This window comes from Burkholderia sp. BCC0097 (genome assembly GCF_902832985.1).
GTDB classification, from domain to species: domain Bacteria; phylum Pseudomonadota; class Gammaproteobacteria; order Burkholderiales; family Burkholderiaceae; genus Burkholderia; species Burkholderia orbicola.
Window position 1 is genome coordinate 682,732 of sequence record NZ_CADFDM010000002.1, and the last position, 56,334, is coordinate 739,065.

Sequence of the window (56,334 nt, forward strand, 5' to 3'; positions counted from 1 at the left end):
GTCGTCCGGCAGTTGATCCGCGAATATCTCGACCGGCACGGCGTCACGTACAAGACCCGCAGCGCGATCGGCAAGCGTGTGAAGTAAGCGCGGCCGTCAAGGCCGCGTGGCGCCGGCCGGGCACCCCGGCACCTCGGCACTGTTACGCGCCGATCTCCCAACGTTCGTGCGATTGCGCACGCCACACCAGCCGCCGCGGATCGATGCCCTCGCCGTGCTTCATGCGCCGCGCGGTGGCAGCGAGCTTCAGTTCGCCGGCCTGCGGGCAGGCGAGCGCCCGCTCCAGCAGGATACGCAACGACGGCAGCCGGCTGCCGTCCTTCCACGCGAAGGCAACGAAGTTGTTGTCGTCGCCACACGGCACCAGCGCATACGACGAACCGAATACCGATCGCAGTTGCTCGAGGTGCTCCGGCAAGGCCGGATCGTCGTCCATGAAGTTGATCGCGAGCACGCCGGATTCGCTCAGGCGCGCGCGGCACATATCGAGGAATGTGCCGCCCGTACAGCGCCCGCGCCTCCCGTCGGCGACGAACGCGTCGTGCAGGATCACGTCCGTCCGGACGTCCGCCCGCTCGAGATGATCCGCGCCGTCCGCGCATATCACGCGAAAGCGCGCATCATCGGCAGGAATCCTGAACACGTCGCGCAGCGCGATCACGTCCGGATTGATTTCGACCGCGTCGAGCGTCGTGCCGGGCAGGTGGCGGTGGCAGTACTTCGCGAGCGACCCGCCGCCGAGCCCAAGCATGCAGATATGTGCAGGCTCGGCCTGCAACAGCAGAAAACCCATCATCACGCGCGTATAACCGAGCGCGAGCCGCACCGGATCGCGCAGCGACATGAAGCTCTGGGTGCCGAAATGATCGAAGTGCAGCGAGACCGCGTGCTGCGTCTCCAGCACGAACGGCCGGCCGTCGTTCAGCGGCGTCGCCAGGAACCTGACGAACGCGTCGTAGGAAGTTCGATCCTCGGCCATGTGCGGGTAACCGGTTGAAGAGGCGGCGGATGAAAACGCGGATGCAGCGGCTGCCTGAACCGTGCGCTCAGACCTTCTTCAGATAGCACGCCTTCAGCATGAAGCCGCCCATGTCGGTCTTGCAGTCGACTTCATGATCGCCGCCGACGAGCCGGATGCTCTTGACCTTGGTGCCCATTTTCAGCGTGATCGACGAACCCTTTACGCGCAGGTCCTTGATCAGCACGACCGAATCGCCGTCCGACAGCACGTTGCCGTTGGCGTCCTTGACGACGTCGCCGGCCGGTTCGTCGCCAGCCTCGGCGCCGGCGTCGACCGACCATTCATGACCGCAGTCCGCGCACACGGTCAGCGCGCCATCCGGGTAAGTGTTTTCCATCGCGCATTGCGGGCAGGCGGGGGCATTCATTGCAGCTTCCATTGGGGAGAGGTTCGGGTCGATCGACGATGCCGGGCGAGCAGGTCGCATGCCCGGATGCGCCGCCACGCGGCCGCCGGCAGTGCCGAGGCCGCCATCGGCGCACACGGCATTATAATGCAATTCACATGATCTGCCCGATGCATTATAATCACCCACTTTCCGACAATCCGCGCACTTGAAGGCGCCTTCGCAGCGGATGTCGGCATGTTCGCGCCGAATGGCGCGCGCACTCCGCCCGGCCGGCGCCCCGCGACCCTGCGGGAAATCGCGCCATGCCGGCCGCCCGATGTCCGCAACCCGCGCGCAACCGTGCAGGTCGCACGCCGCTCCGCCCACCTGTCCGGAGGCTTTCCAGCATCGTGGCAACTGTTGTGTACGTTCAAATCGGCCCCGCATGGAACCGTAATCGGGGCCGCGCCGCGCGCGACGCGACCGTCGACGCGGCACGCCGTTTCGACAGCGATATCCAGCTGATCGCGAACGGGCACGGCAGCAACGCGAAAGACAGCGGCGCGATCGCGTCGCTGCAGGTTCACGGCGGCACGTCGGCCCAGGTGCTCGCCACCGGCCCCGACGAGGAGGCGGCGCTGCAGGCGCTGTTGCCGTTGCTGCAAGCAGGCTGACGCGTGCGCCGCCGATCCAGCGGCCACGCGCCGTCCATCCCGAAACGCCATTTCCCGAGGAAGCGATGAACGACAATCTCACGTCCAACACCCCCAACCTGTCGGCCTCCGCGATCTGGGCGCTCGAACGCCTCGCCGATGTTCGCTACGGCCGCGATGCGCCGGCGCTCGGCTGGTCGATCGCGCGGGAGCTCGTCAGCGCCGGGTTCGTCAGCCATCCCCCGCACGGCCGCTCCGGCGCGTCGATCACGGCCGAAGGGCGTTCCTTCCTGAAAAGCCGCAAGTAACGCCCCTCCGGGACGGGCACGATCGAACGTCATGCGCCGACGCGGGCGGGGCATTGTGCCCCGCTCGCCGTTTACGCGGTATCGTACGGAGCCCAAGCGCGGCAGCCGTGCCGCCTTCCCTCATGGAACGCCCGATGACATTCAGCGCCGTGCCACCCGTCTCGTCCCCGCCCGTTCTCGACACGCCACGCCTGATTCTCGAAGGCCATCCGCTCGGCGACTTCGACGCACTCGCCGCGATGTGGGCGGAGCCCGGCGTCGTCGCGCACATCTTCAACGGCACGCCCTCCACACCGCGCGACTCGTGGATGCGCATGCTCGCGTATCGCGGGCTGTGGCCGCTGCTCGGCTATGGCTACTGGGCGATTCGCGAAAAGGCGTCGGGCCGTTATGTCGGCGATCTCGGCTTCGCGGATTTTCATCGGAACATCGAGCCGCCGATTCGCGGCGTGCCGGAAGCCGGCTGGGCGCTGGCGACATGGTCGCAGGGAAATGGCTACGCGACCGAGGCGCTCGCGGCCGCGCTCGCATGGCTCGATGCACAGCAGCGGTTCGAGCGCAGTGTGTGCCTGATCGCGCCGACCAACGTCGCCTCGATCCGGGTCGCTGAGAAAGCCGGTTACGGCGAGCCGCGGCGCATCCGCTTCAACGACGCCGATTCGCTTTTGTTTTCGCGCAAGTGCCGGTAAGCGCGGCGAACCGGCAGCCGGGTCAGTCGGCGACCGGTTCGTAGCAATGCATGAAGAGGCCGTCTTCCATCGGCCAGCAGTTGCCGCACTCATCGCGCAGAATCCAGTCGCCCGGCTTCACCGACCGCCAGCCTTCCGGCGTCGCGACCGCCCACCTGCCGTGACGGCGCTCTACCCGTTCATGGTCGCCCTCGGCGAACCATCGTGTTGCATCGACCTGACTCGCGCGTTTTCTGAATCTCATACCACCACCGAAGGAAACGAATCTCAATGTCGCGTTGCCGGGGCGCCGGCCTCGAGCGACCGCTGCCGCACTCTCAGCGCGTTCGTTGCCGCGCGGGTTGCGTGCAACGCCGTCCAGCCCTCCGCGACGAGCGCCTCCAGCGTTTCGCGCGCGGCGGTGGAAATCCGGACATCGATTTCCTGCACTTTCATCAGCGCCGACATGACCTCGTCCGGTTGATCGGGTGCAAGCGCAACGATGAATGCCGAACGCATCTCGGCAGCGCGGACGGCCTCGCTCCAGTCGGCGCGCGCCACCGCGGCTTCGATCGCGTGCGTGAGTGCATCGAGACTCAGGACGACTTGCAACGGCGTCATTTCGCTCCCCCGTGAATCCCGTGAATCATTCGTCTTGTCCGCTTGCCGGCCCGTCGCGAGCCGCTGCAGCATCGATCCGACCCGCGCGCATCCCGGTTCCGCACGCGAGCAGCCTGACTCGACGTGTCGTCGAAACCGACGGTCGACGTAACCGGAGAGCAGATGCCATCGCAGTATGCGAGGCGCGTAAGTCAGGTTCGGGAATTGTAGGGACCGAGACGCGCCAACGTCGGTAATATTTTGTAATGATATGTCGACTAACCTTGCCTCGCCTGGGTTCGGCCGGTGCAAGCGAGGTTCGCCGACGCCGGATTGGCGCAAACGTTTTCGTCTGAAGGATGCCCGCTCGCGCATCATCGCGCGCGCCGCGCCGGACCTCGCCTCGACCTGTTTCAACCTCACAAACGGCCTGACGCTACCCACGCCGCGCTTTCCACCCGCCGGCAGCGATTGGCCCACAGCTAAGCTGACCGAACGATCCAGATTTCGTCACATTCCGTCGGAATGTTGCGCAGTATCATCCACGTCGCTTCGGCTACGACGCGTTCGGACTGGGCCTGACCGCTCGCCACCTTCCCGTTTTGCCCCTTCGTTTACCGATGCCCATTCGAATCCTGCTCGTCGAAGACGACGTCCCGCTGTCCGCGCTGATCGCCGACTATCTGCGCAAGCATCATTACCTGGTGGACACGTTGTGCGACGGCGCCGGCGCGGTACCGGCGATCGTCGCGAGCCGCCCCGATCTCGTGCTGCTCGACGTCAACCTGCCGGGCAAGGACGGCTTCGAGATCTGCCGCGAGGCGCGCATGCGTTACGACGGCATCGTCATCATGGTGACGGGCCGCGACGAACCGTTCGACGAATTGCTCGGCCTGGAACTCGGTGCGGACGACTTTCTCCGCAAGCCGGTCGAGCCGCGCCTGCTGCTCGCGCGGATCAAGGCGCAGTTGCGGCGCACGCGCGTGCCGGCCGGCGAGCCCGTGCCGGATTCGCCGCAGCGATACGTGTTCGGCAAGTTCTCGATCGACCGGGCCGACCGTCGCGTGCATCTTCCCGACGGCAGCATGCCGCGCCTGACGTCGACCGAATTCGACCTGCTGTGGGCGCTCGTATGCCGCGCGGGCGAAGTGGTCAGCCGGGAAGACCTGACGCTGCTGCTGCGCGGCATCGCGTTCGACGGCCTCGATCGTTCGATCGACGGCCGCATCTCGAAGCTGCGCCGCAAGCTGCGCGACGATGCGAACGAACCGAAACGGATCAAGACCATCCGCTCCAAGGGCTATCAGTTCAGCAAGCACGCGTGGGATTGACGCCGCGCAGGGGCCGGCGAACGGCGTTGCGCGAGCGCGGCCCGCGAAATTCGGCGCGCGCTTGCGGCTACTGCGTGCGCGTCGCATCGGCATCCGCATTCGAATTCGTGCCCGGGCCGGCCTGCCATCCGCCGCCGAGCGCCTTGTACAGCGCGACGAGATCGGTGGTCGTCTGCAACGCGCCCTGCTCGGCCTGCTGCCGGCCCTCCGACCATTGCCGCTCGGCATCCAGCACGTCGAGGAACGGCGACAACCCTTTCCGGTAGCGATCGCGCGCGAGATCCAGCGCGCCCTGTTCGGCCTTCACCGCGTCGTCGAGCGCGGCCGCGCGCGCCTGGTCGGTGCGGTACACGGCCAGCGCATTGTCGACGTCGCGCAGCGCCAGGAGCACGGCTTGCCGGTAGGCGAGCGCCGCTTCCGCCTGGCGCGCCTGCGACAGCCGCAGGTTCGACACGAGCTGCCCGCCGGAGAAGATCGGCAGCGAGATGGCCGGCCCGAACGAATAGAACAGGTGCGACCAGTGCGCGAGTTCGCGCACGTGCGACGCACGCAGCCCGACTTGCCCCGTCAACGAGATGTCCGGATAGAACTGCGCGACCGCGACGCCGACGTCGGCGGTAGCCGCATGCAATTCGGCCTCCGCGCGGCGGATGTCGGGCCGCCGGCGCGCGAGCGTCGACGGCAGGCCGACGGGCACGGTCGGCGGCACGTCCGGCAATGCGCGCGGCGCGTCGAGCCAGTCGTCGAGCGCGCCTGGCGCACCGCCCACCAGATACGCGAGGCCGTTGCGCAGCAGCACGATCTGCTGGTCGAACTGCGGCAGTTGCGCATGGATCTGCGCGAGCCGGGCTTCGGCGCTGCGCACGTCGAGATCGCTCGCGAGGCCGTGCGCGGCCTGCTCGCGCGTCAGATCGAGCAGTTCCCGCTGCGCGCGTTGCAGATCGTCGGCCAGCGCGCGCTGCGCTTGCGCGCCGCGCAGTTGCAGATAGGTCTGCGCGACTTCGGCCTCCAGCGACAGCAACGCATCGTCGCGGCTGGCGATCGCCGCGCTCGTCTGCGCGCCGGCCGCTTCGACCGAGCGGCGCACCCGGCCGAACAGGTCCAGCTCCCACGATGCGTCGAACCCGGCCTGCCACAGGTTGACCGGCGCTTCGAGCGCATCGAGCGCGCCACGCGCGCCTTGCTGCACGCTCGCGCCGGTACCCGGCCCGAACCGGTCGAGCGGCGAGCCCGGCGCGCCGAGGCGATCGATTCGCTGGTCGATGCCCTGCTCCTCGACAATACCTTTCAGGCCGAGCTGCTCGCGCTGGTAGCTCGCGGTCGCCCGCACGTCCGGCAAACCCTGCGCGGCAGCCGCGCGGACCTGCGCGCGCGCCTCGGCGATGCGCAGCACGGCGGCCTGCACGTCGAGGTTGTCATGCGCGGCACGCTCGACGAGCTGGTCGAGCAGCGGATCGCCGAACGCGCGCCACCAGCGCGGATCGGGATCGGCGCTCGTCACCGGCGACGACGGCGCATGCGCGCCGGGGGCCGATGCAGCCGATGCAGCCGATGCCGCGGATGCGCCCGATGCCGGCGATGCCGCGCCCGCGGCCTGCAAGTCATGCCAGTTGGCCGGCGCGTCCGCCTGCGGCGGCTTGAAATCCGGCCCGACGGTACAGCCCGCGAGCACCGCGCAGGCGGCGAGCATCGCGGCGATCCCGCGTGCGGGTAGCGAATGTCGGCGACGGCCGCGTCGATGCATCGTCATCGTCAATGTCCTCCCGCGCCGCCCGCGGCCTTCGCCGGCGAGAACAGGAACGTCAGCGGAATGCTGAACGCGCAGAACACCGCGAGGATCGCGAACACGTCGATATACGCGAGGATCGTCGCCTGTTCGATGAAGGTCTGGTACAGCCGCCCGCTCGCCGTCTGCAGCGCGGCCGACGGCTGCGCGCCCGTCAGCGCGCCGATCGCGCGCGCATTCTCCTGCAACGCGTCCTGGAAGTTCTGCGACAGCGTCGACATGTGCGTGGACAGATGTGCCATGCGCGCCTGCGTGCGCTCGCGGATCAGCGCGGTCGACACCGAGATGCCGATCGAGCCCGCGACGTTGCGGAACATCGTGAACAGCGCGGACGCGTCGTCGTTGAGCCGCTGCGGCACGGTCAGGTACGCAAGCGTCGTGATCGGCACGAACATGAAGCCGATCGCGAGCGACTGCGCGCACCGGATCATCATCAGGTGCGTGTAGTCGATGTCGGGCACCAGCGTGCGCGAATAGATCAGCGAGCCGCACAGCAGCACGAAGCCGAATCCGACCAGATAGCGCGTCTGCACGTGCGGCATCAGCCGGCTCACGAGCGGAATCTCGAGCGTGATCAGCAGCGCGCCGGGCGACAGCACGAGCCCCGCGAGCGTCGCCGTGTAGCCGAGACGCTGCTGCGCGAGCTGCGGCACGATCACCGCGCTGCCGTACAGCACGGCCGCGAACGTCGCGATCGTCACGCAGCCGAGCGCGAAATTGCGGTCGCGCAGGCACGACAGGTCGACCACCGGTTTCTTCGTACGCAGCAGCCACAGCGTCGCGCCGACCAGCCCGAGCACGGACAGCACGGCAAAGACGCGGATGAAGTTCGAGCCGAACCAGTCCTCGTCCTCGCCGCGATCGAGCATCACCTGCAGGCAGCCGAGCCCGATCGCGATCAGCCCGATGCCGATGTAGTCGATCGAGATCCCGCGCTCGGCGTCGCGCCGCCACGGCGGATCCTCGACGAGCTGCATCACCGCGAGCACGGTCAGCGCGCCGATCGGCACGTTGAGCAGGAACACCCAGCGCCACGAGAAATGGTCGGTGATCCAGCCGCCGAGCGTCGGCCCGAGCACCGGCGCGACGACGATCGCGATCGCCGAAATCGAGAACGCGCGATTGCGCTGCTCGGGCGGAAACGTATCGAGGATGATCGACTGCTGGTTCGGCTGCAGCCCGCCGCCGAACAGCCCTTGCAGCACGCGGAACACGATCAGTTCGCCGAGGTTGGTCGCGACGCCGCACAGGAACGAGCACACGGTAAACGCGGCGATGCACAGCAGGAAGTAGCGCTTGCGGCCGAGCAGGCGCCCGAGGAACCCCGAAATCGGCAGCACGATGCCGTTCGCGACGAGGTACGAGGTGAGCGTCCAGGTCGCCTCGTCGTAGCTCGCCGACATCGTGCCGGCGATGTGCGGCAGCGCGACGTTGACGATCGTCGTGTCGAGCACTTCCATGAATGCGGCGAGCGTGACGACGATCGCGATGAGCCACAGGTTCGCGGCGGGTCGCCAGGTGCCGCCGGACGCGCCGCTGCGCTCAGGCGGCCGGTTCATCGGCGGGCCTCGCGAAACGGGAACGGCATGCGGGTATCGGGCATCGGATCGCTCCGGTCGACACCGGCCGCGGCGCGGCGGCCGGTCATTTCAGGTGGACGGTCGGCACGGCCGACAGGCCGAGACCGAGCGGTGGACGGGTCGGCAGCGGGCCGTCGAGCACGATCTTCACCGGCACGCGCTGCACGATCTTCACGAAGTTGCCGGTCGCGTTCTCGGTCGGAAATGCGGAGAAGCGCGAGCCGCTGCCGAGCTGGATGCTGTCGACGTGACCGTGCAGGTCGAGATCGGGATACGCGTCGACCGACACGTCGACACGGTCGCCGATGCGCATCCGCTCGAGCTGCGACTCCTTGAAATTCGCGGTGACCCACACGCGCGGCGTGACGATCGAGAAGATCGACGTGCCCGGTTGCAGGAACGAGCCCAGTTGCACGTTGCGCCGCGTGACCCAGCCGTCGGACGGCGCGCGCATCTCGCAGTACGACAGGTTCAGGTTGGCCGTCTCGAGCTGCGCGCGCGCCTGCAGCACCTGCTGGCGGCGTTCCTCGACGGCCGTCTCGGCCTGCCGGATCTGCTGCGGCACGAGGCTCGCGGTGCGCGCCTGCGCCTGGGCCATCGCGACGTTCGCGTCGGCGGTCGCGCGCTGCGCATCGGCCGCGTCGATCGCCTGCTGCGAGGTTGCGCGCGCATCGACCGCCCGCTGGCGGGACTGCGCGGCGAGCGCCTGCCGGTACGCGGCTTCCGCCGATTCGATCTGCGCGCGCGCCTGCCGGTACTGGGCCGGATACTGCACGCGCGCGATATCGAGCTGCACGCGCGCCGCATCGAGCTGCGCCTGCGCGAGACCGAGCTGGGCCTGCGCCGCGTCGACCTGCGCGCGGTAGTCGCGCGGATCGATCTCGACGAGCACGTCGCCGCGCCGCACGAAGGTGTTGTCGTCGACCGCCAGGCGCGTCACGTAGCCGGACACGTGCGGCGCGACCGCGATCGCGTTGCCGTCGGTATACGCATCGTCGGTGCTTTCCTGGTTGCGCGTCGCGAACCACCACACGAGCCCGCCGATGAGCAGCACGAACACCACCGCGCCGAGGATGATCAGCGGTTTCTTGCCGGGCCGCTTGCGTTCGCCGTCGCCGTCGTTGCCATTCCCGTCGCCGCCGGTGCGGCCGCCGCGATCGTCGTGCGGATGGTCGTCGCCGCCACCGCCGCCCGGCGCATCGGTCGGGTGCTCGCCGTTGCGGCCTGGCGCTGCGCCCGAGCCGCCGCCGGAGTGGCCGTCGCCTGCACGGGCGATGGCGGTGGACCCGCGCTCGAACGCAGGCGCTAACGCCGGCCAAGGCGCGCGCATCGGTGTTATCGGCCTCATCGGCCTCATCGGCGTCGACCGGGCGACACCGGCCACCGCCGGCGCGTACGCGTCCGGCGCGCCGGTGCCGCGCCGTCCGGGCGTCAACGCGCGCCGGACCGCGACGCACCATCGCTCACGAACGGACAACGGGCACAGGATCGCATCGGGCATGAAACGGGGCTCCAGGCGGCGGCGCGGGCGACATTGCTCGCGCCGACCTCAAGCGCGCGATCAAGCAAACGGCGGGCCCGGCCACCTGCTTCGTCCGATCACGGCATGCGCGATGCGCGACGCGTGCATTACGACCGCCCCGACAGGACTCGCGAACCATGACACGCTCGACCTCACTGGACACCGACACACGCGGCGAAGATCGCGGCGACAGCACGCCCGGCCCCGAAGGCAAGCGCCGGGGCACGGGCACGCCGCCGCCGCGCAGCGCCCACGACCCCGCCGAAGGCAAGCCGACCGGGCCGGGAAGCGGGACGCCGCCGCATCGGCCCGACGAAACGGACGGCTCGCGATAGTCCACGCGTCGCGCCGCACCGCCCATCCGCCCTCGATGGCCGGCGGCAGAAATGACAAGCCGTTGAAAAATCGCGGCCCGCGATCAGGCAGCGGCCCTGAAACGTTCGCATGCCGGCCGGTGCGGCGGCGAAGCGGGCATGCACGTTGCTGCACAAGGCCCCGGATCTTTCAATCACCCGTTGCCTGCCTTGCATGATGCTACCCGACCCGGCCGATTTCCCTGTTCGCGCGGTGCCGCTGGCGCCACTGGCGAAGGAACGCGCGACGATCATCTGCCATCGCAACCAGCGCGTGCTGCTGGTCGCGCGCGGGCGGGCGTCGCGCTGGACGTTGCCGGGCGGCGTGATTCGGCGCGGCGAATCGGCGCTCGACGCCGCGCATCGCGAACTTCGGGAGGAAACGGGGCTCGCCGATCTCGAACTCGCTTATTTCTTCCACGTGGACGGCAGCGTGAAACGCCATCACGTCTTCGTCGCGAGCCTGCCGCGCGGCGCGCACGCGTGCCCGGGCCGGGAAATCGCGCTGTGCCGCTGGGTCGGTATCGACGCGGTATCACACTGGCCGGCAAGCGCGCCGACGCAGCGCATCATCCGTCAGTTCGCGGGCCTGTGCGTGGCGAGCGACCTGCAACCGCGCGTGCTCACGCGTCTTTCGTCGTCTCGTTGAGCCCTGCGACCGGCGGCCGCGGATCGCGAGCGAGCCCTTGCGCGAAGACCTTCAGCCCGTCGAGCAGCGGCGCCAACGCGTCCCACAGCGCCTCGTCGTGCAGCAGCCGGTAGACACCGCGCACGCCGGGCGCGACATGCTCGTGCTGCGACGGCTGCCACGAGCCGACGTGATGCAGCGCGTCGGCCGCCGCGAATGCGGCACGGCTGAACTGCTCCGGCGGAATGCGCGACAGCGCCGTCACGAGCACCGCGAGATTCTCCATGCCGCTCTGCATGCCGGGCTTGTCGAGCGCGTCGACAAACGTATCGGCCAGCCGCGCGTTGGCGCTGACGACCTCGTTCGCGAAGCGCAGGAAGCCGTGCCGATGCAGGCTGCCGAGCAGGTGTTCGAGCGCGTCGTGCGCGCCGGGCTCCGGATGCGGAGGCGTCGTGTCGGGGGGCTGGCGTTCGTTCATGGGCTTGCTCCGGTTGGGGCGCCAGGCTGCCGTCGTGCCGGCAGCCGTGCGTGCGCCGAATGCGTGTCGTACTCGTTCGCCGGCCCCCGCCGGTGCGGGCAGCCGCGGCCGCGTCAGTGCGAATGCCCGTCGGGCGACGCCTTGTATTCGCTGCGCGCGCCCATCGCGTCCTCGACGTGATGCACGCCATGCAGCGCGGCAACGCCGTCGATCAGCGCCTGACGTTCGGCTTCCTCGACCTGTCCGGTCAGGCACACGTTGCCGCGCTCGACGCTCACGTCGATGTCGCGCGGGCGTGCGACGAGCCGGCCGAGCGCCGCACGCACGCGCTCGGCCACCTGCACGTCGCTCGCATCGCCCGCGAGCCAGTCCGCCCGCAGGCCGGCGATCGCGCCGCGCGCATGGTCGGCCGCCCGCTTCACCTGCGTATTCGCATAATCGGCCACGTCGTGCCGGCCCGCAACCGCCTTGTCGCGCAGATAAGCGCGTCGGCGCCGGCCGGACGCCGGATCGAGGAAGTACATCGCGGCCGCCCCGCAAGCGACGGCCACCGCAAGATTCAACAACGGATTCGAAGGAGTTCTGGAGTTCATGGAGGCACCGTGGGCAATACCCGGAACGACCGGGCTTCGTTTCGGCATGCAGCACGTGCCGTTCCCCCGCTGCGAGCGGCGCATGCAAGCCATCGCGCCACGGCGTGCCGACAGAAACGACAAGCGTTTGAAAAATCATCGGGCCGCGCATCGCTCGATCGGAAGATCCGACGATCACGATTCGGGGGGCGTGTCGGCCGTTTCCGCGCGCCTCCCGCCCGGCTCGTCCTCGCCGCGCTCGGCCGCGCGCTGCGCCATTTCGACATAGGTCTGCGCCAACGCGCGCAACTCCTCCTCCGACGCATCCTCGATCCCGATCAGCCGGTCGCTCGCCGCGCGCGTGACCGCGAGCAGCTCGTCGAGCTTCAGGTGCAACGCCACGCTGTCGCGGTTCTGGTTGCGCTGCAGCAGGAACACCATCAGGAACGTGATGATCGTGGTGCCGGTATTGATGACGAGTTGCCACGCGTCGGAGTAATGAAACAGCGGCCCGCTCACGAGCCACAGCACGGTGATCGCGACCGCGCTGCCGAACGCCACCGGCGAGCCGGCCCACGTGGTCACGCTCGACGCAAAACGTTCGAACGTGCGGGTGACGGCGTTCCCGGCCGGCCGGGAACCGGCGCCGGGCCCGCACGCCGTGTCGCGCCGGTCGCTCGGTGGTACGTTGGGTTCGCGCATGAAAGCCTCCGGATTCGATGTTCTGTTTGAATCGCGCGCAGGAGCCGCCGCGTCGCCTGCCGCGAACCGGTCGCAAGCCGGGCGTTTGGGGTTCGGTCCCGTGTACGCGCCGTCGAGACAAGCATCGCGCGTGCCCGGCCCGCAGCCCGTGTGGGCTTTACCGCGGCGCGTGCGTGTCCTCGTCGTCCGGGAAATAGCGCGCGTCGGTCAATTGCGCGATGCCGTCGAGATCCGGGAAGATCGTCGCGATACTCACGCCGACACCGGCCAGCTCCCGCCGGATCGTCGCGAACCGGGCACCCGGCACGACGATACGCATCAGGCGGCCGGCGAGGTCCGCATGCTCGTCGAGCGGCACGAAGCGCTCGGCGCCGGCGTCGTAGCAGTGAATCGTGAACCAGCCGTCCTGCGCGGTGATCCTCGGCATCACGTGGCGCGGCCGGAATACCTTGGTGCGCGTGACCCGCAGCGGCGCGCGCCGTTCGGCGGCGGTCGCGATGTCGTCGGCGTCGTGCGACAGGCACCACACCACGCCGTCTCCGCCCGCTTCGCCCGCGCGCCGGACCGCGAACCACAGCGCGGCGAGCGCGTTGCCCGACCAGTCGAGCAGGCGCGTGCGCATCCCGTGCTGCTGCGCGAGCGCGAGCCAGTCGCATGCATCGAGGTTCTGCCCGGGCTCCAGATGCGGCAGCGCGCGCCGCGTGAATTCGTCGAGCATCCGCGCTTCCACGTCGGGCGACGCGCGCTGCCGCGCGATGCCGGGCACGAGCGGCCAGCCGGCGTTGCACTGGCCGCGAAAGAGCCGCAGCGCCATCGTCTGCCGCTGCGCGCCGATCGCGGCCATGTAGTCGGCCACGCTGTCGACCGAGCGGCCCGCCGCCTCGTGCTTACCGTCCATGCATCGCGCCTCCTTTCGCGGCCGACAGGACGCACGGCCACCGCATCGGCACGTGTCCGGTATCGCCGCTTGTCGGATGCAGAACCATCGATACAGCCGGCTGCCTGTCGCCGTCTCGCATCGCGGTTCACGGCGTCTTGCCGTGCTCCTTCTGCCAGCGCTCCATCAGCGCGATCTCGTCGCGCTGCGCGGCGACGATCCGGCTCGCGAGCTGCCGCAGCGTCGGGTCCTTGCCGTATTTGAGCTCGACCTGCGCCATGTCGATCGCGCCCTGGTGATGCGGCGCCATGTGTGAGACGAAATCGCGATCGGCATCGCCGGTGTACGGCGCGCTCTCCATCGCTTCCATCATTTTTCGGTCCGCTCGCTTGAACGCCTGCGTGGACGTGTCGGGCACGCTGGCGGGATTGGACGGGCGCAACTGCCCGGCCGCGGGCAGCGCCGACGCGCACGCGGCCAGCAGTGCGCAGGCGGCGGAACGGCGTATGAATGAACGGTTGAATCCAGGCATGAGACGACTCCTCGACAAGAGATTGAACGGTTCGCGTACGGCGCCCTCTCTCGCACGCACACGTCGTACCGGCCGTTGGCGGGGCCGCGCCGCGCGATTCACCGCCATCGCGCACGCGCATGCGCGTCGCCGCGTGCCGCCAGCGCGCGGATGCGGTCGGCGGTACGGCACGCGATCGCCTGGATCGTCAGCGACGGATTCACGCCGCCCACCGTCGGAAACACCGAGCCGTCGCACACCCACAGGTTCGGGATGTCCCAGCTGCGGCAGTCCGCATCGACGACGCTCGTCGCCGGGTCGTCGCCCATCCGCGCGGTGCCGGCGAGATGGCACGTGTCGTCTTCCTCGTGCCAGATGTCGCGCGCGCCGGCCGCTTCCAGCGAACGCGCCATCTGCGCGAGCGCATGGCGGATCATCCGGCGGTCGTTGTCGTCGTACGAATAGGTGACGCGCGCGACCGGTAGCCCGAACGCGTCGCGCTCGTCGGCGAGCGTCACGCGGTTGTCCGCGCACGGCAGCGTCTCGCCGACGATCTTCAGGCCGGCCTGGAAGTTGTAGCGCGCCATCTCGCGCTTGAGCGCATCCCCCCACAGCCCGCGCGCGGCGACCTTGCGCGCCCATTCGATCGGCAGCGGCCCCTGGCTCATCCAGCAATAGCCGCCGAAGAAATCCTTGCCTTCGTCCGCGTAGTTCCAGTGCTCGGTGATCGACAGCGACGGCGGCCCCTTGTACCAGCGCACTTCGTCGTCCATCGTCCCCCACGATGCCTGGTTGAGCTGCGCCATCAGGTAGCGGCCGACGAGGCCCGAGCTGTTCGCGAGCCCCTGCGGATGCCGCCCGTTCGCGGACAGCAGCAACAGGCGCGGCGTCTCGATCGCATAACCGGCGACGACGACGTTGCGCGCGCGCTGGAACCGGGTGCGGCCATCGCGCCGGTAGTGCACGCCGGTCACGCGATCGCCTTCGGCGTCGATCCGCAGCGCCATCGCGAGATCGCGCACTTCGGCGCCGGCCGCGACCGCGCGCGGTATCCACGTGACGAGCGCGCTCTGCTTCGCGTTGGTCGCGCAGCCGGCGATGCAGAAGCCGCGATACACGCACGGATGCGCGCGGCCGCGCGGCGCGGACAGCGTCGCGAGCGGCGTCGGCGTCCAGTCGATGCCCATGGCCTCCGCGCCGCGCGCGAGCACGAGCGCGGCCGCATTCAGTTCGTGTGCGCGATACGGGTAGCGCGGCCGCGGCGGGCCCCACGGATAGTTCACCGGCCCGCTGATCTTCAACGCCTGTTCGACCTCGCGGTAGTAGCGCCACATCTCGCGCCAGTCGAGCGGCCAGTCGACGCCGTAGCCGAGCGCGCTACGCGAGCGAAACCACTCGGGCCGGAAGCGCAGCGACACCATCGCGAAATGCACGGTGCTGCCGCCGATCGCCCGGCCGCTGTTGTTGGTGCCGAGCGTGAGCGGATCAGCGCCGTCGCAGATCCGCTCGTCGGTCCAGAACAGCTTGTGCTGATGCGTCTCGTCCGACGCGAATTCCTCGAGCGGCCGCCACCAGGCGCCCGCATCGAGCGCGACGACCGAGAAACCGTATTCGGCGAGCTTGCACGCGAGCGTGCCGCCGCCGGCGCCGGTGCCGACAATCACGAAGTCGACCGCGTCGTCGTCGCGGAACATCCGCATCGGCGACCAGCCGCCGACGCGCAACGGATCGGGCGCACGGCCGTCGCGGCCGCGCGGCGTCGGGGCGGACAGCGGTTCATCGGCGGCCATCGCGATCGCCCTCCTCCACGCGCATTTCCGCTTCCCACGGGTCGCGGCGGTTGAAGTCCATCCGCACGTAGCCGCGCGGGCTCGCGGGGCCGCCGAAGCCGATCTCGTTCCATGCGAACGGATGGCCGTAATACGCGCCGCAGATATCCATCAGCACGCGCTTCATGAAGAACGTCTGCGGGTCCATGCCGGCCCAGGCCGGCGCTACCCGCGGATCGACGTCGCCTTTCTGGACCGCCTGCAGCAACGCATCGGCATCGCGTGCACCGAGCGTCGCGAACGAGCAGCCATACGCGTGCCGCGCCATTGCGTCGAGCGCGGCGAGCCCCGTCTGCCAGGCAGCTCGCAGCGGCGGCAGGCGTGCATCGCGATAGCCGTCGCCGCCGTCGGCCGCGAGCCGCGCGTCGACCAATGCCGCGGTTGGAATCGCGCCAGCGCCGCCCGGCTGCTGCGGGACGATGCGCGCGCACAACGCGCCGAGCGTCGCGAATCGTTCGGGATCCAGATAGCGCGGCGCATTGGCCGCGACGCGCAGCCGCGCATCGATCGCGCGCCGTGTTGCATCGTTCCACGACGGCGTATCGCGCTTGGCGAGCACGTCGTAGCCCGGGTAGCGCGGCAGCGCGACGGGCTTGCGGTTCACGTCGCTCATGGCGCCTCCCGTTCGGCGAGCGCGGTCGCGGCGAGCCCCGCGATCGCGAGCGCGGTGAAGCTCGGCGGCGCCGGCAGCGGCGGCCCCGAAAGCAGGTTCTGCGACCAGTTGCGCCAGCCGCCCATCTGCCGCGCGACGCCGCGCGCATGGAAGGCAACGCCGACGCACCCGAGCACGGCCGTCGCGCGCAGCCATCCGCGACAGAAGCGTCGGTCGGCGCGCGGGCGCGACAGCGCGAGCTGCGCGGTCGCCAGCGCGGCGAGCGGCGGCACGACGACCGGCGCGAACATCGCGCGATGCTGGAATGCGCCGCGAAAATGCAGCAGCCCGACTTCGCCGAGCGTGCCGACTAGGCCCGCCGTGACCAGTGCGGCCAGCGCGCGCCCCGCCGGCAGTCCGGCGAGCCGCGGCGCGTCGGCCGGGCTCTCGCGCAGCCGCTCGCCCGCCGCGCCCAGCGCGCCCGACAGCAGCAGCGCGAACGGCGCGCCGAGCGGTGCGCCGTAGAACAGGTTGTGCCAACTGAATCCACCGGGCCGCTTCGTCACGTTGTACAGGTGGAACGCCGAGCCGGCGACGCCCACCGCGGCCGACGCGACGTGCACCGCGTCGCGCAGCCGATGGCGCGCGGGCGTGTCGTCCGCGTGACCGTGCACGCTCGCGATCACCGACAGCGTCGACATCGCGAGCGGCGCGAGCATCGCGCGATTGTGAAAGGTGCCGCGATAGTGCTCGACGCCGCTGTCGGCGAGCACCGAGCCGGCCAGCAGCAACGCGCTGCGGTTCAACAGTCGCGCGGCGTCGGCCAGCAACCTGTCACGCTCGGCGGCGCGATGTCGGGGGTGTCGCATCGTTCCTCCTTGTCGGGATTCAGCGCGCGAAATCCAGCAGGTCGGCGGCGCGCAATTCGAGGCCGAGCCCGGCGCGCGTCGCGTCGATTTCCAGTGCGCCGTCGACGAGCGTCGGCGCACCGTCGAACAGCATCCGCTCGATGCGGACATGATCGTGAAACCATTCGACGTGACGCAGGCGCGGCGCCGCGCATCCAACGTGCCGGTGCAGCGCGGGCGCGCAATGGGCGGACAGGTCGACGTGATACGCATCGGCCAGCGCCGCGGCCGCGAGAAAGCCGCTCACGCCGCCGCAGCGCGTCGCGTCGGCCTGCAGCACGTCGACTGCGTGGCCTTCCAGCAAGCGCCGGAAATCGTCGGGGGTATACGCGTATTCGCCGGCGGCGATGTCGACTTCCGCACCGACGTGCTCGCGCACGAATCGCAGCCCGGCGACGTCGTCGCTGCTGACGGGCTCCTCGAACCAGCGGATGTCGCAATCGGCGGCGGCCTGCGCGAAGGCGAGCGCGGTGCGCGGCGCATACGCGCCGTTCGCATCGACGAACAGATCGACGCCGGGCCCGAGTGCATCGCGCGCCGCGCGCACGCGCGACAGATCGTGCACATCCTCCGCGCCGATCTTGATCTTGCATGCGCGTACGTGTTCGTCCCGCCAGCCGTCGAGCTGCGCGGCGAGCGTCGGCACATCGTAAGTCGTGAAGCCGCCGCTGCCGTACACCGGCACGCGGTCACGCAGACGGCCCAGCAACAGCGCGAGCGGCACGTCGGCGAGTTTCGCCTTCGCGTCCCACAACGCGACATCGAGCGCCGAAATCGCGGTCGCCGCGACCCCGCTGCGGCCGACGTTGCGCACCGCGCGCCACAGTGCATCGACCGCGGCCGGGATATCCACCACCGGCCGGTTGCGCAACACGCCGGCCAGCAGCGACGCCATGAGCGGCACGGCGCTCGCGTCGGTGTACGTATAGCCGAGCCCCGTCACGGGCCCCGCGTCGATCTCGACGACGACGACCGTCGTCGCGGTCCATGCGTAGGTCCCGTCGGCTTCGGGCCGGTCGGTCGGCACGCGGTACGCGCGGGCGCGCACGTCGTCGATCGCCGGCGCGGCGGAAAGTGCCATCGTTGCGCTCCGGTCAGCTTGCTTTTGCGTGCGGATGCCGCGTGCAACCGCTGTGCCCGACGCACGCGGCGCGGCACGTGCCTTGCGCGGCAACCTCGCATCGGCTCATCCCGAACCAAGGAGAAACGGCATGGCGACAGTGGCGGATTTCATCGTCGAGCGGCTGTACGACTGGGGCGTGCGCCGCATCTACGGCTACCCGGGCGACGGCATCAACGGCTTTTTTGGCGCGCTGAACCGCGCGGACGGCAAGATCGAATTCATCCAGGCGCGCCACGAGGAGATGGCGGCCTTCATGGCGTCCGCGCATGCAAAATTTACAGGCGAGCTGGGCGTATGCGTCGCGACGTCGGGCCCCGGCGCCGCGCACCTCGTGACGGGCCTTTACGACGCGCGGCTCGACCACATGCCGGTGCTCGCGATCGTCGGCCAGCAGGCGCGCGCGGCGCTCGGCGGCCACTATCAGCAGGAAGTGGATCTTCCGGCGCTTTTCAAAGACGTTGCAGGCGCATTCGTTCAGCTTGCAACGGTGCCCGGCCAGGTGCGCCATCTGGTGGACCGCGCGGTGCGCACCGCGCTCGGTGCGCGCGCGGTCACCGCGCTCGTGCTGCCGAACGACCTGCAGGAGCTCGATTACGCGCCGCCCAAGCGCGCGCACGGCACCGTGCATTCGGGCGTCGGCTATACCGCGCCGAAAGTCGTGCCGTATGCGGACGACCTGCGGCGCGCGGCCGACGTGCTCAACGCGGGGTCGAAAGTCGCGATGCTGGTGGGCGCCGGCGCGCTGAAGGCGACCGACGAAGTCATCGCGGTGGCCGACCGGCTCGGTGCCGGCGCCGCGAAAGCGCTGCTCGGCAAGGCCGCGCTGCCGGACGACCTGCCGTGGGTCACCGGCTCGATCGGGTTGCTCGGCACCCAGCCGAGCTACGAACTGATGACCGAATGCGACACGCTGCTGGTCGTCGGCTCAGGCTTTCCGTATTCGGAATTCCTGCCGAAGGAAGGTCAGGCGCGCGGCGTGCAGATCGACCTGAAGGCCGACATGCTGAGCCTGCGCTACCCGATGGAGGTCAACCTCGTCGGTGACAGCGCCGAGACGCTGCGCGCGCTGCTGCCGCTGCTGAACGAGCGGCGCGATACCGCGTGGCGCGACCGGATCGCGAAATGGAACCATGACTGGCACGACACGCTCGCGGCCCGCGCGGCCGCGAAGGCCAGCGCGGGGCGCGGCGTGAATCCGCAGCGCGCGTTTACCGAGCTGTCGCCGCGCCTGCCCGACGACGTGATCCTGACGAGCGATTCGGGCTCCTGTGCGAACTGGTATGCGCGCGACCTGATGATGCGGCGCGGGATGATGGGTTCGCTGTCCGGCGGCCTCGCGTCGATGGGCGCCGCGGTGCCCTACGCGATCGCCGCGAAGTTCGCGTACCCGGTGCGCCCGGTGATCGCGATGGTCGGCGACGGCGCGATGCAGATGAACAACATGGCCGAGCTGATCACCGTCGCGAAATACTGGCGCCAGTGGCCCGACCCGCGCTGGATCTGCATGGTGCTGAACAACGAGGACCTGAACCAGGTCACGTGGGAGCAGCGCGTGATGGAGGGCGACCCGAAGTTCGACGCGTCGCAGCAGATCCCGAACGTGCCGTACTACCGCTTCGCGACGCTGCTCGGCCTCAAGGGCATCTACGTCGACGATCCGGAACAGCTCGGCGCCGCGTGGGAAGAAGCGCTCGCGTCCGACCGGCCGGTCGTGCTCGAAGTGAAGAGCGACCCCGAGGTGCCGCCGCTGCCGCCGCACGTGACGCTGCAGCAGGCGAAGCATTTCGCCGAAACGCTGATGAAAGGCGACCCGCGCGAGGGCAACGTGATCGTCGAGACCGCGCGGCAGGTGCTGTCGGCCGTGCTGCCGGGCAACGGCGAACATGGCGACAAGCGTGGCAAGGGAGGGAAAGGCGAATCGTAGGCCAGGCAAGCGCGGGACGGCTGCGCGGCGCCCTAGCCGACGTCGACGTCGTCCCGCCCGCCGCCTTGCAGCGCGAGCCCCGCATTCACGAGCCCGACGTGCGCGAGCGTGAACGGAAAATTCCCGCACAGGCGCCGCGCCGTCACGTCGTATTCCTCGGACAGCAGCCCGAGGTCGTTGCGCAGGCCGAGCAGCCGCTCGAACAGCGCATGCGCGTCGTCGTCGCGCCCCTGCATCCGGTACACCTGCACGAGCCAGAAGCCGGCCGGGAGAAACGCGCCTTCGTCGCCCTCGCAGCCGTCCGCGAAACGCGGCGGCCGATAGCGGAACGGCAAGCCGTCGTCCATCAGTTCGCGCTCGATCGCGGCGACCGTCGCGACCACGCGCGGGTCGGACGCATCGAGCATCCCCGTCAACGGAATCAGCAACAGGCTGACGTCGATGCCGTCGCCGTCGAAGCGGTCGACGAAGCGGCCCAACTGCGCGTGATAGCCGTGCTCGAGCACCTCCGCACGCACCGCATCGGCCCAGCGCCGCCATACGTCGAGCGGCGCGTGGTGGCCGAAGGCGCGCGCGGAACGGTACGCGCTTTCGACCGCGGCCCATACCATCACCTTCGACGACGTGAACGGGTGCCGGCCGCTGCGCACCTCCCAGATGCCTTCGTCCGGCTCGCGCCAGATCGTCGCGAGATGTTCGAGCAGCCTCCGCTCGAGCGTCCACGCGTCGTCGTCGGGCGGCAGCCCGTGCCGGCGCGCCTGGTACAGCGCGCCGAGCACCTCGCCGTACACGTCGAGCTGCAACTGGTCGGCCGCCGCATTGCCGAAGCGCACCGGCTGCGCGCCTTCGTAGCCGGCCAGATGCGCGGCTTCCCACTCGGCCGCGCGCCGGCCGCCGTCGGCCACATACAGCACCTGCAGTTGCGACGGGTGATCGGCGATCGCGCGCACGAGCCAGTCGCGCCAGCGCGCGGCTTCGTCGCGATAGCCGCAGCGCACCAGCGCACGCAGCGTGAAGCTCGCATCGCGCAGCCAGCAGAACCGGTAGTCCCAGTTGCGCTTGCCGCCGAAGCGCTCGGGCAGCGAACTGGTCGGCGCCGCGACGATGCCGCCCGTGCGCACGCTCGACAGCAGTTTCACCGTGATCAGCGCGCGCTCGATCGCGTCGCGATGCGGGCCCTTCGCCGCGTTGCAATCCGACCACGCGCGCCAGAATGCCTGCGTGTCGTGCAACGACGCGTGTGCGTCGGGCACGGCGGGCGCCGGATCGAACGAGCGCGCGTAACTGATGCAGAACGCCACCCGCTCGCCCGCCGCGATCCGTCGCGTGCCGACGAGCCGGTCGCCCTCCACGTCGAGCCGCGCATCGGTGTCGAGCCACATCGCATCGCCGCCCGTCATCATGGTCCAGCGCCGGCCGACATGCCGGCACCACGGCTGCGCGCTGCCGTAGTCGAAGCGCACGCCGAGATCGATATCGACGTCGACCGTCCCGCGCTCGCCGCTCACGCGGCGGATCAGGCACGGATCCGCCGCGTTCCAGCTCATCCAGTCGGTGATCGAGATGCGGCCCGACGGCGTTTCGAACGTCGTTTCGAGAATCGCGGTGCCCGGCAGATAGCGGCGTGTCGTGCGGGCATCGTGTTCGCGCGGCGCGATCCGGAACCGGCCGTTGTCCGGCGTACCGACGAGCGCGGCGAAACACGGCGGCGAATCGAAGTCCGGCCAGCACAGCCAGTCGATGCTGCCGTCGCGCGCGACGAGCGCGGCGCTGCGGCCGTCGCCGACGAGCGCGTAACCCTCGATCCGCATCGCGCTCACCGGCGCCATTTGCGTGCGGCGGCACATGCGGCCACGAGCACCACGACGGCCGCGCCGAACGCGAGCGCGCGCGACGCGCCGAGCCCGGCCTCCGCGCCCGAGCTGCGCGCTTCGTCGGTGAACGCGCCACGCGTCGCATGGCGGCCCGGCACGGGCGCCCACAGGTTCGACGCGCGCGGGCCAGCCGGCGCCGCGCGCTGCTGGCCGCGGACGGCCGTGCGCGCGAGATAGCGGTCGAAGCAGCCGGGCGCGATGCCGTTCGCGACGATCGCCGCGAGCGACGACCAGCCGACCCAGCGCTCGCGGCACGGATGCCGCGCGGCGTGCACGATCGCATCGGCCGCCACCTCCGGCGCATAGACCGGCGCGACCGGACGCGGTGCGTGCGGCAGCACCGATTCGGCCCAGTCGAACTGCGGCGTGTCGATCGCGGGCAGTTGCACCATCGTCACGCGCACGCGGCTGCGTGCATGCAGCAACTCGCAGCGCAGCGCGTCGGTGAAGCCGCGGATCGCATGTTTCGCGCCGCAGTACGGCGCCTGCAGCGGAATCGACCGGTACGCGAGCGCCGAGCCGACCTGCACGATCGTGCCGCGGTTGCGTGGGGCCATCCGCGCCAGCGCGGCACGCGTGCCGTACACGCAGCCGAGGTAGGTGACGGCCGTCACGCGCGCATAGTCTTCCGGCGAGATGGCGTCGAACGGCGCGAACACGGTGACCATCGCGTTGTTGACCCACACGTCGAGCGGCCCGAGCTCGTGTTCGATCCGCTCGGCCGCCGCGTCGAGCGCTGCCGCATCGCTCACGTCGACGGCGATCGGCAGCGCCCGGACGCCATATGCGCGCACCTCGCTCGCGGTGTCGTCCAGCGCGCGCGGATCGCGAGCGAGCAGCGCGACGTTCGCGCCGAGCCGCGCAAACGCGTGGGCGCTCGCACGACCGACGCCGGCGCTCGCACCCGTGATCACAACGGTCTTCACGGTCGGTTCCTCCCGTTTGTCGATGAGGGCCGGCACGCCAACGAAGCTGTCGCGCCGCCGCGTACCGGAACGCGTTCGACGCAGCAAGCGACATGCCGCCGGCCGCGCGGGCTCACGCAATCTCGACGCAATCCATATCGCCCCCCGCGCGTACCGTGAACGGTCGTCCAATTTACAAGCCGGCTGTAACGCACCGGCCCTAGCCCACGCCATCCCGCATTCCCGCGGCCGCATACATGCAAGCCGCACGCGCACGAAACTTGCTCCGCCGCGAACGGCTTTCGTCACGCCGCCCACTTCGGCAAGGAGTCGCGTTGCTCGTCCCGCTGCCCAACAAAGCGCGTCATATCGCATGCCTCGCACCGTCCGCGTGGGCGGTCGCGCCGCTCGTCGCGCGCGCGGCCGCCGAGCGCGCCGAGCCCGGCAATCCTGCCGCGCCGCTGCCGCTCGCGTACGTCGTGCACGCAGCCGGCCCCGCCGCGCAGCCGGTCTTCGTACTCGGCTGGGCGCTGCTCGCGCTGTGCACGTTCGTCTGCGTCGCGATCGCCGTGCTGCTGCTGATCGCGCTGTTTCGCCGTCGCGCGCAGGCGGGCGGCGGCTATGGCAGCGGGCTGACGATCGTGACCGTCGGCACCGCGATCTCGATCCTGCTGCTGTTCGGCGCGCTCGTGTACATGCTGCGCGTGATGGGCGCGATCGCGGCGCCGCCACGTCCGCCCGCGCTGACGATCACCGTGACCGCGCAAGACTGGTGGTGGGCCGTGCGTTATCCGGACGACGCGAACGGCCCGGGCTTCGTCACGGCGAACGAGATTCATATTCCGGTGGGCGAGCCCGTCGCGATCGAGCTGAAGAGCGCCGATGTGATCCACGCGTTCTGGGTGCCGCAACTCGCCGGCAAGACCCAGACGATTCCCGGCCAGACCAACCGCCAATGGCTGCAGGCCGACCGGCCTGGCGTCTACCGGGGGCAATGCTCGCAATACTGCGGCGCGCAGCATGCGCACATGGCGTTCGAAGTCGTGGCCGAGCCGCCAGCCGCGTTTCATGCGTGGCTCGCCGCGCAACGGCAACCGGCCCAGGCAGGCGCCGTGGGCGCCGGCGCCGAACGCCGCGGCCAGCGCGTGTTCGCCGCGCGCTGCGCGGGCTGCCACGCGGTGCGCGGCACCGATGCCGCGGGCGACGCGGGCCCCGATCTCACGCACGTCGGCACGCGCCGGCTGCTCGCGGCCGGCACGCTCGACAACACCCCCGACAACCTGCGCCGCTGGATCGCGCATGCGCAGCAGGTCAAGCCGCAGTCGCTGATGCCGTCGATCGCGCTCGCGCCGCGCGATGCCGACGATCTCGCCGCGTATCTCGCGACGCTGCACTGAACCGAGGACGCCGATGGCCATTGCCCGCGACACGCCCGCCCCGCTCAGCCGCGTACCCGATCTCGGCGAAGCGCCGCCCGGCTCCATGCACGAGCGCGCGCTGGCCGAGCTGTGGGAATCGGAACCCGGCTGGCGCGGCTGGCTCGGCACCGTCGATCACAAGCGCATCGGGTTGCGCTACATCGTCACCGCGTTCGTGTTCCTGCTGCTCGGCGGCGTCGAGGCGCTCGTGATGCGCATCCAGCTCGCGCGGCCGAACGCGACCGTGCTCACGCCCGCGCAATACGATTCGCTGTTCACGATGCACGGCGTCACGATGATCTTCCTGTACGCGCTGCCGGTGCTGTCCGGCTTCGCGAACTACCTGTGGCCGCTGATGCTCGGCTCGCGCGACATGGCGTTCCCGCGGCTAAACGCATTCTCGTACTGGTCGTTCCTGTTCGCCGGGCTGTTCCTGTACGCGAGCTTTCCGCTCGGCGCGGTGCCGGACGGCGGCTGGTTCAACTACGTGCCGCTCACGTCGCTCGACTACAGCGCCGGCGCGAACATCGACATCTACGCGCTCGGGATGATCCTGCTCGGCATCTCGACGACCGGCGGCGCCGCGAACTTCGTCGTCACGCTGCTGCGGATGCGCGCGCACGGGATGTCGATCGACCGGCTGCCGATCATCGTGTGGGGCACGCTGACCGCATCGGTCGCGAACCTGGTCGCGGTGCCGTCGGTGAGCCTAGCGTTCCTGCTGCTGTGGCTCGACCGCAATGCCGGCACGCACTTCTTCGACGTCGCGCACGGCGGCCGGCCGCTGCTGTGGCAGCACCTGTTCTGGATGTTCGCGCATCCGTGGGTCTACGTGGTCGTGCTGCCGGCGATGGGGATCGTGTCGGATGCGCTGCCGACCTTCTGCCGGCGGCCGCTCGTCGCGTACGAGGCCGTCGCGGTGTCGACCGTGGCGACGATGCTGATCGGCTTCGAGGTGTGGGTCCACCACATGTTCGCGACGGGCATCGCGCCGCTCGCGCTCGCGTTCTTCGGCGCCGCGAGCATGCTGATCTCGATCCCGAGCGCGGTCGCGGTGTTCGCATGGATCGCGACGATCTGGACCGGCCGCCCGGTGTTCCGCACGCCGTTCCTGTATTTCGCGGGCTTCGTGCTGATGTTCGTGATCGGCGGCGTGTCGGGCGTGATGACCGCGGCCGTGCCGCTCGACTGGCAGCTCACCGATACGTACTTCGTGGTCGCGCACCTGCATTACGTGCTGCTCGGCATCAACGTGTTCCCGGTGCTCGGCGGCGTCGCGTACTGGTTCCCGAAATTCACCGGGCGGATGATGAACGAGCGGTTCGGCAAGCTGACGTTCTGGGTCGTGCTGGTCGGCTTCAATCTCGGCTTCTTTCCGATGCACATTTCCGGGCTGCTCGGGATGCCGCGCCGGATCTATACCTATCCATCGGGGATGGGCTGGGACACGTCGAACCTGCTGACGACGATCGGCTCGTTCGTGTTCGGGATCGGCATCGTGATGTTCGTCGTCAACGCGCTGGTGAGCGCGCGGCGCGGCGTGCGTGCCGGCGAGAATCCGTGGGGCGCGGCCGGCCTCGAATGGTCGGTCGCGTCGCCGACGCCCGTGTACAACTTCGCGGTGCTGCCGCTCGTCGCGTCGCGGCATCCGCTGTGGGAAACGCGCGACGATCCGGCCCGCACCAGCCTGCGGGTCGGCTACCGGCTCGCGGACGGGCGCGAGGCGCTCGCGGTCACGCCGCTCGCCGCCGCGCCGAGCGCGATCCTGAAGATGCCCGAAGACAGTTGCGTGCCGTTCGTGCTCGCGCTGCTCGCGACCGCCGTGTTCGCGGCGATGCTCGCGCGCTCGCCGACGCTCGTCTGCGTGGCCGCCGCCGGTTGCGCGATCGCCACCGCCGCGTGGCTGTGGCCGCGCCGCGCACTCGGACAACGTACGCGCCTGCCGGCCCGCGCCGACACCCAGGCGCCCGCCACGGCCGCCGGGCGTCATCCGGACGAACCGCCGTCGGCGACGGTGCCGCCCGGTGCGCCGGCCGCGTGCATCGAACCGCTGCCCGTCGGCAGTTGCGGCGAGCGCGCGGGCGGCTGGTGGGGTGTGCTCACGCTGATCGTGACCGAGGCCGGACTATTCGGCTATTTGCTGTTCTGCTACTTCTACCTGCAGTCGCAATGGTCCGCGCCGTGGCCGCCCGAAGGCATGCCGAAGATCGGGCTCGCGGCCGCCAACACGGCCGTGCTGCTGTCGAGCAGCGTGTTCGTGTGGCTCGCGGAGCGCGCGGTGCGGGCCGAAAAACAGGCACGCGCGGTCGCGCTGCTCGTCGTCGCGCTGGTGCTCGGCACCGCGTTCGCGCTGGTCCAGCTGCACGAATGGCGCGACCATCCGTACGGCCCGACCGCGCACCTGTACGGCAGCCTCTACTTCACGATCACCGGGTTCCACCTCGCGCACGTCGTGGCCGGTCTCGCGATCCTCGCGCTGCTCGCCGGGTGGACGGCCGCCGGTTTCTTCGGCCGCGAACGGCGCGTCGCGCTGACGGTCGGCGGGCTCTACTGGCACTTCGTCGACATCGTGTGGCTGTTCATCTTCACCGCGCTGTACGTATCGCCATTCTGGCTGAGGAGCACGGGATGAACGACGCCCGACGCGCGTGGACCCCGCTGCTCGCGATCGCGGCCGGCCTCGTCGGCGCGCCCGCGCTGTGGTTCGCGCAGATGCTGGTGTCGGAGACGCTCGCGTCCACTGCGTGCTATCCGCTCGGTGTCGCGCAGGCCGCGCCGCGCTGGGCGCACGTCGGCGTGTGGCTCGCGCTGATCGCGGCAGGCGCGTTCGCGCTGGCCGCCGCCTGCGCGACGTGGCTCGCGCGCGCGTGGCGGCACCGGCACGATCCCGACGCGCCCGACGCGACGCGCGACGACAGTACGCGCTTTCTCGCGCGCTGCGGGATGCTCGCCGCGCTCGGCTTCGTGATCGGTCTGGTGTTCACGGGGATCGTCACGGCTTTCGTGGGGCCTTGCAGTCCATGGCGCTGATCTCGTTCGCTTCGTTTCCGTTCCGCGTTCCGCGCCGCCGCGCGGGCGTCGCGTTCGCCGTGTGCGTCGCGCTCTGCGGATGCGACATGCGGCAGGACGACAACCCGGCCGCACCCGGCAATGCGGCCGACGCCGCGTCGGCGGCGGAAGCGCCCGAGCCCGCGTCGGGCTGGCGGTTCGTGCGGATCGGTGCATCGGCGGCCGAGGCCGGTGCGTCGATGTCCGCGCGCGTGAAGGACGAGCGGCGGCTGTCACGCGACCGGGACGCGTCGGTGGCGGAGGCGCCATCGTCCGCGGCGTCCACCGCGCCGCCCGATGCGCCGCCCGATGCGGCGTCCGCTTCGACCGCCCGCCGCCCGGTGATCGCCGCGGCTGCTGCAAACGCCGACGCCGCGACGCTCGCGCGCGGCCGCTACCTCGCGCTCGCCGGCGATTGCGCCGCGTGCCACGACGCGGCCGACCATACGCCGTACGCGGGCGGCCAGCCGGTGAATTCGCCGTTCGGGCCGATCTATGCGCCGAACATCACGCCGGACCCGACGCACGGCATCGGCAACTACACGCTGCGGCAATTCGACGATGCCATGCGGCGCGGCGTGCGTGCGGACGGCAGCCGCCTGTATCCGGCAATGCCATATCCGTCGTTCGCGCACCTGACCGACGACGACGTGCGCGCGTTGTATGCGTATTTCATGCGCGGCGTCGCGCCGTCCTCGAATGCGGCCAAGCTCACGCAACTGCCGTTTCCGTTCAACCAGCGCTGGGCGCTGGGGTTATGGAGCCTCGTGTTCGCGAACCGCGACCGGTTCACGCCGCAGCCGTCGCAATCCGCGGAATGGAATCGCGGCGCGTATCTCGTGCAGGGGCTCGGCCATTGCGGCGCCTGCCATACGCCGCGCGGGCCGGCCTACAACGAACGCGGCTACGACGAGCGCAGCCCCGCGTTCCTGACCGGCGGCATCAACGACCACTGGTTCGCGCCGAACCTGACCGGCGCGGCCCCGGATGGCCTGGGCCACTGGTCGGCCGACGACATCGCCGCGTTCCTGCGCAGCGGCCATGCAACGCGCGGCGCGGTGTTCGGCGCGATGGCGCCGGTCGTCGGTGAAAGCACCGCGTTGCTGACCGATGCCGACCGTCAGGCGATCGCCGTGTACCTGAAGTCGTTGCCCGCGCAACCGACTGCCGCGACGAATCCATTGGGTGTGGGCGTGCCCCGGCTCACCGTGGCCGGCCCGCGGCCGGAAGGCGGCCAGCAGGCGCCGGGAGCCGGCGTGTATGCCGGGTTTTGTGCGCGCTGCCACGGTGCGGACGGCGCGGGCGTGCCCGATCACGGGCCGGCGCTCGCGGGCAGTTCGATCGTCGTGGCGGCCGATCCGACCAGCACGATCCGGATCGTGGTCGAAGGCGCGCAGCCCGCGCCGGGCAAGCCGGGGCCGGTGCAGCGGATGCCGGCGATGCGCGGCGCGTTGACGAGCGGCGAGATCGCGGCGGTGGTCAGCTACGTGCGCGGTGCGTGGGGGAATCGGGCGGCGCCAGTGTCGGAGCAGGATGTGCGGCGGTTGCGGGGGGCAATCAAGCGGTAGCGGCGTGCTGCCCGCAGGGCTTGCCGCGCGAGGTCGAGCGGGACAATACGGGCGGGCTTGGCGTGAAGCATGCAGCCCGCCCCTGATGACATCATCCGTGGGCCGCCGCACGTGCGTGCGAGCGCGCGCGCGAGGTCGGCTCAGGCGCGGGTACCGCTGCGGCGGTCTGCGTGGTCGGCGCAACGGTCAGATGCAATCCCAACGCGGCGACGACCTTCATGATCGTTGCAAACTCCGCGTTCCCACCTTCCGACAGCGCACGGTAGAGCGCTTCACGCTTCACACCGGACTCGCGCGCCAGCGCCGTCATGCCACGCGCCTTCGCGACATTCCCGAGCGCGGCCTGGATCAGTCGAGGCTCCCCATCTTCGAACGCCTGCGCCAGGTAGTGGCGAATCGCTTCGTCATCCTTCAGGTACTTCGAGCCATCGAATTCGGCCAGTTCGCTGATTTTCATATTCAATCCTCCAGTTCGGCGGCGATCAGGTTCCGATACTACCGCTACCGGCTCGCCACCGCCTGCGCTTCCGGCGCCTGCCACCCACCGCCGAGCGCCTTGAACGCCGCGACCGCCGCGCGCGCCGATTCGGTTCGCGCCTGCACGCGTTCATCGGACGCGCGCAGCAGGCTTTCATCCGCCTGCAACACTTCGATCAGGCTGACCACCCCTTTCTGGTATGCCGCGAACGACGCGGCCCGCGCGCGGCCGAGCGACTTCACGCCGTCACCGAGAATGGCCGCCTGCTCGTCACGCTTGACGAGCGCGGAGAACGCATTCTCGACGTCCTCGGTGGCATGCAGCGCCGCGAGCCGATACGCGGCGAGCATTTCGGCATCCTGCCCTTTGGCCTGCGCGATCTGCGCGTTGATCCGGCCGAAGTCGAACAAACGCCAGCGCAAGCCGAGCACGCCCGCGGCCTGGTTCGCGCCGCCGGCAAACAGGTTGCCCGCGCCCATCGTCGTCGCGCTGCCGATCAACCCGCCCAGCGAGAACTTCGGGTAATACTCGGCGATCGCCACGCCGATGCGCGCATTCGACGCCGCCACGCGCCGCTCCGCGGCGATCAGGTCGGGCCGGCGCCGCAGCAGTTCTCCGGGCGTGCCGGTCGCCGCGATCTGCGGCGCGACCGGTACCTCGCCGCCGGCAAGCAATTCCGCGCGATGCGTGCCGGGCTGCGCGCCGAGCATCACGTCGAGCGCATTCATCGCCGCGTCCAGCGCCGCTTCGAGCACCGGCACCGTGGCGCGAACCTGCGCGAGCGCGCCTTCGGCCTGCCGCACCTGAAGCTCCGCCGCGAGGCCCTTTCCATAGAGCAGGTTGAGGGTCGACAGCAGATCCTGCTCGGTCTGCACCTGGTGCCGCGCGACCTCGAGCCGGCCCTGCAACCCGCGAATCGTGATGTAGGTATCCGCGGTTTGCGCGGCGACGGCGAGCCGCGTCGCGACCGCCGCCGCTTCGGACGCCTGATAGTCGGCGAGCGCCGCTTCGCGGCCGCGGCGCAATCCGCCGAATATGTCCAGTTCCCAGCTCGCGTTGAAATCAGCCTCGTAGTCGTTGCCATGACGGTCGAAACCGGGCGTCGCATTCAACACCTGCCCCAACGGCGTTTCGACCGACTGGTAGACGCGCGCGGCCTGCCCGCTCACGTTGCCGGACGGCAGCAGCGCCGCATTCGCCGCCCCTAGCCCCGCGCGCGCCTGTGCGACGCGCGCCGCGGCCTGCGCAAGATCGAGGTTCTGCGCGAGCGCCAGCGTGATGTAGCGCGTCAATTGCGGATCGCCGAAGCCCCTCCACCACGTCGCGAGATCGGCGTCGGCCGCCGCGTGGCGCTGGTCCACGGCATGCTGCCCGCGGAACTGCTCGGGCATCGCCACGTCCGGCCGCACATAGTCGGGACCAACGGCGCACCCCGTCGACAAGATGGCGGCCAGCGCCGCGGCAACGATGGGTTTGGGTAGCATGTGGGCTTTAGCAAGAATCCGGTAGTGACTATAATACCAAATAGTCACTCGTTGTCCATTCCTGTCCGTTGCAGCTCATGAAAAAAATCGACCCTTCCCCGGCGCCCGCGCGTGGCCCGGCCGACCACGACGTCCGCGATCAGATCGTAGCCGCCGCCACCGAGCACTTCAGCCGGTACGGCTACGAAAAGACGACCGTGTCGGACCTCGCGAAGGCGATCGGCTTCTCGAAGGCCTATATCTACAAGTTCTTCGAGTCGAAACAGGCGATCGGCGAGATGATCTGCTCGAACTGCCTGCGCGAGATCGAAACGGACGTGCGCGCGGCCGTGGCCGCGGCCGAACGGCCCACCGAAAAGCTGCGGCGGATGTTCAAGGTCTTTACCGAAGCGAGCCTGCGGCTGTTTTTCCGCGACCGCAAGCTGTACGACATCGCGGCGTCGGCCGCCACCGAGAACTGGCAATCGGTGCAGGCCTACGAAGCACGCGTGCAGAAGCTGCTGCAGGACGTCCTCCAGGAAGGCCGGCAGAGCGGCGAGTTCGAGCGCAAGACGCCGCTGGACGAAACCGCGACGGCGATCTACCTCGTGATGCGGCCGTACCTGAACCCGCTGCTGCTGCAGTACAACCTCGACACGACCGACGCCGCGCCGGCCCAACTGTCCAGCCTCGTTCTGCGCAGCCTCGCGCCGTGATGCGTCACCGTTTGTGACTGTTGACTATATTGGTCACTAGATACACAATGAAAGCCCCGCTCACTTCGTCACTGGGTCTTTCATGGTTCGGCGTCGCCTCGCTTTCCTCGCAGTCGCTTCAGCACTGCCCCTCGCGCTAGCCGCCTGCAGCGGAAAAGCGCCGTCCGATCCGCGCACGGAAGCGCCGCTCGTGCGTACCGCCGTCGTGCAGGCGGCCGTTCCCGCGTCCCGCTCGTTCACCGGAACCGTCGCCGCGCGCGTGCAGAGCGATCTCGGCTTCCGGGTGTCCGGCAAGGTGCTGGAGCGGCTCGTCGATACCGGTCAAACCGTCAAGCGCGGCCAGCCGCTGATGCGGCTCGATCCCGTCGACCTGAAGCTCGCGGCGCGCGCCCGCGACGAAGCCGTCGCCGCCGCACGGGCGCGCGCGCGGCAGACCGCCGAGGACGAGGCCCGCTACCGCGACCTGCGCGGCACCGGCGCGATATCGGCATCCGCGTACGACCAGATCAAGGCCGCCGCCGATGCCGCGAAAGCGCAACTGAGCGCCGCCGAGGCCGACGCCGACGTCGCGCGCAACGCGACCGGCTATGCGCAACTCGTCGCGGACGGCGACGGCGTCGTGATGGAAACGCTCGCGGAGCCCGGTCAGGTCGTCAGCGCGGGTCAGCCGGTGGTGCGGCTCGCGCACGCCGGCAGCCGCGAAGCCGTGATCCAGTTGCCCGAAACCCTGCGTCCGACGATCGGGTCGGTCGCGCAGGCCGGGCTGTTCGGCAAGCCGGACGTCCGCGTCCCCGCGACGCTGCGCCAGCTTTCCGATACCGCGGATGCGAGAACGCGAACCTTCGAAGCGCGCTACGTGCTGCAAGGCGCGCTGGCCGATGCACCGCTGGGCGCGACCGTCACGATCCGCGTGCCGGACGACGCACGCACGGCTTCGCAAGGCGGCATGCAGGTGCCGATTGGCGCGCTGCTGGACGCGGGCAAAGGGCCCGGCGTGTGGGTCGTCGCCGGCGAACCGGCCAAGGTGACGTGGCGACCTGTCAAGGTCGAGCATCTCGACGACGATAGCGCACGCGTGGCCGGCGACGGTGCGCTCAAGCCAGGCGAGCGCGTCGTCGCGCTCGGCGCGCAGTTGCTGCGCGAAGGCGAGGCGGTGCGCGTGTCCGCGCCGGCTGCCACGGTCGCGAGCGCAGGAGCACGGCCGTGAGCGAGCGACGATTCAACCTGTCGGCGCTCGCGGTGCGCGAGCGCGCGATCACGCTGTTCCTGATCTGCCTGATTTCGCTGGCCGGCCTCGTGTCGTTCTTCAAGCTGGGCCGCGCGGAAGACCCGGCGTTCACGATCAAGGTGATGACCGTCATCACCGCATGGCCGGGCGCCACCGCGCAGGAAATGCACGACCAGGTCGCCGAAAAGATCGAAAAGCGCATGCAGGAGCTGCGCTGGTACGACCGCACCGAGACCTATACGCGCCCGGGCCTCGCGATCACGACGCTGACGCTGCTCGACAGCACGCCGCCGTCGGAGGTGCAGGAGCAGTTCTACCAGGCACGGAAAAAGATCGGCGACGAGGCGACCAACCTGCCGGCCGGCGTGATCGGCCCGATGGTCAACGACGAATACGCGGACGTCACGTTCGCGCTGTTCGCGCTGAAGGCCAAGGGTGAACCGCAGCGCCTGCTGGTGCGCGACGCCGAAGCGTTGCGTCAGCGGCTGCTGCACGTGGCGGGCGTGAAGAAGGTCGACATCATCGGCGAGCAGGCCGAGCGCATCTACGTGCAGCTGTCGCACGACCGGCTCGCGACGCTCGGCGTGAGCCCGCAGGACGTGTTCGCCGCGCTCAACGGCCAGAACGTGCTGACGGCGGCCGGCTCCGTCGAGACGCGCGGGCCGGAGATCTTCATTCGCGTGGACGGTGCGTTCGACAAGCTGCAGAAGATCCGCGACACGCCGATCGTCTCGCAGGGCCGCACGCTGAAGCTGTCGGACATCGCGACCGTCGAGCGCGGTTACGAAGATCCGTCGACCTTCATGATCCGCAACAACGGCGAGCCCGCGCTACTGCTGGGCATCGTGATGCGCGACGGCTGGAACGGGCTCGACCTCGGCCGCGCGCTGGACCACGAAGTCGGCGCGATCAATGCGGGGTTGCCGCTCGGCATGAGCCTGACCAAGGTCACCGATCAATCGGTCAACATCAGTTCGGCCGTCGACGAGTTCATGGTCAAGTTCTTCGCCGCGCTGCTCGTCGTCATGCTGGTGAGCTTCGTCAGCATGGGCTGGCGCGTGGGCCTCGTGGTCGCCGCGGCCGTGCCGCTGACGCTGGCCGTGGTGTTCGTCGTGATGGCCGCCACCGGCAAGAACTTCGACCGCATCACGCTCGGCTCGCTGATCCTCGCGCTCGGGCTTCTGGTCGACGACGCGATCATCGCGATCGAAATGATGGTCGTGAAAATGGAGGAAGGCTACGGACGCGTGGCCGCATCGGCCTATGCGTGGAGCCATACGGCCGCACCGATGCTGGCCGGCACGCTGGTGACCGCGGTCGGCTTCATGCCGAACGGCTTCGCGCGCTCCACCGCCGGCGAATACACCAGCAACATGTTCTGGATCGTCGGGATCGCGTTGATCGCATCGTGGGTCGTGGCGGTGGTGTTCACGCCGTACCTCGGCGTGAAGATGCTGCCCGACTTCAGGAAGATCGAAGGCGGCCACGATGCGATCTACGACACGCCGCGCTACAACCGTTTCCGCCAGGTGCTGACGCGCGTGATCGCGCGTAAATGGCTGGTCGCGGGGTCGGTCGTCGGCCTGTTCGTCCTCGCCATTCTCGGCATGGCGGTCGTCAAGAAGCAGTTCTTCCCGATCTCCGATCGCCCCGAGGTGCTCGTCGAGGTCCAGATGCCGTACGGCACGTCGATTTCGCAAACGAGTGCCGCTGCATCGAAGGTCGAGGCGTGGCTCGCGAAGCAGAAGGAAGCGCGCATCGTCACCGCGTACGTCGGCCAGGGCGCGCCGCGCTTCTACCTGGCGATGGGGCCGGAGCTGCCCGACCCGTCGTTCGCGAAGATCGTGGTGCGCACCGACAGTCAGGACGAACGCGACGCGTTGAAGGCGCGCCTGCGCCGCGCCGTCGCCGACGGCCTCGCGCCGGAGGCCCGCGTGCGCGTCACGCAACTCGTGTTCGGTCCGTATTCGCCGTTCCCGGTTGCGTACCGGATCACCGGCCCCGATCCCGACACGCTGCGCGGCATCGCGTCCGAAGTCGGGCGCGTGATGACAGGCAGCCCGATGATGCGCACGGTCAATGCCGACTGGGGCACGCGCGCGCCGACGCTGCACTTCACGTTGCAGCAGGACCGCCTGCAGGCGGTCGGGCTGACGTCCAGCGCGGTCGCGCAGCAGTTGCAGTTCCTGCTCACCGGCGTGCCCGTCACCGCGGTGCGCGAGGACATCCGGACCGTGCAGGTAATCGCGCGTTCGGGCGGCGATGCGCGGCTCGATCCCGCACGACTCGACGATTTCACGCTCGCAGGCGCGAACGGGCAGCGCATTCCGCTGTCGCAGGTCGGCAAGGTCGACGTGCGGATGGAGGAACCGATCATGCGCTGGCGCGATCGCGTGCCGACGCTCACGGTGCGCGGCGACATCGCCGAGGGCTTGCAGCCGCCGGACGTATCGACCGCGATCACGAAGCAGCTTCAGCCGATCGTGGCGCGGTTGCCAAGCGGCTACAGGATCGAAGAAGCGGGCTCCATCGAGGAATCCGGCAAGGCAACGACGGCGATGCTGCCGCTGTTCCCGATCATGCTCGCGATCACGCTCGTCATCATCATCTTCCAGGTGCGCTCGATCTCGGCGATGGTGATGGTGTTCATGACGAGCCCGCTCGGGCTGATCGGGGTGGTGCCGACGCTGATCCTGTTCGGGCAGCCGTTCGGGATCAACGCGCTGGTCGGGCTCATTGCACTGTCGGGAATCCTGATGCGCAACACGCTGATCCTGATCGGGCAGATCCACCAGAACGAACAGGCCGGGCTGGACCCGTTCCATGCGGTCGTCGAAGCGACCGTGCAGCGCGCGCGCCCGGTGATCCTCACCGCGATGGCGGCCGTGCTCGCGTTCATCCCGCTCACGCACTCGGTGTTCTGGGGCACGCTCGCGTACACGCTGATCGGCGGCACGTTCGCCGGCACGATCCTCACGCTGGTGTTCCTGCCGGCGATGTACGCGATCTGGTTCAGGATCGGGCCCAGCCGTGCCGCCGGTTCGCATCACGGCGAGCCCGAACCGGCGTCGCTGCCCGACTCCACGCTTGCGGCCACGCTCGACGCACGCAACTGACCGTTCCACCATCCATCCGCTCGAAGGAAGCAACCATGTCGAACCCTACCGTTGTCGTCGTGACCGGCGTGTCGTCGGGCATCGTGCACGCGGCCCGGCCTGCGGCAAACGGGGTTCCCGCGCAACGATAGCCGCCGATCACCGCCGCAGCACCGCCACCGCCTTGATCTCGACGATATAGCCGGGCGCGCCGCCGAGCATGTGCGCGCCGACGGCCGTCCACGCCGGCCGCGGATGCGCATGGAAATAGCGGTCGCGCACCTGCATGAACAGCGGCAGGTCACGCATGTCGGTATGGAAGGTCGTGAGGTCGACCACGTCGTCGAGCGATGTGCCGCCGGCATCCAGCACGCGCTTCAGGTTCTCGAACGCCTGCACGATCTGGGCTTCGCGGCCCTCGACCAGCTGCATCGCCGCGTCGCGGCCGATCTGGCCGGATACATAAACGGTATCGCCGACCTTGATCGCCGGTGCATAGCCGATTTTTTCGTACACGGCTTCCATGCCGGCCGGGATGATCGCTTCGCGTTTGCTCATGAATGTCTCCGTGGCCGCGCTTGCCGCGCCGGCCGGTTATGTGAGGGTCGTCGTGCACGCGGCTGCGGCGCGTGCACCGTCAACGCCCTTCAACCCGTGTCGCCACCCGCAACCGGCAGCACCGTGCCGGTGATGTAGCTCGCCTCGTCCGACGCGAGGAACAGGATCGGCGCGATCTGCTCGTCGAGGCTGCCGTAGCGCTTGAAGTACGTCGAGTTGGTCACCTGCCGCACGGCCTCGCCCATCCACGCCTGTTCCTGCTCGGTGTCGCCGGCCGCATTGCGCGGCACGCGGCGCGGCGGCGCGCTGGTGCCGCCCGGCGCGGTGGCGACGACGCGGATGTTGTGTTCCGCATATTCCATCGCGAGCGCCGCCGTCAGCGCGTTCACGCCGCCTTTCGCCGCCGAATACGGCACGCGGCGAATGCCGCGCGTCGCGTTCGACGAGATGTTGACGATCGTGCCGCCGCCGCGCGCGAGCAGGTGCGGCAGCACGGCGTGACACGCATAGAGCGTCGGCATCAGCGAGCGGCGGATTTCCGCGTCGATCTGCGCCGGCTCGAACTCGGCGAACGGCCGCATGCGAATCGCGCCGCCGACGCCGTTGATCAGGATGTCGATGCCGCCGAACCGCTGCACTGCATGCGCGATCGACGCGTGCGCGCCCTCGTAGGTTTCGAGATCGGCGACGAAGCCTGCCGTCTCGCCACCGGTCGCCTCGGCCGCCACGTCGGCGACGAAATCCGCGCGATCGACGAACAGCACCTTGCCGCCCTCGGCCGCCGCGCGCAGCGCGACACCGCAGCCGATGCCCTGCGCCGCGCCAGTGACGACGACGACCTTGCCGGAGAATCGTTGCATGGTCATGCCGCCTTTGCCGTGACGTTGGGGGTGAACTTCTCGTAGTGGAAGCTGTTCGGCTTCACGCCTGCTTCGTCGAAATACTGGCGCACCGCATCGACCATCGGCGGCGGCCCGCACAGATACACGTCGACGTCGCCGTCGTTCAGCGCGTCGGCCGGAATGTGCTGCGTGACCCAGCCCTTGCGCGCATGGTTCGATGCCGCGTCGGCAACGACCGTCGCGAAGCTGAAGTTCGGCAGCTTCGCCGCAACCGCTTCGATCGCATCGACCAGCACGAGATCGAGATCGCGCGTCACGCCGTAGATCAGGTGCACCTTCTGCCGCGACCCGCTGCGCGCGAGCACCTCGAGCATCGACAGGAACGGCGCGAGGCCCGTGCCGCCCGCAAGGAACAGCAGCGGCCGCTGCACGTCGCGCAGGTAGAAGCTGCCAAGCGGCCCGTGCAGTTCGAGCGTATCGCCAGGTTTCGCCGATTCGAGCCACGTGCTCATCACCCCGCCGGGAATCTTCTTGATCAGGAATCCGACCTTCGTGTCGCCCGGCGCGGACGAGAACGAATACGAGCGATGCTGGCCACTGCCCGGCACGCCGATGTTCACGTACTGGCCCGGCAGGAACGCCGGCGCGCTCGCGCCGACGTCGAGTTCGAGCACGACGGCCGCGTCGTTGTGCTGCTCGACCTTCGCGACCGTCGCGGCAAAAGCGCTCTGCCCGGTCTTGCACGCAACCGACGACGTCGGCACCGCGATCACGCAGTCGCTTTGCGGCACCATCTGGCACGTCAGCACGAGGCCGCCGTCCTTCTCGTCCTCGGTCAGCGCATCGTCGATGTAGTCGTCGCCGAGGTCGTAGCGGCCGCTCTCGGCGCGGCACTTGCAGGTACCGCACACGCCGTCGGAGCAATCCATCGGCAGGTTGATCTTCGCGCGGAAGGCCGCGTCGAGCACCTTCTCGCCGGCCTTGCAGTCGATGAAGCGGGTCACCCCGTCCTCGAAGTTCAATGCAATCTTGTAGCTGGACATCGCGTCACCTCCACTTCCTTTCATGACAAACCAGCGGCATCAGACGTGATAGACGTCGAGCACCTGCCGGATGTAGTCGTTCTTCAGCACGATCTTCTTGTGTGAAATCAGCAGCGCGTCGCCCGCGCGGCGCAACGTGACGAACATCGTGCCGAAGAAGTGATCGGTCACGCGGTAACGGTGGTTCAGCGTGTGAAAGTTGTAGCGCACGTCGACCTCGTCGTCGCGTTCGGCCAGCACCTCGACGTTCGTCACGTTGTGGCTGGTGCGCGGCTCGGGCGTCGATGCGCCGCTGCGCTCGGTCTTGATCCGGAACACGCGATCCTCGAGGCCGCCGCGATCCGCGTAATACATCAGCGAGATCTCGCTGCTCGGATCGGCGGTCGGCCGGTCATCGTCGTCCCATGCGGGCATCCAGTACGTGACGTCCTCCGTGTAGCAGGTCAGCCACGCATCCCACTCGCGATCGTCGAGCAGGCGCGCCTCGCGATACAGCGCCGCGCAAATCGTCCGGTAATCGAAGCTCATGCCGCCACCTCCCCGCGTTCCTTCTTCAGCGCATCGCGCATCACGTTCACCCAGTGTTCGTGCTGGCACACGAACAGCCCTTCATCCTCGCTGCGTTCGCCCGAAATGCGCGGGTTCAGCCCCATCTTTTTCGCGTTCTCGTCCGGCCCGTCGACCCACAACGGCGCGCCGCGCGACAGGTCGTTCCACATCGCCGTGATGCCTGCATAGCCGGCCTGGCACGCGCGAAACTCCTCGAGATCGTCGGCCGTGCCCATGCCGGTCACGTTGAAGAAATCCTCGTACTGGCGAATCCGCGTCGTGCGGTCGGCCTCGCTCTCGCCCTTCGGCGCGAAGCAGAAGATGCTGACTTCCGTCTTGTCGACCGCGAGCGGCCGCACCACGCGAATCTGCGTGCTGAACTGGTCCATCAGGAACACGTTCGGGTACACGCACAGGTTGCGCGTCTGGTTCACGATGAAATCGGCCTGCACGTCGCCCACGCGGGCCTTGATCTCGTCACGATGCTGGTACACGGGCCGCACTTCCGGGTTCATCGTCCGGGTCCACAGCAGGATGTGGCCGTGGTCGAAGCCGTACACGCCCGCGACCGACTTGCTCCAGCTGTTCGCGTCGACCGCCTTGGTGCCGTCTTCCTTGCGGCGGCCCATCGTCGCCGCATAGTTCCAGTGCACGGTGCTCACGTGATAGCCGTCGCAACCGTTCTCCATCTGCATCTTCCAGTTGCCTTCGTAGATGTAGGACGAGTTGCCGCGCAGCACTTCGAGCCCGTTCGGCGCCTGGTCGACGATCTGGTCGATGATCACGCGCGCTTCGCCGAGGTAATCCTCGAGCGGCAGCACGTCGGCGTTGAGGCTGCCGAACAGGAAGCCGCGATAGTTCGCGAAGCGCGCGACCTTCTTCAGGTCGTGCGAGCCGTGCGTGTTGAACTGCACCGGATACTCGGTCGTCTTCTCGTCTTTCACCTTGAGCAGCTTGCCGGTGTTCGAGAAGGTCCAGCCGTGGAACGGGCACGTGAAGCTGCCCTTGTTGCCGTGCTTGCGGCGGCACAGCATCGCGCCCTTGTGCGCACACGCATTGATGACCGCATGCAGCTCGCCGGTCTTGTCGCGCGTGATGACGATCGGCTGGCGGCCGATCCACGTCGTGTAGTAATCGTTGTTGTCGGGAATCTGGCTTTCGTGCGCCAGGTACACCCAGTTGCCCTCGAAGATGTGCTTCATCTCGAGCTCGTACAGTTGCGCGTTCGTGAAGATGTCGCGGCGGCAGCGGAAGATGCCGGCCTCCTTGTCATCCTGCACGGCGGTTTCGAGCAAATGATCCAGCTCGTTGGTGTGGTCGATCGTGGCGGACATGATGGCTCCTCCCATGCGCGTGTCGCGTCCTGCAAGCACGCTCGCATCGGTATCGGTTGAATCTCGGGGTGACCGGCCGGCAGCGGTGGCGCTCGCGCGCCGCCGTGCCGCCGGAAGTTATGCCGCGGCGGACGCGCGCAGGCGTTCGACGATCTGGTTGTCCTTGCCCTGCACCAGCGGCGTCAGCACGAAGTTGAACTCGATGTCCTGGTACGCGTCGGCCTTCATGCCGAGCGCGGTGCCGCCGGTCTTTGTGGTCACGGGCGGAATCAGTTCCTCGCGCGTCGCATACGCGAAGTCGTCCCAGATCAGCGGATCGCCGTCGATGTTGAACTGCGTCGTCAGCTTGCGGTGAGCGGGGCTGTCGACGAAGAAATGCACGTGCGCGGGGCGGTTGCCGTGACGGCCGAGGCGGTTCAGCAACTGCTGCGTCGCGCCCTGCGGCGGACAGCCGTAGCCGACCGGCATCAGCGTGCGGAATTCGTACTTGCCGTCCGCGCCCGTCTTCACCGCGCCGCGCAGGTTGAAATCGGTCTGCGCGCCGGTCGGGTCGAAGTGCGAATAGAAGCCGTGTGAGTTCGCATGCCAGCATTCGACCACCGCGTCGGCGATCGGCTTGCCGTCCAGGCCCGTGACCGTGCCGTGGATCACGAGCGGGCCCGCGCCGTCGTCCGCGTCGAGGTCGATCTTCGCGATGCCGTCGCGTACCGGTGCGCCCGCGACGTACAGCGGCCCCTCGATCGTGCGCGGCGTACCGCCGTCGAGGCCGATCGCCTTGTCCGCCGCGTCCATCCGGATGTCGAGATATTTCTCGAGACCGAGGCCGGCCGCGAGCAGCGCCGCTTCGCCATCCTGACCGAGTTTGTTCAGGTAGTTCACGCCGGCCCACACTTCGTCGGGCGTGATGTCGAGATCGTCGATCGCCTTGAACAGGTCGCCGAGCAGGCGCAGCACGATCTGCTGCGTACGTGCGTCGCCCTTCGTGCCACTTCCGCGATTCCCGGCCGCATTCGATGCGGCCTTCAGCAGATCCTGCACTTCCTTCGTGTCGAAAACTTTGACGCTCATGATGCTGTCTCCATGTGTATTTGGGGGGGTGACGGTCCTTGCCAGATTCGATTACCGCGCAACTTTCGTCAGCCCGTCGCGGGTGAAGCGCCTGATCTTGTCCTCGTCGAGCGCGATGCCGAGACCGGGGCCGTCCGGCACGGTCAGTTCGAAATCGCTGTAATCCAGCGGCTGCGTCAGGATTTCCTCGGTGATCAGCAGCGGCCCGAACAGTTCGGTGCCCCACTGCAGATTCGCGACGCTCGCGAACAGGTGCGCGGACGCCACCGTGCTGAACGCGCCTTCGAGCATCGTGCCGCCGTACAGCTCGATGCCGGCCGCGTCCGCGATCGCGGCCACGCGCTGCGCGGCGAAGAGGCCGCCGCTTTGTTCGATCTTGATCGCGAACACGTCGGCGCCATGCTGCTTCGCGATATCGAATGCGCTGTCGGGGCCCTGCAGGATTTCATCGGCCATCAGCGCGACGGGGAAGCGGCGCATCAGGCGCGCCAGCGCCGCGGCGGACGCCACCGGCTGCTCGACCAGCTCGCAGCCCGCGTCGGCCAACGCCGGAATCGCGCGCGCGGCCTGCGTTTCGCTCCACGCCATGTTCACGTCGACGCGCACCGAGGCGCGGTCGCCCAGCGCCTTCTTGATCTCGGCCACGTGGCGGATATCCGTTTCCGGTGCTTTCGCGCCGATCTTCAGCTTGAATACGTTGTGGCGACGCAGGTCGAGCATGCGTTCGGCTTCGGCGATGTCGGTGGCCGTATCGCCCGACGCGAGCGTCCAGGCAACCGGCAGGCGATCGCGGCGACGGCCGCCGAGCAGTTCGCTGACCGGCACGCCAAGACGCTTGCCGTGCGCGTCGAGCAGCGCGGTTTCGAGCGCGCTTTTCGCGAAGTGGTTGACCTTCGCGAGCTTGCCGACGAACGCCATCAGCGTCTGGACGCGCGTGGCGTCACGGCCGACGATCGCCGGTGCGAGATACGCGTCGATCGCGAGCTTCATCGCTTCCGGGCTTTCCGGGCCGTAGGCCATCCCGGCGATCGTCGTGCCTTCGCCGATACCGGTCACGCCGTCGCTGCAGAACACCTTCACCAGCATCAGCGTCTGGCCGTGCATCGTGGCCACCGACAGCTTGTGCGGACGAATCGTCGGCAAGTCGACGAGGCGGGTTTCGATGCGTTCGATGGTAGCGGAGGACATGGGGCGCGCTGCGTGGGGGTGGTTCATGGAACGGATTTATACGCGGCGGGGAAATGGGGCGTCCAATACTTTTAGGCGGGATTTTTGATACCTGACGGGTATTGAAACTGGGCGATGCATGCGTAATATTGCGGCGCGTCATACCTGTTTTGATGAGATAGGCGGGCGGGGAGGCTTGATGGAGCAGGTTGTGCGGGGTTGGGGATCGCTTGGGCGGCAGGCCGACTGCGGCTGCTTGTGACAGCGGGAAAATCGGCCGAAAACCGGCGGCCTGGCGAGTCGATCAGGGTTTTCCTGACGGAAAAACGGGGGCTAGCCGTCCGGCCTGCGGCTTCGGCGTCGGTTTCCGAGCACGACGGGAAGGAAGTGAGTAGGCGGATATCGACGTTCGTCGCCAATGTTCGTCGGTCGTCAAAAGCCGACGGCCACTATCGGGCCAGAGCTCCACGATGCCCCATGACGCTCGACGCGTCGCGCTTCAAACTATTCCGGGCAGGAATGACAGCTATCACCCGGTGCTGCCTTCTGCGGATTCGCGCTTGCCCTGAAGATCCAGAGGCCCTCTTCCTCTTTGACTTTTTTCAGGTAACGCGCAATGAATACGCTCTTCACCCCGACTCGGGTCGGCCCCTATCCGCTCGCTCACCGCGTCGTCATGGCGCCGCTCACACGGATGCGCACCGACGCGCACAACGTTCCCGGCGATCTGATGGTCGATTACTACGCACAGCGCGCCTCGTCGGGGGGCTTGCTGATTTCCGACGCAACCTCCGTGTCGCCGCTCGGCTTCGCTTATGTGGATGCGCCGGGCATCTACACCGAAGCACATGCACACGGCTGGCGACGTGTTGTCGACGCGGTCCACGCGAAAGGGGGACGCATCTTCGTGCAGCTTTGGCATGCGGGACGACAGGCGCATCCCGCCAACATCGGCGCAGAATTGCCGATCGCGCCTTCTGCCGTGCGCGCCTATGAACACTCGGCGATCCACGACGAAAATGGCCAGGTCATTGAAGTCGAACAGGTGCTCCCCCGTGCACTCGCGCTGGAAGAAATTCCCGGCGTGATCGAAGAATTCCGTCACGCAGCGGCGCTGGCGAAACAGGCGGGTTTCGATGGTGTCGAACTGCATGCCGCCAATGGTTACCTGCCCGACCAGTTTCTGCGGGACGGCTCGAATCACCGTACGGACGCATATGGCGGCTCGCTCGAGAACCGCGCACGCTTTCTGTTCGAGGTGCTCGATGCAATCGGTTCGGTGTGGGAGGCCGGCCGCATCGCGGTCCGTCTTTCGCCCGGGAGTTCGTACGGCACGATGTCCGACAGCGATCCGCATGCCACGTTCGGCTATGTCGCGCGTCGTCTGGATGGCCATGGGCTCGCTTATCTGCATGTGGTCGAGCCGCGCGTGCGCGGTAACGATGACGTCGCTGCCGCGGCATCGGCGGTCTCGTCGAAAGACTTGCGGCACGTGTTCAACGGCACGCTCATCGCGGCAGGCGGCTTCACCGCGGATAGCGCGCATCGCATGATCGAGGCAGGTGACGCCGATCTCGTCGCATTCGGGCGCCTGTTCATCTCCAATCCGGATCTGCCCGAACGACTGCGCGTCGGGGCGCCGCTCAACCACTACGATCGCTCGACGTTCTATGGCGGCGATGCACGCGGCTACACCGATTATTCGTTCCATGGCCCGGCGCCGGTCATCTGAACCAGCCTGCACGCGCGGCTGGTTTGCTTTTACGAATCGTTTCCGTGGGCGTGCGTGCCATTCGGCCGGCAAGAACCGATCGCCCGCAGTTTCATCGGCCACGTGTTCCGACGCGCTAGACTTAAGCCTTTGCGCCTTGGCACATCCCAGCCACGACACGGACTTCGCGGTCCTTCACGGAGAAGCAGCGGCATGGACCGGATGGCAGCAATGGAAACGTACGTCAGCGTAGTGGAGGCAGGCTCGTTCTCGGCCGCCGCCAAGCGACTCAAACTCGGGCAGCCGGCCGTCTCGAAGTCGATCGCGCAACTCGAGGCGCGACTGGGCGTGCGACTTCTTTTGCGCTCGACACGCGGGCTGACGCCCACCGATGCCGGTCAGCGCTTCTACGAGCACGCGAAACGCGCCATCGAAGAAGTCGATCTTGCCGAGCACGTCGCGCGCGATGCGTCTACCGGATTGGCCGGCGTGCTGCGCATCAGCGCCGCCGTGACCTTCGCGCGGCTGCATATCCTCCCTTCGCTCAAGACGTTTCTCGATCGGCACCCTGACTTGCAGATCGATATCGTGCTGGACGACCGCAGCATAGATCTGCTCGAAAAAGGCGTGGACGTCGCCCTGCGCATGGGGTCGCTCGACGATTCGACGATGACCGCGCGCCGCATCGCGCAAAGCCGCCGGCTGGTGGTCGGCACGCCGGCCTACCTCGCCGAGGCGGGCATGCCGACCACGCCGGCGGACCTCTGTCAACATCAGGTGATCGTGTATTCGTTGCGAGGCGGCGGCGAGTCCTGGGCGTTCAGCCAGCACGGCAAGGAAGTGGCGGTGGTCGTATCCGGACGCGTCAGCGTGAGCGCCGCCGAAGGCATGCGTACGACGGTGCTCGGCGGACTGGGCCTGGCGATCGCGTCGGAATGGATGTTCTCGCCGGAACTCGCCGACGGCACGGTTCAGGCAGTACTGACCGACTGGGAATTGCCCCCGATCGACCTGTGGGCAGTCTTTCCGGCCGGACGCCTGGTCAGTGCGAAGGCAAGAGCGTTCATCGCCTTCGTCGAAGAGGTGCTCGGTGCAGCCGGTAGCAGTCGTGCCGGCCCGCACTCAGAAAGCGAGCTTGCCGATTGATGCTCCGCCGTCGACGTAAAGCGTCTGACCGGTCATGAAAGCCGCCGCATCGGACAGCAGAAACGCGATCGTCGCGGCGATTTCATGAGGCTGGCCGAAACGGCCCATCGGCACGGCGGCGAGATAGCGCTTCTCGCCTTCGCTGCCCGGCGGATTGTTCGCACGAAACAGCGCGGTCTCGGTCGGGCCGGGCGCGACGGCATTCACCGTGATGCCCGTGCCGGCCAGTTCCAGCGCCCACGAACGCGCAAAACTCACCAGCGCCGCCTTGGCCGCTGCATACGCGGTGCGCTGCGTCATCCCCAAAATCGTCAGGCGCGAGATGTTCACGACACGCCCCCAGCCGCGGGCCCGCATGCCGGGAAGCAGCGCCTGCACCGTCTGCACCGTCTGCACGGCAGGATGAAGATTCAGCGCGAGAACGTCGTCGAGATCGTTCAGCGCGACCTCACCCAGACGCTGCGGCCTGACCAGCGCGACATTGTTTACGACGCCGTCGAACGTGTGACGACGCACGAGATCATCGAGCACCGCGCCCGTCGCGGCACGGTCGGCCAGATCGACACGGACCAGCTCGCCCGGGAAATCGCTCGCGTCGCGCGCGAGACCCACTACATGGTGGCCGTCGGCAATCAGCCGTTCCGTCAACGCGAGACCAATACCCTTGGTCGCGCCCGTTACGAGAAATGTACGATGTGTCATCGAATGTCCTTTACGAACCGGAAGAAATCGACATGCCGCGACCGGTTCCCCGGTGCGGCGTGGCGATCTGTGAGCGTTGAATGACAAGGCTCAGGCGCTGGCTATCGCTTTGTCCAGAACCGGGAACATGTCCGACGGGTCCGGACGGCGCGTGTAATCGGGGTTGACCTCCGAATACAGCACGATGCCATTCTGACCGATCACATAGCGAGCGGGCATCGGCAACGTCCAGCTCGGGTCGTTATTGAACGCCGGCAGATCGTTTTTCAGGTTTTTGTACAGTTCGACCAGATAGTCGGGCAACGCGAAACGCAGTCCGAAGTCGGCACCCGTCTGACCGTTCACGTCGCTCAGCACCGGAAAACCCAGTTCGTGGGTGCGCACGGACTTGCGGCTGTTGACCGGCGTCTGCGGCGAAATCGCCACGACGTTCGCGCCGTAGGCCCGGATCTCCGGCAGCACTTCGTTGATCGCCTGCAATTCGATATTGCAATATGGGCACCAGACGCCGCGATAGAACGTCACCACCAGCGGGCCCTTCACCAGCAACGCGGCGGAAGACACGTCGTTGCCATCCTGATCTTTCAGTTTGAAAGACGGCGCGCGGTCGCCGGCCTTGATCGCGCGACCCGCTTGCCCGCTCGCAATCAGTTCCGCGGTGGCGCGTTCCATCACTGGATGAATCTCCGGCGGTGCGTTGAACGGCGGCTTGCCTGCCTTGAAGTCGACCCGGAACGCGTCGAGTTTGTCTTGGAGTGACATGAGTATTCTCCGTCGAGAGGAATAGAGGAATAAGGAACGAACGAATCAGTGGGTTCAGGCTGCGTTTGGCGCTGAGGCAATGCGTGCCGCTTCGACCGCAGCGATACCTTCGAGCGCCGGGCCGTGGCCGATGCCGTCGTCGATCACGCGACGCAGACCCGGCTCAGGCCCGGCTCAGGCAGCGACCGGTTTGGTCCACTCGTTACCAGCCATGAAGCCGTCGAGTTCGGTGTGGACGATGTGGTTCGTGTAGTTGCTCATCACCTTGGTCGCCACACCCAGAATCACTTCAAGGACGTTCTGACGGGTGTAGCCGGCGGCGAGGAACGCATCGACATCGGCGTCCGGGACGAAGCCACGCTCACGCACCATGAGCGTCGTGAAGCGATGCAGCGCTTCGAGCTTGGCATCGGGCAGCGGCGTGCCCGCGCGCAGTGCGTCGATCACGCCTGCGTCCATCTTGATCATCTTTGCCAGCGTGCTGTGACCGGCCATGCAGTAGTGGCAGTCGTTCTCGAAGTTCGAGGTCAGGTAGACGACCTGTTGCTCGTGCGGCGTCAGCGTGCTTTTCGAGAACAGATCCCACAGCGCCGAATAGCCGGCCAGCAGCGCGGGCGATTCCGCCATATGCGCCTGAAGGTTGGGGACGAAGCCGAAGGCGCGCTTCGTGTCTTCGAGGCTGGCCTTCGACGCGGCCGGCGCGTTATCGATCGTGTAGGTTGGGAAGTGGCTCACCGTTTTGCTCCTGGTGGTTGACGGTGAACAAATGATGAAGGTCAGCGCCCGCTCGAAGAAGGCACGCGCCGTCGATAACAGTCATTCCTCGCAGGCATACCGCGATGGCGGTGCGGTTGGCGTGCACACGCTTGAAGAGACAGAGGGGCGCGACGGGAGGGAGTATTTCGATGCTGCCCGACGCGTTTCGATCAATTGGCTTTGGGGCGGGAGCGACCGCTCGCTGCAATTCGTTCAGGCCGCGTCAGCGGGTCCACGCCTACCATTGCCTTGCATGCTCAGATGGCGCAGGCAAGCTCCCGCTCTTCCACTTTCTCGTTGAACGCATCCGTTCCAATGGTCGGCGCTTCCTCACAAGCACTGAAGTGGTAGCCGGCATAGTGCGCGAACATTCGAATGTCCTTCCCTCCGATGCGACGCTTTTGCAACGCGTATGCTCGGGCGGATTCGGAAAGAAAGAATCGATGTTCGCCGTTACCCGGCTCAACACTCACCAGCGACTTCTCGGTCAGTTCAGCAATGTCGCGGGCAACGTCAGACAGCGTATACCGCGCATCGCATACCAGCGCGCGCAATGCCTCGAAAGTAAAAGCACGCTGGAATGCCGCAACGTGACCCAATAGCTTCTGACTCGACGGGCTCAGCGACGCAAAGCTCCAATCGAAGCTGGCCTGTAACGTCTGGTGGTGCGCAAGCGCCGTCCGGTATCCCCGCGTCAGCAACTTGAAGCGATCGTCGAGAAATCCGTGAACACCTCGAACGCCCAATGCACCGATACGCCCGACTGCCATTTCGATCGCCAGTGGATTACCGTCGAGCCGACGACAGATATCGCCAACGAGACGAGCGCTTTTTCTTAAAGTATCAAGGTCGCAACCCGACTGTCGCGCGCGCTGCAAGAACATCTGCACTGCCTCACAATCCAGCAGCTCTGCGATGGATGACTCCGGACGTGGCACCTGGAGCGGGCGCACGTGGAAGACACGCTCACCTGATACCCTCAACGGCTCACGGCTCGTGACGAGTACCCGCAAGTTGCCAAGCCGCATGCAAACTGAATCGACCAGTCGAGCAACTGCATCGATGACGTGCTCGGCGTTGTCCAGCACCAGCAGCGTGCGGTCTCGCGGCAAAGCTGCGACTAGCGCGTCGACCGCCGACCTGTCGTCCCGTATCGGCAGGCCGAATGCCGTCGCGATTTTTTGCAAGACCGCTTCTGGAGAGGCGGCATCGGAAAGCGCGACGAAACGCGTGATATCAAAACGGCCGCTTACGGCCGCATGAGCAACTTCGATTGCCGCGCTCGTTTTCCCGACTCCCCCGGCGCCCACCAGTGTCAATATATGCGTCGTGTTCAGTATTGCCGCAATATTGGAGACCAGGCTGTCGCGTCCCGTGAGCGCCCCGTGCCGTCGCGGAATATCGCTGTCGGCCTGCCTGGGCGGTGTAGCCGGCGTCAAATTCGCGCTCGGGGCGGATCTCTGCGTCAGTTGGTAACCGCGACCGGGTACGGTCACAATCAGGTCGCGTTGCGGTCCGAGCAATTTTCGCAACGCGGAAATATGGACCTGCAGATTGTTTTCTTCGACTACCGTGCCGGGCCAGACCGCAGCCATCAACTCGTCTTTCGTGACGAGACGTCCCGCCGCCGACAACAGTACCGCGAGCACGTCAAATGCACGCGAACCGACATGGATAGCCTTCCCATCACGTCGTAACGAGCGCGTCGACAAATCGACTTCGAGTGTGCCCAGCAACATGACTCAGGCCTCGTCCATCAGACCAACCGGGCCACTGAGCCAGCAACCGCTGCTTTCATCGGCCGGATCGCGAAAGTTCACCGTGATCGCGGACGGACGTCCCATCGCCACACCCTGACGCACGACGATGCCGCGTCCCGCTCCGGTGACGAGCCCATAGCGATGCGCGCCGTACAGGAGCGCTGCCGCTGCGATGCCGGTCGCCGCGTCTTCCGGATAGCCGGACGCGCGCGGGAATTGCCGGGCGTCGAACACGTGCGGTGCATCGGCATCCAGCGAAAACGGATACAGACCGGTCGACGACAGCGCGTCGCATAAGGCTTCGATCATGTCGAGTTTCGGCGTGATCGCATTCAGCCGTGAGGTCGTGCGGACCGGCACCAGCGTTTTGGTGCGGCTCGTCGTTGCATTGACGATGCCGAGCGGCAGCAGATCGCCCGCATCGAGGTTCAATGCATCGAGTGTCCTGGCAATGAGCGCCGCGTCGACAACCGGCTCGACGCGTCCCGCCGGCTGGCTGACTTCGATCCGCGCGTCGGACGCGTCGTACCGCGCGTCGACGCTGCCGCTCAGCGTTTCAATCAGCGCCGTGTTCGTGCGCCATGCGCCTGTGCGACGCAGCAGCCACAATGCGCCCAGCGTCGCGTGTCCGCACATCTCCATCTCGTGGTTGGGCACAAAAAAGCGGAAGCGGAAATCATGGTGCGGATCGACGGCGCGCATCACAAACCCGCTTTCCAGACCATACGCGCGGGCCACCTCTTTCATTTGCGCGTCGGACCAGCCGTTCGCGTCGAGCACAACCGGGGCCGGATTGCCGCCCTCGTCGGTGGTGGAAAATACCCGTACAAGCCGTACACGTTGTACGATGCTCATGCGCTTGCTCCCTAATTAACTCCGCCTATCGGTGTGCCGCCTTTTGTGAAGCCGGCGGGAAGGCCAGTCCGCCGTCCCTCGCAGCATGCACGGCCTGCGTTTTTTATTCGCTTCCATTTGGGCCGGAACATGCTCACTATCGGGCCATGGCGATTGGCGTCAGCGCGTTGCCCATTCCTTATAAAGTCCCAGGTCGCAGGTTCCCGCCATGTTTTATCAGACGTCCAAATCGCACATTCCCGCCGACCGCGTGGCTGCGACCCGTCGCATCACGATGGCCGATTACGTGACGTCGTGGCACGAGCACGAAGAGTTCATGTTCCTGCTGCCGAGTCAAGGCACGCTGACGCTGACTTCGGAGTGTTCAAAGCATTCGCAACGCATCGGCGCCGGCGTGCTTGCGATGGTTCCTGCCGGGATTTTTCACGACACGACGAGCAATCCCGGAGAGCACTGCCATACGGCGGTCTATGCGGAGCGCGACTTCGTTTCGTTTTGTGCGCGCAAATCCAATGTCCGGATCGCCGGGGGCGATGCACCGCGCTACTGCGTGCCGCCGCCTGCTCTGCTTGGGGCACTACGTTTGCAAACACAGTTCGACGCGGTCGACGAAACGGAGGACGCGCACGATATGGCGCGGTATCAGAACGATCTGGTCGATCGGCTGATTGCGTCGGCGTGCGTGGCGGCGGTGCTCGGCGCCGCACCGAGCGATGCCAATCCGAAGGTTTCGCGCGGGCAACTGGTCAGTGAAATCAAGGCGTACCTTGACGTCATGCTCGCGGAGCGGATCGATATCGAGACAATCGCTTCGGAATTCGCCATATCGCGACGTCATCTCACCCGGATCTTCCGCGAGGAGACCGGCGAAAGCCTCACCGATTATCAGCTCCGGCAACGGGTCATGCGCGCGCGTTCGCTCTTGAACGTTCCCGGCACGACCGTGCTGTCGGCAGCCCTGAGCGTAGGGATCGAATCGCCGTCCTACCTGGCAAGGCTATTTACCAAGTTCGGTCTGCCTGCGCCCCGCGATCTGAAGGCATCCCGTGCTCGATGCAACTGACGCCTCTTCACTTCCGACTTCTGTCGCCCCCGTTGAACTGGAACCACTCAGCCGGTAAATCCTGGCGTACCCGACCGCTCGCGATAAGCTTGCTGCCGGCGGTTGGACGCGGCGGCTCCAGACGGTGACGGTGAACGGCCGATGCCGCACCGGCAATATCTGCCACGTCATCACGCGGCGTGCGGCAAAAGTCCACACGGCAACTGTTCAATTTCCGCACACCGAATCGTATCCACCCGCCAATCCATGCGGGCGCGACGGATGGGAAAAAACCCGGATACCCCCGTTTCACCGCCGTCCCCTACCCTCGCGCGCATGCCGATCGACGCTCACGCAACGATCCGGCCGATCCGAAATCCCCAGGAGCGCACATGGATAGCAACACCCCCGCATTGTTCGACACCGACGTCTGGCGCGGCAAGACCTTCAACGGACGCTGGCACGCAAGCCCGCACGCGGCCGACGTGATCGAGCCGGCGACCGGCAACACGCTCGGCCGCATCGGTCTTGCCGACAGCTCGGCCATCGCCGAAGCATCAGCTACCGCACACCGCGCCCAGCCCGCCTGGTTCGCGCTGCCCTACGACGAGCGCGCAGCCGTCCTGCGCCGCGCCGCGGCCGTCGCCGAAACGCACTCCGACGCGATCGTCGACTGGCTCGTACGCGAAAGCGGCTCGACGCGCGCGAAGGCGGCGTTCGAAACGTCCGTCACGATCAAGGCGCTGCACGAAGCGGCCGGGCTGCCGTCGCGCGCGGCCGGCGAGGTGCTGCCGTCGGCGGCCGGCCGGCTGTCGCTCGCGCGCCGCCGCCCGCGCGGCGTGGTCGGCGTGATCTCGCCGTTCAATTTCCCGCTGTACCTCGCGATTCGCGCGGTGGCGCCCGCGCTCGCGCTCGGCAACGCGGTCGTGCTGAAGCCCGATCCGCGCACCGCCGTGTGCGGCGGCGTCGCGATCGCACGCGTGTTCGAGCTCGCCGGCTTGCCCGAAGGCGTGCTGCACATGCTGCCCGGCGACGGCGCGGCCGGTGCGGCGCTGGTCGCCGATCCGCACGTCGCGATGATCCAGTTCACCGGCTCCACCGCGGCTGGGCGCAAGGTCGGCGAAGCGGCGGGCCGCCACCTGAAGAAGGTATCGCTCGAACTCGGCGGCAAGAATTCGCTGATCGTGCTCGACGATGCCGACCTCGACCGCGCGGTCGCGAACACCGCATGGGGCGCGTATCTGCATCAAGGCCAGATCTGCATGGCGACCGGCCGCGTGCTCGTGCAGCGCGCGATTCACGACCGCTTCGTCGCGAAGCTGGTCGAGAAGGCGCGCAGCCTGCGCGTGGGCGACCCGGCCAGCGGCGACGTCGGCCTCGGCCCGCTGATCAACGCCGCGCAACGCGACCATGCGGCGAGCCTGGTCGACGCGGCCCGCCGCGCGGGCGCGCGCGTCGAGACGGGCGGCAATCATCGCGACCTGTTCTTCGAGCCGACCGTGCTGAGCGGCGTCGCGCCGGGCAATCCGGCGTTCGATGAGGAGATCTTCGGGCCGGTCGCGATCGTCGTGCCGTTCGATACCGACGAAGACGCGATCGCGCTCGCGAACCGGACCGAATACGGGCTGTCGATGGCGATCCTGTCGGCGGACGTCGGCCGCGCGCTGCGGATCGGCGAGCGGTTGAACACGGGGCTGCTGCACATCAACGACCAGACGGTCAACGACGAAGTGATCAACCCGTTCGGCGGTGTCGGCGCATCGGGCAATGGCTCGAGCATCGGCGGTGCGGCAAACTGGGAGGAATTCACGCAGTGGCAGTGGCTGACGATCAAGGGCGAAGCGCCGCCGTATCCGATTTGACGAGGAGACCGACCATGTACACCGAACACGACACACGCGCCGTTACCGCGGCCGTCGCGCGCGCCGCCGGCGCGCCCTTCTCGATCGAAGCGGCCCGCATCCGCGCGCCGCGCGGCGACGAGGTGCTGGTGCGCGTCGTCGCGACCGGCTTGTGCCATACCGACCTGATCGTGCGCGACCAGTACTATCCGGTGCCGCTGCCGGCCGTGCTCGGTCACGAAGGCGCCGGCGTGGTCGAGGCGGTCGGCCCGAACGTGAAGACGCTCGCCGCCGGCGATCACGTCGTGCTGACCTACGGAGCGTGCGGTCACTGCGCGTCGTGCGTCGGCGGTCACGGCGCGTATTGCCGGCAGTTTTTCGCGCTGAACTTCGGCGGCGCCGACGCGGACGGCCAAACCGCGATTCGTGACGAATCCGGCCAACCGCTGCACGATCATTTCTTCGCGCAGTCGTCGTTCGCGAGCTACGCGCTCGCCCGCGAGAACAACGCGATCAAGGTGCCGAAGGAAGCGCCGCTCGAACTGCTCGGCCCGCTCGGCTGCGGGATCCAGACCGGCGCGGGCGCCGTCATCAATTCGCTCGCGGTACGCACCGGCAGCAGCTTCGCGAGCTTCGGCGCGGGCGCGGTCGGCATGAGCGCGGTGATGGCCGCGCGCATCGCCGGCGCGACGACGATCATCGCGGTCGACATCGTGCCGTCGCGGCTCGCTCTGGCGCTGGAACTCGGCGCGACGCACGCGCTCAACAGCCGGGAAGTCGACGTCGCCGACGCGATCCGCGAGATCACCGGCGGCGGCGTCGACTACGCACTCGAATCGACCGGGCTGCCGGCGGTGTTGTCGCAAGGGATCGACGCGCTCGGCTCGCGCGGCACGATGGGCGTGGTCGGCGCGCCGAAGCTCGGCACCAGGGCCGAATTCGACGTGAACAGCCTGCTGCTCGGCGGCCACACGATCCGCGGCATCGTCGAAGGCGACAGCGTGCCGCAGACGTTCATTCCGCAGCTCGTGCAACTGCATCTGCAAGGGCGGTTTCCGTTCGACCGGCTGGTGAAGTTCTATCCGCTCGACCAGATCAACCAGGCGGCGGAAGACAGCAGCAAGGGGATCACGCTCAAGCCGATCCTGCGTTTGCCGCATTGAACGCAACAGGCGCCGCCGGCCGCACGCCGACGCAAATCGCCCGCACGCGGCGGCGCCCCTTCCCGGGAAAATACCCGCCTTCAGGCGCCGGGCTATATTACGCATTCGCGCGACACGCCAGGCCGACACGCCTGGCCCGGACCTCGACTTCAAATGGAGCGCAGCGTGAACACGGCCCCCGAATCCCTTTCACGGCCGGTCGACCTCGACCGGCTCCGCGCCCGCTTCGCCGCGGGCGAGCCGCTGCCGGAAACGGCGTTGCCGGCCAGCGTCGCGCGTTCGTGGCTGCGTTCGCGCGACGCCGGGCTGCGGCCCTGGCAAACCGCCCGCTATGAAATGCAGCGCGAACCCGCCGAATCGCGCGCGGACCGGCGGCTCACCCGCTGCGTCGCGCAGGAGATCGAGCCGCTGTGGGCCGCATTCGGCGGCAACGCATGGACGATCATGTGCGTCAATCCGCACGGCACGATCGTCCATGCGCGCCGCAGCCCGCAATGCGACGACGCGCTGCTGACGCCGATCGTCGCCGGGCGCCGGATCGTCGAACCGAACATCGGCACGACCGCGCCAAGCTGCGTGATTCACGACGGCGCCGAAGCCGTCGTCGCGGGCGCGCAGCACTATCTCGACGAGTTGTCGCGGGTGTTCTGTCTGGCCGTGCCGCTCGTGGGTTTCGACGGCGAAGTGATTGGCGCGCTCGATATCACCGGCGTCGGCAGGCGTAATATCGCGCAGCTGCGCGAGTCATTCCGGCACGCGTCGCTGTCCGCCGAACAGCGGCTCTATGCGATGCTGCGCGACTGCCATCTGCTGCAGGTGCAATTCGATCCGCGCTGGCTCGGCACGCCGCTCGCCGGCGTCATCGCGCTCGACGAAGCGGGCCGCGTGCGCGCGGTGAGCCGCCTGGCCCGCCAGATGCTCGACCTCGTGCCGGTCGGGACGGCGGCGCCGGCCGATCTCCGGCAACTGTTTCCGGGCGCGACGCCCGCGCAGCAGCGCCGGTTGCTGACACCGGCACGCACGCCGCAGCGGATCGCGCGCGACGATGGTAGCCACGTATGGGTGCGCACCGTGCGTGCGCCGCTCGATCGCGCGACGAGGGCGCGTCACGCCGATGTGCTCGAAGACACTGCCGACGTGTGCAACGTCGCGTCGACCGCCGGCCCGCAGGCGAGCCTGCACGAACAGTCGCTCGGCGCGATCCGCCGCGCGCTCGACGAGCACGACGGCAATGTGTCGGCGGCCGCGCGGCAGCTCGGCATTTCACGCACGACGCTGTACGCGAAACTTCGGCAGCTCGACGCGGCAGGGATCAGGCACGACGGGCCGCATTGACGATGCGGAATGAAGCAGGTCGCGTGGCAATTGGCGCTTGGGGCCTGTGCATGCTGACAACGGGCTGGCGTTGCCCCGACGGCCAATGCAGGTTCGGCCCGCCCCATAGTTTCGTGTAATCGCAGCCCGTCATTCGCGTGTCGATACGCGCCGTTGGCGATAACGGAACGTCCGACCCGCCGCCCGCACTCGACGCCTGTCGCGAGCAAGGATCACGAAGCGTCCGCGGTCGGACCATACGCCGCCGAAGCTCGACGGCGATCGTCACGTCACGCTCGGGCGCGGATGGAAACATGCATGTGCCATGCCCACGTCAATGCGGCTCGGAAGCGGTATCCGACCGAAAGGATGCCGCGAATTCCCCGCGCTCGCTCCGAGCGTGGCCTCATAACGATTCCGCGATTCCTTGGTTCCCTCGATGATGCGGTGTCCGTATCGTTCGCGTATTCGTCAGACTTATCGGCCGATGGCAGCGTGTTTTTCGACGGCGAAACGCCGGTGCAAAATATTGCGTTGGTTTCAAACCACTTTGACTCCGGCGGTTTTTGTAATGGCATACTCAAGCCTGGGCGCTGCGCAGAGGCGTTGTCACTTCCAGAGGCGTGGCGGCGCA

The 56,334-nt window shown here is 68.0% G+C and carries 53 protein-coding genes (1 of these 53 only partly in view); 21 read left to right on the plus strand and 32 right to left on the minus strand.

Features of this window, described 5'->3' with window-relative positions:
- A protein-coding gene (locus HWX07_RS08325) for a ribbon-helix-helix protein, CopG family (protein WP_006489181.1) crosses the window boundary here: on the plus strand, positions 1-87 show its 3' portion. Its footprint begins 99 nt before the window's first position; only the last 87 of its 186 coding nucleotides appear in the window; its start codon lies beyond the left edge, outside the window; its stop codon occupies positions 85-87.
- Between the two features lie 55 nt (positions 88-142).
- On the opposite strand, the gene HWX07_RS08330 is transcribed toward HWX07_RS08325, so the two are convergent.
- Positions 143-979: a spermidine synthase gene (locus HWX07_RS08330; RefSeq protein WP_175875932.1), complete on the minus strand. Its 837-nt coding sequence runs from the start codon at positions 977-979 to the stop codon at positions 143-145.
- A 67-nt stretch (positions 980-1,046) separates the two neighbouring features.
- Complete coding sequence (locus HWX07_RS08335; protein ID WP_175875933.1) at positions 1,047-1,388, minus strand: zinc ribbon domain-containing protein YjdM; 342 nt, start codon at positions 1,386-1,388, stop codon at positions 1,047-1,049.
- Between the two features lie 371 nt (positions 1,389-1,759).
- Between HWX07_RS08335 and HWX07_RS08340 the strand changes: the two genes are divergently transcribed.
- From HWX07_RS08340 to HWX07_RS08350, 3 genes are all read left to right on the plus strand, one after another.
- The gene (locus HWX07_RS08340) at positions 1,760-2,023 is read left to right on the plus strand and encodes an HPr family phosphocarrier protein (protein WP_027806245.1); all 264 of its coding nucleotides are present in this window, start codon (positions 1,760-1,762) and stop codon (positions 2,021-2,023) included.
- Positions 2,024-2,088: 65 nt separating this feature from the next.
- The gene (locus HWX07_RS08345; RefSeq protein ID WP_011545483.1) at positions 2,089-2,310 is read left to right on the plus strand and encodes a hypothetical protein; all 222 of its coding nucleotides are present in this window, start codon (positions 2,089-2,091) and stop codon (positions 2,308-2,310) included.
- A 122-nt stretch (positions 2,311-2,432) separates the two neighbouring features.
- Positions 2,433-2,999 carry a GNAT family N-acetyltransferase gene (locus HWX07_RS08350; RefSeq protein ID WP_175875934.1) on the plus strand — a complete coding sequence of 189 codons (567 nt, stop codon included), beginning with the start codon at positions 2,433-2,435 and terminating at the stop codon, positions 2,997-2,999.
- Between the two features lie 22 nt (positions 3,000-3,021).
- Here HWX07_RS08350 and HWX07_RS08355 read toward each other — a convergent pair whose 3' ends face one another.
- Together HWX07_RS08355 and HWX07_RS08360 are read right to left on the minus strand one after the other, a co-directional pair.
- Positions 3,022-3,243, minus strand: a complete 222-nt coding sequence (locus tag HWX07_RS08355; protein ID WP_175766438.1) for a hypothetical protein — start codon at positions 3,241-3,243, stop codon at positions 3,022-3,024.
- A 23-nt stretch (positions 3,244-3,266) separates the two neighbouring features.
- Positions 3,267-3,671: a hypothetical protein gene (locus tag HWX07_RS08360; protein WP_175875935.1), complete on the minus strand. Its 405-nt coding sequence runs from the start codon at positions 3,669-3,671 to the stop codon at positions 3,267-3,269.
- A 527-nt stretch (positions 3,672-4,198) separates the two neighbouring features.
- Between HWX07_RS08360 and HWX07_RS08365 the strand changes: the two genes are divergently transcribed.
- On the plus strand, positions 4,199-4,909 hold the full coding sequence (locus HWX07_RS08365) for a response regulator (protein WP_175875936.1): 711 nt from the start codon (positions 4,199-4,201) through the stop codon (positions 4,907-4,909).
- A 67-nt stretch (positions 4,910-4,976) separates the two neighbouring features.
- On the opposite strand, the gene HWX07_RS08370 is transcribed toward HWX07_RS08365, so the two are convergent.
- The 3 genes from HWX07_RS08370 to HWX07_RS08380 all read right to left on the minus strand — a co-directional run bounded on the left by HWX07_RS08370 (position 4,977) and on the right by HWX07_RS08380 (position 9,776).
- A complete protein-coding gene (locus HWX07_RS08370; RefSeq protein WP_175875937.1) occupies positions 4,977-6,659 on the minus strand; it encodes an efflux transporter outer membrane subunit in 1,683 nt (560 codons plus the stop codon).
- A gap of 2 nt (positions 6,660-6,661) precedes the next feature.
- Positions 6,662-8,254 carry a DHA2 family efflux MFS transporter permease subunit gene (locus tag HWX07_RS08375; RefSeq protein WP_175875938.1) on the minus strand — a complete coding sequence of 531 codons (1,593 nt, stop codon included), beginning with the start codon at positions 8,252-8,254 and terminating at the stop codon, positions 6,662-6,664.
- A gap of 85 nt (positions 8,255-8,339) precedes the next feature.
- A complete protein-coding gene (locus HWX07_RS08380; RefSeq protein WP_175875939.1) occupies positions 8,340-9,776 on the minus strand; it encodes an HlyD family secretion protein in 1,437 nt (478 codons plus the stop codon).
- Positions 9,777-9,934: 158 nt separating this feature from the next.
- On the opposite strand from HWX07_RS08380, the gene HWX07_RS08385 reads away from it, so the two are divergent.
- Together HWX07_RS08385 and HWX07_RS08390 are read left to right on the plus strand one after the other, a co-directional pair.
- Positions 9,935-10,132, plus strand: a complete 198-nt coding sequence (locus HWX07_RS08385) for a hypothetical protein (protein ID WP_175875940.1) — start codon at positions 9,935-9,937, stop codon at positions 10,130-10,132.
- Positions 10,133-10,325: 193 nt separating this feature from the next.
- Positions 10,326-10,799 carry an NUDIX hydrolase gene (locus HWX07_RS08390; protein WP_175875941.1) on the plus strand — a complete coding sequence of 158 codons (474 nt, stop codon included), beginning with the start codon at positions 10,326-10,328 and terminating at the stop codon, positions 10,797-10,799.
- Here the strand turns inward: HWX07_RS08390 and HWX07_RS08395 are convergent.
- The 9 genes from HWX07_RS08395 to HWX07_RS08435 all read right to left on the minus strand — a co-directional run bounded on the left by HWX07_RS08395 (position 10,774) and on the right by HWX07_RS08435 (position 18,328).
- Positions 10,774-11,256: a DUF1641 domain-containing protein gene (locus HWX07_RS08395; RefSeq protein WP_175875942.1), complete on the minus strand. Its 483-nt coding sequence runs from the start codon at positions 11,254-11,256 to the stop codon at positions 10,774-10,776. The two genes, HWX07_RS08390 and HWX07_RS08395, sit on opposite strands and share 26 nt — an antisense overlap.
- Before the next feature lie 113 nt (positions 11,257-11,369).
- Entirely contained in the window at positions 11,370-11,849 is a 480-nt protein-coding gene (locus HWX07_RS08400) for a BON domain-containing protein (protein WP_027806235.1), read from the minus strand.
- 174 nt (positions 11,850-12,023) lie between these two features.
- Positions 12,024-12,530 (minus strand): low affinity iron permease family protein, encoded by a 507-nt coding sequence (locus HWX07_RS08405; RefSeq protein ID WP_175875943.1) that lies wholly within the window; start codon positions 12,528-12,530, stop codon positions 12,024-12,026.
- Between the two features lie 157 nt (positions 12,531-12,687).
- Positions 12,688-13,428: an FRG domain-containing protein gene (locus HWX07_RS08410; RefSeq protein ID WP_175875944.1), complete on the minus strand. Its 741-nt coding sequence runs from the start codon at positions 13,426-13,428 to the stop codon at positions 12,688-12,690.
- Positions 13,429-13,555: 127 nt separating this feature from the next.
- Positions 13,556-13,939, minus strand: a complete 384-nt coding sequence (locus HWX07_RS08415; protein WP_175875945.1) for a DUF305 domain-containing protein — start codon at positions 13,937-13,939, stop codon at positions 13,556-13,558.
- 98 nt (positions 13,940-14,037) lie between these two features.
- Complete coding sequence (locus tag HWX07_RS08420) at positions 14,038-15,708, minus strand: GMC family oxidoreductase (RefSeq protein WP_175875946.1); 1,671 nt, start codon at positions 15,706-15,708, stop codon at positions 14,038-14,040.
- Positions 15,695-16,360 (minus strand): gluconate 2-dehydrogenase subunit 3 family protein, encoded by a 666-nt coding sequence (locus tag HWX07_RS08425; protein WP_175875947.1) that lies wholly within the window; start codon positions 16,358-16,360, stop codon positions 15,695-15,697. Before HWX07_RS08425 ends, HWX07_RS08420 begins: the two co-directional genes overlap by 14 nt.
- Positions 16,357-17,208 carry a hypothetical protein gene (locus tag HWX07_RS08430; protein ID WP_175875948.1) on the minus strand — a complete coding sequence of 284 codons (852 nt, stop codon included), beginning with the start codon at positions 17,206-17,208 and terminating at the stop codon, positions 16,357-16,359. Before HWX07_RS08430 ends, HWX07_RS08425 begins: the two co-directional genes overlap by 4 nt.
- A gap of 19 nt (positions 17,209-17,227) precedes the next feature.
- The gene (locus HWX07_RS08435) at positions 17,228-18,328 is read right to left on the minus strand and encodes an enolase C-terminal domain-like protein (protein WP_175875949.1); all 1,101 of its coding nucleotides are present in this window, start codon (positions 18,326-18,328) and stop codon (positions 17,228-17,230) included.
- Positions 18,329-18,458: 130 nt separating this feature from the next.
- Between HWX07_RS08435 and HWX07_RS08440 the strand changes: the two genes are divergently transcribed.
- Positions 18,459-20,294 (plus strand): thiamine pyrophosphate-requiring protein, encoded by a 1,836-nt coding sequence (locus tag HWX07_RS08440; protein WP_175875950.1) that lies wholly within the window; start codon positions 18,459-18,461, stop codon positions 20,292-20,294.
- A 32-nt stretch (positions 20,295-20,326) separates the two neighbouring features.
- On the opposite strand, the gene HWX07_RS08445 is transcribed toward HWX07_RS08440, so the two are convergent.
- Both HWX07_RS08445 and HWX07_RS08450 read right to left on the minus strand, forming a co-directional pair.
- Positions 20,327-22,105 (minus strand): glycoside hydrolase family 15 protein, encoded by a 1,779-nt coding sequence (locus tag HWX07_RS08445; RefSeq protein WP_175875951.1) that lies wholly within the window; start codon positions 22,103-22,105, stop codon positions 20,327-20,329.
- Positions 22,106-22,110: 5 nt separating this feature from the next.
- Positions 22,111-23,094 carry an SDR family oxidoreductase gene (locus HWX07_RS08450; RefSeq protein ID WP_175875952.1) on the minus strand — a complete coding sequence of 328 codons (984 nt, stop codon included), beginning with the start codon at positions 23,092-23,094 and terminating at the stop codon, positions 22,111-22,113.
- A gap of 314 nt (positions 23,095-23,408) precedes the next feature.
- Between HWX07_RS08450 and coxB the strand changes: the two genes are divergently transcribed.
- The 4 genes from coxB to HWX07_RS08470 are packed head-to-tail and all read left to right on the plus strand — an operon-like array spanning position 23,409 to position 29,107.
- Positions 23,409-24,470, plus strand: a complete 1,062-nt coding sequence (gene coxB, locus HWX07_RS08455) for a cytochrome c oxidase subunit II (protein WP_175875953.1) — start codon at positions 23,409-23,411, stop codon at positions 24,468-24,470.
- 13 nt (positions 24,471-24,483) lie between these two features.
- Positions 24,484-27,123 (plus strand): cytochrome c oxidase subunit I, encoded by a 2,640-nt coding sequence (gene ctaD, locus HWX07_RS08460; protein ID WP_175875954.1) that lies wholly within the window; start codon positions 24,484-24,486, stop codon positions 27,121-27,123.
- Entirely contained in the window at positions 27,120-27,521 is a 402-nt protein-coding gene (locus tag HWX07_RS08465) for a cytochrome C oxidase subunit I (RefSeq protein WP_175875955.1), read from the plus strand. Before ctaD ends, HWX07_RS08465 begins: the two co-directional genes overlap by 4 nt.
- Positions 27,512-29,107 carry a cytochrome c gene (locus HWX07_RS08470; protein ID WP_175875956.1) on the plus strand — a complete coding sequence of 532 codons (1,596 nt, stop codon included), beginning with the start codon at positions 27,512-27,514 and terminating at the stop codon, positions 29,105-29,107. Before HWX07_RS08465 ends, HWX07_RS08470 begins: the two co-directional genes overlap by 10 nt.
- 91 nt (positions 29,108-29,198) lie before the next feature.
- Here the strand turns inward: HWX07_RS08470 and HWX07_RS08475 are convergent, their stop codons facing one another.
- Together HWX07_RS08475 and HWX07_RS08480 are read right to left on the minus strand one after the other, a co-directional pair.
- The gene (locus HWX07_RS08475) at positions 29,199-29,564 is read right to left on the minus strand and encodes an addiction module antidote protein (RefSeq protein WP_175875957.1); all 366 of its coding nucleotides are present in this window, start codon (positions 29,562-29,564) and stop codon (positions 29,199-29,201) included.
- 44 nt (positions 29,565-29,608) lie between these two features.
- On the minus strand, positions 29,609-31,069 hold the full coding sequence (locus HWX07_RS08480) for a TolC family protein (RefSeq protein ID WP_175875958.1): 1,461 nt from the start codon (positions 31,067-31,069) through the stop codon (positions 29,609-29,611).
- A 77-nt stretch (positions 31,070-31,146) separates the two neighbouring features.
- Between HWX07_RS08480 and HWX07_RS08485 the strand changes: the two genes are divergently transcribed.
- The 3 genes from HWX07_RS08485 to HWX07_RS08495 all read left to right on the plus strand — a co-directional run bounded on the left by HWX07_RS08485 (position 31,147) and on the right by HWX07_RS08495 (position 36,108).
- Complete coding sequence (locus tag HWX07_RS08485) at positions 31,147-31,764, plus strand: TetR/AcrR family transcriptional regulator (RefSeq protein WP_175875959.1); 618 nt, start codon at positions 31,147-31,149, stop codon at positions 31,762-31,764.
- Positions 31,765-31,846: 82 nt separating this feature from the next.
- Positions 31,847-32,971 carry an efflux RND transporter periplasmic adaptor subunit gene (locus HWX07_RS08490; protein WP_175875960.1) on the plus strand — a complete coding sequence of 375 codons (1,125 nt, stop codon included), beginning with the start codon at positions 31,847-31,849 and terminating at the stop codon, positions 32,969-32,971.
- Positions 32,968-36,108, plus strand: coding sequence for an efflux RND transporter permease subunit (locus tag HWX07_RS08495; protein WP_175875961.1), 3,141 nt, complete (start codon positions 32,968-32,970; stop codon positions 36,106-36,108). Before HWX07_RS08490 ends, HWX07_RS08495 begins: the two co-directional genes overlap by 4 nt.
- A gap of 138 nt (positions 36,109-36,246) precedes the next feature.
- Here HWX07_RS08495 and HWX07_RS08500 read toward each other — a convergent pair whose 3' ends face one another.
- The 7 genes from HWX07_RS08500 to HWX07_RS08530 form a co-directional block, all read right to left on the minus strand.
- Positions 36,247-36,645: a RidA family protein gene (locus HWX07_RS08500; RefSeq protein WP_175875962.1), complete on the minus strand. Its 399-nt coding sequence runs from the start codon at positions 36,643-36,645 to the stop codon at positions 36,247-36,249.
- 89 nt (positions 36,646-36,734) lie between these two features.
- A complete protein-coding gene (locus HWX07_RS08505; protein ID WP_175875963.1) occupies positions 36,735-37,511 on the minus strand; it encodes a 1,6-dihydroxycyclohexa-2,4-diene-1-carboxylate dehydrogenase in 777 nt (258 codons plus the stop codon).
- Complete coding sequence (gene benC, locus HWX07_RS08510; protein ID WP_175875964.1) at positions 37,508-38,530, minus strand: benzoate 1,2-dioxygenase electron transfer component BenC; 1,023 nt, start codon at positions 38,528-38,530, stop codon at positions 37,508-37,510. The genes HWX07_RS08505 and benC overlap by 4 nt, the downstream gene beginning before the upstream one ends.
- Before the next feature lie 39 nt (positions 38,531-38,569).
- The gene (gene benB / locus HWX07_RS08515; protein WP_175875965.1) at positions 38,570-39,058 is read right to left on the minus strand and encodes a benzoate 1,2-dioxygenase small subunit; all 489 of its coding nucleotides are present in this window, start codon (positions 39,056-39,058) and stop codon (positions 38,570-38,572) included.
- On the minus strand, positions 39,055-40,413 hold the full coding sequence (locus tag HWX07_RS08520) for a Rieske 2Fe-2S domain-containing protein (RefSeq protein ID WP_175875966.1): 1,359 nt from the start codon (positions 40,411-40,413) through the stop codon (positions 39,055-39,057). The genes benB and HWX07_RS08520 overlap by 4 nt, the downstream gene beginning before the upstream one ends.
- 117 nt (positions 40,414-40,530) lie before the next feature.
- Entirely contained in the window at positions 40,531-41,481 is a 951-nt protein-coding gene (gene catA, locus HWX07_RS08525) for a catechol 1,2-dioxygenase (RefSeq protein WP_175875967.1), read from the minus strand.
- A 51-nt stretch (positions 41,482-41,532) separates the two neighbouring features.
- A complete protein-coding gene (locus tag HWX07_RS08530) occupies positions 41,533-42,669 on the minus strand; it encodes a muconate/chloromuconate family cycloisomerase (protein ID WP_175875968.1) in 1,137 nt (378 codons plus the stop codon).
- 595 nt (positions 42,670-43,264) lie between these two features.
- Between HWX07_RS08530 and HWX07_RS08535 the strand changes: the two genes are divergently transcribed.
- Both HWX07_RS08535 and HWX07_RS08540 read left to right on the plus strand, forming a co-directional pair.
- Positions 43,265-44,380 (plus strand): alkene reductase, encoded by a 1,116-nt coding sequence (locus tag HWX07_RS08535; RefSeq protein WP_175875969.1) that lies wholly within the window; start codon positions 43,265-43,267, stop codon positions 44,378-44,380.
- Positions 44,381-44,572: 192 nt separating this feature from the next.
- A complete protein-coding gene (locus tag HWX07_RS08540) occupies positions 44,573-45,505 on the plus strand; it encodes a LysR family transcriptional regulator (RefSeq protein WP_175875970.1) in 933 nt (310 codons plus the stop codon).
- Here HWX07_RS08540 and HWX07_RS08545 read toward each other — a convergent pair.
- The 5 genes from HWX07_RS08545 to HWX07_RS08565 all read right to left on the minus strand — a co-directional run bounded on the left by HWX07_RS08545 (position 45,482) and on the right by HWX07_RS08565 (position 50,340).
- On the minus strand, positions 45,482-46,207 hold the full coding sequence (locus tag HWX07_RS08545; protein ID WP_175875971.1) for an SDR family oxidoreductase: 726 nt from the start codon (positions 46,205-46,207) through the stop codon (positions 45,482-45,484). The genes HWX07_RS08540 and HWX07_RS08545 overlap by 24 nt on opposite strands.
- A 90-nt stretch (positions 46,208-46,297) precedes the next feature.
- Positions 46,298-46,969, minus strand: coding sequence for a peroxiredoxin-like family protein (locus HWX07_RS08550; RefSeq protein ID WP_175875972.1), 672 nt, complete (start codon positions 46,967-46,969; stop codon positions 46,298-46,300).
- A 174-nt stretch (positions 46,970-47,143) separates the two neighbouring features.
- On the minus strand, positions 47,144-47,704 hold the full coding sequence (locus tag HWX07_RS08555) for a carboxymuconolactone decarboxylase family protein (RefSeq protein ID WP_175875973.1): 561 nt from the start codon (positions 47,702-47,704) through the stop codon (positions 47,144-47,146).
- A 278-nt stretch (positions 47,705-47,982) separates the two neighbouring features.
- Positions 47,983-49,464, minus strand: coding sequence for a winged helix-turn-helix domain-containing protein (locus HWX07_RS08560; RefSeq protein WP_175875974.1), 1,482 nt, complete (start codon positions 49,462-49,464; stop codon positions 47,983-47,985).
- Between the two features lie 3 nt (positions 49,465-49,467).
- On the minus strand, positions 49,468-50,340 hold the full coding sequence (locus HWX07_RS08565; RefSeq protein WP_175875975.1) for a PhzF family phenazine biosynthesis isomerase: 873 nt from the start codon (positions 50,338-50,340) through the stop codon (positions 49,468-49,470).
- A gap of 208 nt (positions 50,341-50,548) precedes the next feature.
- On the opposite strand from HWX07_RS08565, the gene HWX07_RS08570 reads away from it, so the two are divergent.
- The 4 genes from HWX07_RS08570 to HWX07_RS08585 all read left to right on the plus strand — a co-directional run bounded on the left by HWX07_RS08570 (position 50,549) and on the right by HWX07_RS08585 (position 55,721).
- Positions 50,549-51,403, plus strand: a complete 855-nt coding sequence (locus HWX07_RS08570; protein ID WP_175875976.1) for an AraC family transcriptional regulator — start codon at positions 50,549-50,551, stop codon at positions 51,401-51,403.
- Between the two features lie 371 nt (positions 51,404-51,774).
- On the plus strand, positions 51,775-53,244 hold the full coding sequence (locus tag HWX07_RS08575; protein ID WP_175875977.1) for a benzaldehyde dehydrogenase: 1,470 nt from the start codon (positions 51,775-51,777) through the stop codon (positions 53,242-53,244).
- Between the two features lie 14 nt (positions 53,245-53,258).
- Complete coding sequence (locus HWX07_RS08580; RefSeq protein WP_175875978.1) at positions 53,259-54,386, plus strand: NAD(P)-dependent alcohol dehydrogenase; 1,128 nt, start codon at positions 53,259-53,261, stop codon at positions 54,384-54,386.
- 165 nt (positions 54,387-54,551) lie between these two features.
- Positions 54,552-55,721, plus strand: coding sequence for a helix-turn-helix domain-containing protein (locus HWX07_RS08585; protein ID WP_244129955.1), 1,170 nt, complete (start codon positions 54,552-54,554; stop codon positions 55,719-55,721).
- The last annotated feature ends 613 nt before the right edge of the window (positions 55,722-56,334 follow it).

Bases quoted from the DNA above. Each gene is read 5' to 3' on its own strand.
- HWX07_RS08330 (WP_175875932.1), bottom strand. From the start codon at position 979: ATGGCCGAGGATCGAACTTCCTACGACGCGTTCGTCAGGTTCCTGGCG.
- HWX07_RS08335 (WP_175875933.1), bottom strand. From the start codon at position 1,388: ATGAATGCCCCCGCCTGCCCGCAATGCGCGATGGAAAACACTTACCCG.
- HWX07_RS08345 (WP_011545483.1), top strand. From the start codon at position 2,089: ATGAACGACAATCTCACGTCCAACACCCCCAACCTGTCGGCCTCCGCG.
- HWX07_RS08350 (WP_175875934.1), top strand. From the start codon at position 2,433: ATGGAACGCCCGATGACATTCAGCGCCGTGCCACCCGTCTCGTCCCCG.
- HWX07_RS08355 (WP_175766438.1), bottom strand. From the start codon at position 3,243: ATGAGATTCAGAAAACGCGCGAGTCAGGTCGATGCAACACGATGGTTC.
- HWX07_RS08360 (WP_175875935.1), bottom strand. From the start codon at position 3,671: ATGCTGCAGCGGCTCGCGACGGGCCGGCAAGCGGACAAGACGAATGAT.
- HWX07_RS08365 (WP_175875936.1), top strand. From the start codon at position 4,199: ATGCCCATTCGAATCCTGCTCGTCGAAGACGACGTCCCGCTGTCCGCG.
- HWX07_RS08370 (WP_175875937.1), bottom strand. From the start codon at position 6,659: ATGACGATGCATCGACGCGGCCGTCGCCGACATTCGCTACCCGCACGC.
- HWX07_RS08375 (WP_175875938.1), bottom strand. From the start codon at position 8,254: ATGAACCGGCCGCCTGAGCGCAGCGGCGCGTCCGGCGGCACCTGGCGA.
- HWX07_RS08380 (WP_175875939.1), bottom strand. From the start codon at position 9,776: ATGCCCGATGCGATCCTGTGCCCGTTGTCCGTTCGTGAGCGATGGTGC.
- HWX07_RS08385 (WP_175875940.1), top strand. From the start codon at position 9,935: ATGACACGCTCGACCTCACTGGACACCGACACACGCGGCGAAGATCGC.
- HWX07_RS08390 (WP_175875941.1), top strand. From the start codon at position 10,326: ATGATGCTACCCGACCCGGCCGATTTCCCTGTTCGCGCGGTGCCGCTG.
- HWX07_RS08395 (WP_175875942.1), bottom strand. From the start codon at position 11,256: ATGAACGAACGCCAGCCCCCCGACACGACGCCTCCGCATCCGGAGCCC.
- HWX07_RS08400 (WP_027806235.1), bottom strand. From the start codon at position 11,849: ATGAACTCCAGAACTCCTTCGAATCCGTTGTTGAATCTTGCGGTGGCC.
- HWX07_RS08405 (WP_175875943.1), bottom strand. From the start codon at position 12,530: ATGCGCGAACCCAACGTACCACCGAGCGACCGGCGCGACACGGCGTGC.
- HWX07_RS08410 (WP_175875944.1), bottom strand. From the start codon at position 13,428: ATGGACGGTAAGCACGAGGCGGCGGGCCGCTCGGTCGACAGCGTGGCC.
- HWX07_RS08415 (WP_175875945.1), bottom strand. From the start codon at position 13,939: ATGCCTGGATTCAACCGTTCATTCATACGCCGTTCCGCCGCCTGCGCA.
- HWX07_RS08420 (WP_175875946.1), bottom strand. From the start codon at position 15,708: ATGGCCGCCGATGAACCGCTGTCCGCCCCGACGCCGCGCGGCCGCGAC.
- HWX07_RS08425 (WP_175875947.1), bottom strand. From the start codon at position 16,360: ATGAGCGACGTGAACCGCAAGCCCGTCGCGCTGCCGCGCTACCCGGGC.
- HWX07_RS08430 (WP_175875948.1), bottom strand. From the start codon at position 17,208: ATGCGACACCCCCGACATCGCGCCGCCGAGCGTGACAGGTTGCTGGCC.
- HWX07_RS08435 (WP_175875949.1), bottom strand. From the start codon at position 18,328: ATGGCACTTTCCGCCGCGCCGGCGATCGACGACGTGCGCGCCCGCGCG.
- HWX07_RS08440 (WP_175875950.1), top strand. From the start codon at position 18,459: ATGGCGACAGTGGCGGATTTCATCGTCGAGCGGCTGTACGACTGGGGC.
- HWX07_RS08445 (WP_175875951.1), bottom strand. From the start codon at position 22,105: ATGCGGATCGAGGGTTACGCGCTCGTCGGCGACGGCCGCAGCGCCGCG.
- ctaD (WP_175875954.1), top strand. From the start codon at position 24,484: ATGGCCATTGCCCGCGACACGCCCGCCCCGCTCAGCCGCGTACCCGAT.
- HWX07_RS08465 (WP_175875955.1), top strand. From the start codon at position 27,120: ATGAACGACGCCCGACGCGCGTGGACCCCGCTGCTCGCGATCGCGGCC.
- HWX07_RS08470 (WP_175875956.1), top strand. From the start codon at position 27,512: ATGGCGCTGATCTCGTTCGCTTCGTTTCCGTTCCGCGTTCCGCGCCGC.
- HWX07_RS08475 (WP_175875957.1), bottom strand. From the start codon at position 29,564: ATGAAAATCAGCGAACTGGCCGAATTCGATGGCTCGAAGTACCTGAAG.
- HWX07_RS08480 (WP_175875958.1), bottom strand. From the start codon at position 31,069: ATGCTACCCAAACCCATCGTTGCCGCGGCGCTGGCCGCCATCTTGTCG.
- HWX07_RS08485 (WP_175875959.1), top strand. From the start codon at position 31,147: ATGAAAAAAATCGACCCTTCCCCGGCGCCCGCGCGTGGCCCGGCCGAC.
- HWX07_RS08490 (WP_175875960.1), top strand. From the start codon at position 31,847: ATGGTTCGGCGTCGCCTCGCTTTCCTCGCAGTCGCTTCAGCACTGCCC.
- HWX07_RS08500 (WP_175875962.1), bottom strand. From the start codon at position 36,645: ATGAGCAAACGCGAAGCGATCATCCCGGCCGGCATGGAAGCCGTGTAC.
- HWX07_RS08505 (WP_175875963.1), bottom strand. From the start codon at position 37,511: ATGACCATGCAACGATTCTCCGGCAAGGTCGTCGTCGTCACTGGCGCG.
- benC (WP_175875964.1), bottom strand. From the start codon at position 38,530: ATGTCCAGCTACAAGATTGCATTGAACTTCGAGGACGGGGTGACCCGC.
- benB (WP_175875965.1), bottom strand. From the start codon at position 39,058: ATGAGCTTCGATTACCGGACGATTTGCGCGGCGCTGTATCGCGAGGCG.
- HWX07_RS08520 (WP_175875966.1), bottom strand. From the start codon at position 40,413: ATGTCCGCCACGATCGACCACACCAACGAGCTGGATCATTTGCTCGAA.
- catA (WP_175875967.1), bottom strand. From the start codon at position 41,481: ATGAGCGTCAAAGTTTTCGACACGAAGGAAGTGCAGGATCTGCTGAAG.
- HWX07_RS08530 (WP_175875968.1), bottom strand. From the start codon at position 42,669: ATGTCCTCCGCTACCATCGAACGCATCGAAACCCGCCTCGTCGACTTG.
- HWX07_RS08535 (WP_175875969.1), top strand. From the start codon at position 43,265: ATGAATACGCTCTTCACCCCGACTCGGGTCGGCCCCTATCCGCTCGCT.
- HWX07_RS08540 (WP_175875970.1), top strand. From the start codon at position 44,573: ATGGACCGGATGGCAGCAATGGAAACGTACGTCAGCGTAGTGGAGGCA.
- HWX07_RS08545 (WP_175875971.1), bottom strand. From the start codon at position 46,207: ATGACACATCGTACATTTCTCGTAACGGGCGCGACCAAGGGTATTGGT.
- HWX07_RS08550 (WP_175875972.1), bottom strand. From the start codon at position 46,969: ATGTCACTCCAAGACAAACTCGACGCGTTCCGGGTCGACTTCAAGGCA.
- HWX07_RS08560 (WP_175875974.1), bottom strand. From the start codon at position 49,464: ATGTTGCTGGGCACACTCGAAGTCGATTTGTCGACGCGCTCGTTACGA.
- HWX07_RS08565 (WP_175875975.1), bottom strand. From the start codon at position 50,340: ATGAGCATCGTACAACGTGTACGGCTTGTACGGGTATTTTCCACCACC.
- HWX07_RS08570 (WP_175875976.1), top strand. From the start codon at position 50,549: ATGTTTTATCAGACGTCCAAATCGCACATTCCCGCCGACCGCGTGGCT.
- HWX07_RS08575 (WP_175875977.1), top strand. From the start codon at position 51,775: ATGGATAGCAACACCCCCGCATTGTTCGACACCGACGTCTGGCGCGGC.
- HWX07_RS08580 (WP_175875978.1), top strand. From the start codon at position 53,259: ATGTACACCGAACACGACACACGCGCCGTTACCGCGGCCGTCGCGCGC.